Annotated in this window: 54 protein-coding genes and 1 pseudogene (1 of these 55 cut by a window edge); 36 read left to right on the forward strand and 19 right to left on the reverse strand. The window is 69.7% G+C overall.

Translation table 11 applies throughout. The annotated features are described in order from the left end of the window. Positions 1-853, forward strand: partial view of a serine protease gene (locus ACIBK3_RS07935; RefSeq protein WP_399362977.1) — the 3' portion only. 14 nt of this gene lie to the left of the window's left edge; 853 of the gene's 867 nt are visible here — the last part of the coding sequence; its start codon lies off the left edge, out of view; the stop codon is at positions 851-853. Between the two features lie 21 nt (positions 854-874). Here ACIBK3_RS07935 and ACIBK3_RS07940 read toward each other — a convergent pair whose 3' ends face one another. Continuing rightward, entirely contained in the window at positions 875-2,497 is a 1,623-nt protein-coding gene (locus ACIBK3_RS07940) for an amidohydrolase family protein (protein WP_399362979.1), read from the reverse strand. 63 nt (positions 2,498-2,560) lie between these two features. Further along, entirely contained in the window at positions 2,561-3,859 is a 1,299-nt protein-coding gene (locus ACIBK3_RS07945; RefSeq protein WP_399362981.1) for an amino acid deaminase, read from the reverse strand. A 135-nt stretch (positions 3,860-3,994) separates the two neighbouring features. On the opposite strand from ACIBK3_RS07945, the gene ACIBK3_RS07950 reads away from it, so the two are divergent. The 6 genes from ACIBK3_RS07950 (at position 3,995) to ACIBK3_RS07975 (ending at position 10,151) form a co-directional block, all read left to right on the forward strand. Next, positions 3,995-5,083 carry a sugar kinase gene (locus ACIBK3_RS07950; RefSeq protein ID WP_399362983.1) on the forward strand — a complete coding sequence of 363 codons (1,089 nt, stop codon included), beginning with the start codon at positions 3,995-3,997 and terminating at the stop codon, positions 5,081-5,083. Beyond that, positions 5,080-5,844 carry an IclR family transcriptional regulator gene (locus ACIBK3_RS07955; RefSeq protein ID WP_399362984.1) on the forward strand — a complete coding sequence of 255 codons (765 nt, stop codon included), beginning with the start codon at positions 5,080-5,082 and terminating at the stop codon, positions 5,842-5,844. The genes ACIBK3_RS07950 and ACIBK3_RS07955 overlap by 4 nt, the downstream gene beginning before the upstream one ends. Next, positions 5,841-6,251 (forward strand): RidA family protein, encoded by a 411-nt coding sequence (locus ACIBK3_RS07960; RefSeq protein WP_399362986.1) that lies wholly within the window; start codon positions 5,841-5,843, stop codon positions 6,249-6,251. The genes ACIBK3_RS07955 and ACIBK3_RS07960 overlap by 4 nt, the downstream gene beginning before the upstream one ends. Before the next feature lie 186 nt (positions 6,252-6,437). Beyond that, the gene (locus ACIBK3_RS07965; protein WP_399362988.1) at positions 6,438-7,916 is read left to right on the forward strand and encodes a GntP family permease; all 1,479 of its coding nucleotides are present in this window, start codon (positions 6,438-6,440) and stop codon (positions 7,914-7,916) included. 103 nt (positions 7,917-8,019) lie between these two features. Next, the gene (locus ACIBK3_RS07970; RefSeq protein WP_399362990.1) at positions 8,020-8,649 is read left to right on the forward strand and encodes a hypothetical protein; all 630 of its coding nucleotides are present in this window, start codon (positions 8,020-8,022) and stop codon (positions 8,647-8,649) included. 170 nt (positions 8,650-8,819) lie between these two features. Next, the gene (locus tag ACIBK3_RS07975) at positions 8,820-10,151 is read left to right on the forward strand and encodes an Nramp family divalent metal transporter (protein WP_399362992.1); all 1,332 of its coding nucleotides are present in this window, start codon (positions 8,820-8,822) and stop codon (positions 10,149-10,151) included. Between the two features lie 25 nt (positions 10,152-10,176). Here the strand turns inward: ACIBK3_RS07975 and ACIBK3_RS07980 are convergent, their stop codons facing one another. The 5 genes from ACIBK3_RS07980 to ACIBK3_RS08000 all read right to left on the reverse strand — a co-directional run bounded on the left by ACIBK3_RS07980 (position 10,177) and on the right by ACIBK3_RS08000 (position 18,460). After that, on the reverse strand, positions 10,177-10,368 hold the full coding sequence (locus ACIBK3_RS07980; protein WP_399362994.1) for a hypothetical protein: 192 nt from the start codon (positions 10,366-10,368) through the stop codon (positions 10,177-10,179). Between the two features lie 11 nt (positions 10,369-10,379). Next, positions 10,380-11,222, reverse strand: coding sequence for a DUF5753 domain-containing protein (locus tag ACIBK3_RS07985; RefSeq protein ID WP_399362996.1), 843 nt, complete (start codon positions 11,220-11,222; stop codon positions 10,380-10,382). Between the two features lie 1,147 nt (positions 11,223-12,369). After that, positions 12,370-17,160: a putative T7SS-secreted protein gene (locus tag ACIBK3_RS07990; RefSeq protein ID WP_399362998.1), complete on the reverse strand. Its 4,791-nt coding sequence runs from the start codon at positions 17,158-17,160 to the stop codon at positions 12,370-12,372. Beyond that, positions 17,160-17,864 (reverse strand): hypothetical protein, encoded by a 705-nt coding sequence (locus ACIBK3_RS07995; protein WP_399363000.1) that lies wholly within the window; start codon positions 17,862-17,864, stop codon positions 17,160-17,162. Before ACIBK3_RS07995 ends, ACIBK3_RS07990 begins: the two co-directional genes overlap by 1 nt. Beyond that, positions 17,861-18,460, reverse strand: coding sequence for a hypothetical protein (locus tag ACIBK3_RS08000; protein WP_399363002.1), 600 nt, complete (start codon positions 18,458-18,460; stop codon positions 17,861-17,863). Before ACIBK3_RS08000 ends, ACIBK3_RS07995 begins: the two co-directional genes overlap by 4 nt. 121 nt (positions 18,461-18,581) lie before the next feature. Here ACIBK3_RS08000 and ACIBK3_RS08005 point away from each other — a divergent pair, with 121 nt between their 5' ends. Beyond that, a complete protein-coding gene (locus ACIBK3_RS08005; protein WP_399363004.1) occupies positions 18,582-18,707 on the forward strand; it encodes a hypothetical protein in 126 nt (41 codons plus the stop codon). Positions 18,708-18,879: 172 nt separating this feature from the next. Further along, a complete protein-coding gene (locus tag ACIBK3_RS08010) occupies positions 18,880-19,464 on the forward strand; it encodes a DinB family protein (RefSeq protein WP_399363974.1) in 585 nt (194 codons plus the stop codon). A 246-nt stretch (positions 19,465-19,710) separates the two neighbouring features. Here ACIBK3_RS08010 and ACIBK3_RS08015 read toward each other — a convergent pair whose 3' ends face one another. Beyond that, positions 19,711-19,854: a hypothetical protein gene (locus ACIBK3_RS08015; RefSeq protein ID WP_399363007.1), complete on the reverse strand. Its 144-nt coding sequence runs from the start codon at positions 19,852-19,854 to the stop codon at positions 19,711-19,713. Between the two features lie 95 nt (positions 19,855-19,949). Between ACIBK3_RS08015 and ACIBK3_RS08020 the strand changes: the two are divergent. Then, positions 19,950-20,092 (forward strand): annotated as a pseudogene (locus tag ACIBK3_RS08020) (IS5/IS1182 family transposase); the annotation flags it as partial. Positions 20,093-20,098: 6 nt separating this feature from the next. Here ACIBK3_RS08020 and ACIBK3_RS08025 read toward each other — a convergent pair. From ACIBK3_RS08025 to ACIBK3_RS08040, 4 genes are all read right to left on the reverse strand, one after another. Next, the gene (locus tag ACIBK3_RS08025) at positions 20,099-20,923 is read right to left on the reverse strand and encodes a MerR family transcriptional regulator (RefSeq protein ID WP_399363009.1); all 825 of its coding nucleotides are present in this window, start codon (positions 20,921-20,923) and stop codon (positions 20,099-20,101) included. A gap of 77 nt (positions 20,924-21,000) precedes the next feature. Continuing rightward, positions 21,001-21,513 (reverse strand): putative immunity protein, encoded by a 513-nt coding sequence (locus tag ACIBK3_RS08030; protein ID WP_399363011.1) that lies wholly within the window; start codon positions 21,511-21,513, stop codon positions 21,001-21,003. Beyond that, positions 21,510-22,079, reverse strand: a complete 570-nt coding sequence (locus ACIBK3_RS08035) for a putative immunity protein (RefSeq protein ID WP_399363013.1) — start codon at positions 22,077-22,079, stop codon at positions 21,510-21,512. The genes ACIBK3_RS08030 and ACIBK3_RS08035 overlap by 4 nt, the downstream gene beginning before the upstream one ends. Before the next feature lie 241 nt (positions 22,080-22,320). Next, positions 22,321-24,018, reverse strand: coding sequence for a chitinase (locus tag ACIBK3_RS08040; protein ID WP_399363015.1), 1,698 nt, complete (start codon positions 24,016-24,018; stop codon positions 22,321-22,323). Positions 24,019-24,462: 444 nt separating this feature from the next. Between ACIBK3_RS08040 and ACIBK3_RS08045 the strand changes: the two genes are divergently transcribed. The 18 genes from ACIBK3_RS08045 to ACIBK3_RS08130 all read left to right on the forward strand — a co-directional run bounded on the left by ACIBK3_RS08045 (position 24,463) and on the right by ACIBK3_RS08130 (position 38,225). After that, positions 24,463-25,365 (forward strand): hypothetical protein, encoded by a 903-nt coding sequence (locus ACIBK3_RS08045; RefSeq protein WP_399363975.1) that lies wholly within the window; start codon positions 24,463-24,465, stop codon positions 25,363-25,365. Positions 25,366-25,446: 81 nt separating this feature from the next. Next, positions 25,447-26,154, forward strand: a complete 708-nt coding sequence (cpaB, locus tag ACIBK3_RS08050; protein ID WP_399363017.1) for a Flp pilus assembly protein CpaB — start codon at positions 25,447-25,449, stop codon at positions 26,152-26,154. A 12-nt stretch (positions 26,155-26,166) separates the two neighbouring features. Next, a complete protein-coding gene (locus tag ACIBK3_RS08055; protein WP_399363019.1) occupies positions 26,167-27,426 on the forward strand; it encodes a CpaE family protein in 1,260 nt (419 codons plus the stop codon). 107 nt (positions 27,427-27,533) lie between these two features. Continuing rightward, positions 27,534-27,857, forward strand: coding sequence for a pilus assembly protein (locus ACIBK3_RS08060; protein ID WP_399363021.1), 324 nt, complete (start codon positions 27,534-27,536; stop codon positions 27,855-27,857). Between the two features lie 196 nt (positions 27,858-28,053). Further along, positions 28,054-28,344, forward strand: a complete 291-nt coding sequence (locus ACIBK3_RS08065; RefSeq protein WP_399363977.1) for a TadE/TadG family type IV pilus assembly protein — start codon at positions 28,054-28,056, stop codon at positions 28,342-28,344. Positions 28,345-28,366: 22 nt separating this feature from the next. Further along, the gene (locus tag ACIBK3_RS08070; protein ID WP_399363023.1) at positions 28,367-29,704 is read left to right on the forward strand and encodes a CpaF family protein; all 1,338 of its coding nucleotides are present in this window, start codon (positions 28,367-28,369) and stop codon (positions 29,702-29,704) included. Between the two features lie 10 nt (positions 29,705-29,714). After that, positions 29,715-30,665, forward strand: a complete 951-nt coding sequence (locus ACIBK3_RS08075; protein WP_399363025.1) for a type II secretion system F family protein — start codon at positions 29,715-29,717, stop codon at positions 30,663-30,665. A 31-nt stretch (positions 30,666-30,696) separates the two neighbouring features. Then, complete coding sequence (locus ACIBK3_RS08080; protein WP_399363028.1) at positions 30,697-31,584, forward strand: DUF5936 domain-containing protein; 888 nt, start codon at positions 30,697-30,699, stop codon at positions 31,582-31,584. Between the two features lie 56 nt (positions 31,585-31,640). Next, a complete protein-coding gene (locus ACIBK3_RS08085) occupies positions 31,641-33,176 on the forward strand; it encodes a sensor histidine kinase (protein WP_399363030.1) in 1,536 nt (511 codons plus the stop codon). Positions 33,177-33,187: 11 nt separating this feature from the next. Next, positions 33,188-34,030, forward strand: a complete 843-nt coding sequence (locus ACIBK3_RS08090) for a response regulator (protein ID WP_399363032.1) — start codon at positions 33,188-33,190, stop codon at positions 34,028-34,030. Positions 34,031-34,132: 102 nt separating this feature from the next. Continuing rightward, positions 34,133-34,330 (forward strand): Flp family type IVb pilin, encoded by a 198-nt coding sequence (locus tag ACIBK3_RS08095; protein ID WP_399363034.1) that lies wholly within the window; start codon positions 34,133-34,135, stop codon positions 34,328-34,330. Beyond that, positions 34,327-34,926 (forward strand): pilus assembly protein TadG-related protein, encoded by a 600-nt coding sequence (locus tag ACIBK3_RS08100; RefSeq protein WP_399363036.1) that lies wholly within the window; start codon positions 34,327-34,329, stop codon positions 34,924-34,926. Before ACIBK3_RS08095 ends, ACIBK3_RS08100 begins: the two co-directional genes overlap by 4 nt. A 34-nt stretch (positions 34,927-34,960) precedes the next feature. After that, positions 34,961-35,539: a hypothetical protein gene (locus ACIBK3_RS08105; RefSeq protein WP_399363038.1), complete on the forward strand. Its 579-nt coding sequence runs from the start codon at positions 34,961-34,963 to the stop codon at positions 35,537-35,539. 8 nt (positions 35,540-35,547) lie between these two features. Next, the gene (locus ACIBK3_RS08110) at positions 35,548-36,171 is read left to right on the forward strand and encodes an OmpA family protein (protein WP_399363040.1); all 624 of its coding nucleotides are present in this window, start codon (positions 35,548-35,550) and stop codon (positions 36,169-36,171) included. Positions 36,172-36,307: 136 nt separating this feature from the next. Next, a complete protein-coding gene (locus tag ACIBK3_RS08115) occupies positions 36,308-36,715 on the forward strand; it encodes a hypothetical protein (RefSeq protein ID WP_399363042.1) in 408 nt (135 codons plus the stop codon). Next, a complete protein-coding gene (locus ACIBK3_RS08120) occupies positions 36,676-37,671 on the forward strand; it encodes a hypothetical protein (protein WP_399363044.1) in 996 nt (331 codons plus the stop codon). Before ACIBK3_RS08115 ends, ACIBK3_RS08120 begins: the two co-directional genes overlap by 40 nt. Continuing rightward, entirely contained in the window at positions 37,668-37,850 is a 183-nt protein-coding gene (locus tag ACIBK3_RS08125; RefSeq protein WP_399363046.1) for a hypothetical protein, read from the forward strand. Before ACIBK3_RS08120 ends, ACIBK3_RS08125 begins: the two co-directional genes overlap by 4 nt. Before the next feature lie 9 nt (positions 37,851-37,859). After that, positions 37,860-38,225 carry a hypothetical protein gene (locus ACIBK3_RS08130; RefSeq protein WP_399363048.1) on the forward strand — a complete coding sequence of 122 codons (366 nt, stop codon included), beginning with the start codon at positions 37,860-37,862 and terminating at the stop codon, positions 38,223-38,225. Between the two features lie 69 nt (positions 38,226-38,294). Here ACIBK3_RS08130 and ACIBK3_RS08135 read toward each other — a convergent pair whose 3' ends face one another. Next, positions 38,295-38,687, reverse strand: a complete 393-nt coding sequence (locus ACIBK3_RS08135) for a DUF192 domain-containing protein (RefSeq protein ID WP_399363050.1) — start codon at positions 38,685-38,687, stop codon at positions 38,295-38,297. Positions 38,688-38,850: 163 nt separating this feature from the next. Between ACIBK3_RS08135 and ACIBK3_RS08140 the strand changes: the two genes are divergently transcribed. The 7 genes from ACIBK3_RS08140 to ACIBK3_RS08170 all read left to right on the forward strand — a co-directional run bounded on the left by ACIBK3_RS08140 (position 38,851) and on the right by ACIBK3_RS08170 (position 47,227). Then, positions 38,851-39,426, forward strand: a complete 576-nt coding sequence (locus tag ACIBK3_RS08140; RefSeq protein WP_399363052.1) for a dihydrofolate reductase family protein — start codon at positions 38,851-38,853, stop codon at positions 39,424-39,426. An 81-nt stretch (positions 39,427-39,507) separates the two neighbouring features. Beyond that, positions 39,508-40,386: an LLM class flavin-dependent oxidoreductase gene (locus tag ACIBK3_RS08145; RefSeq protein ID WP_399363054.1), complete on the forward strand. Its 879-nt coding sequence runs from the start codon at positions 39,508-39,510 to the stop codon at positions 40,384-40,386. A 77-nt stretch (positions 40,387-40,463) separates the two neighbouring features. Further along, positions 40,464-41,294, forward strand: a complete 831-nt coding sequence (locus ACIBK3_RS08150; protein WP_399363056.1) for a class I SAM-dependent methyltransferase — start codon at positions 40,464-40,466, stop codon at positions 41,292-41,294. Between the two features lie 850 nt (positions 41,295-42,144). After that, positions 42,145-42,918: an isoprenyl transferase gene (locus ACIBK3_RS08155; protein WP_399363058.1), complete on the forward strand. Its 774-nt coding sequence runs from the start codon at positions 42,145-42,147 to the stop codon at positions 42,916-42,918. A 367-nt stretch (positions 42,919-43,285) separates the two neighbouring features. Continuing rightward, positions 43,286-44,611 (forward strand): PhoH family protein, encoded by a 1,326-nt coding sequence (locus ACIBK3_RS08160; RefSeq protein ID WP_399363060.1) that lies wholly within the window; start codon positions 43,286-43,288, stop codon positions 44,609-44,611. A 419-nt stretch (positions 44,612-45,030) separates the two neighbouring features. Next, positions 45,031-45,732 (forward strand): transglycosylase SLT domain-containing protein, encoded by a 702-nt coding sequence (locus ACIBK3_RS08165; protein WP_399363062.1) that lies wholly within the window; start codon positions 45,031-45,033, stop codon positions 45,730-45,732. Positions 45,733-45,868: 136 nt separating this feature from the next. After that, positions 45,869-47,227 (forward strand): AI-2E family transporter, encoded by a 1,359-nt coding sequence (locus tag ACIBK3_RS08170; RefSeq protein WP_399363064.1) that lies wholly within the window; start codon positions 45,869-45,871, stop codon positions 47,225-47,227. A gap of 101 nt (positions 47,228-47,328) precedes the next feature. Here ACIBK3_RS08170 and ACIBK3_RS08175 read toward each other — a convergent pair whose 3' ends face one another. The 5 genes from ACIBK3_RS08175 to ACIBK3_RS08195 all read right to left on the reverse strand — a co-directional run bounded on the left by ACIBK3_RS08175 (position 47,329) and on the right by ACIBK3_RS08195 (position 52,210). Then, entirely contained in the window at positions 47,329-49,683 is a 2,355-nt protein-coding gene (locus tag ACIBK3_RS08175; RefSeq protein WP_399363066.1) for an FtsX-like permease family protein, read from the reverse strand. Further along, positions 49,680-50,369: an ABC transporter ATP-binding protein gene (locus tag ACIBK3_RS08180; RefSeq protein ID WP_399363067.1), complete on the reverse strand. Its 690-nt coding sequence runs from the start codon at positions 50,367-50,369 to the stop codon at positions 49,680-49,682. The genes ACIBK3_RS08175 and ACIBK3_RS08180 overlap by 4 nt, the downstream gene beginning before the upstream one ends. Continuing rightward, positions 50,366-50,890 carry a PadR family transcriptional regulator gene (locus tag ACIBK3_RS08185; protein ID WP_399363069.1) on the reverse strand — a complete coding sequence of 175 codons (525 nt, stop codon included), beginning with the start codon at positions 50,888-50,890 and terminating at the stop codon, positions 50,366-50,368. The genes ACIBK3_RS08180 and ACIBK3_RS08185 overlap by 4 nt, the downstream gene beginning before the upstream one ends. A gap of 94 nt (positions 50,891-50,984) precedes the next feature. Further along, positions 50,985-51,239: a hypothetical protein gene (locus tag ACIBK3_RS08190; RefSeq protein ID WP_399363071.1), complete on the reverse strand. Its 255-nt coding sequence runs from the start codon at positions 51,237-51,239 to the stop codon at positions 50,985-50,987. Next, entirely contained in the window at positions 51,236-52,210 is a 975-nt protein-coding gene (locus tag ACIBK3_RS08195) for an SPFH domain-containing protein (RefSeq protein WP_399363073.1), read from the reverse strand. Before ACIBK3_RS08195 ends, ACIBK3_RS08190 begins: the two co-directional genes overlap by 4 nt. Before the next feature lie 255 nt (positions 52,211-52,465). On the opposite strand from ACIBK3_RS08195, the gene ACIBK3_RS08200 reads away from it, so the two are divergent. Then, positions 52,466-54,832, forward strand: a complete 2,367-nt coding sequence (locus ACIBK3_RS08200) for a transglycosylase domain-containing protein (protein WP_399363075.1) — start codon at positions 52,466-52,468, stop codon at positions 54,830-54,832. A 114-nt stretch (positions 54,833-54,946) separates the two neighbouring features. Here the strand turns inward: ACIBK3_RS08200 and ACIBK3_RS08205 are convergent, their stop codons facing one another. Next, on the reverse strand, positions 54,947-57,082 hold the full coding sequence (locus ACIBK3_RS08205; RefSeq protein WP_399363077.1) for a SpoIIE family protein phosphatase: 2,136 nt from the start codon (positions 57,080-57,082) through the stop codon (positions 54,947-54,949). Positions 57,083-57,252: the final 170 nt, after the last annotated feature.

Raw genomic sequence — 57,252 nt, forward strand, 5'->3', positions numbered from 1 at the left:
CGTCGCCGCGCTCTTCGCCCTGGTGATCGCCGGGACCGGCGCGGCACCGGCGGTCGCGGCGCCCGCGCCCGCCAAAGCCGTCGCCGCGCCCGCCAAAGCCGTCGCCGCGCCCGCGATCCAGGCGGTCACCTTCGCCGGCACCGTCTCGCTCAGCAACTGCTCCGGCTCGGTCGTCCGCTTCCCGGGCTCGCAGGACGACGACCCGGCGCTGGTGATGTCGAACGGGCACTGCCTGGAGACCGGCTTCCCCGCAGCCGGCGAGGTCGTCGTCGACCAGCCCTCCACCCGCACCTTCGGCCTGCTCAACTCCGCCGGCACTCGGCTCGGCACGCTGCGCGCCAGCAAGATCGCGTACGCGACGATGACCGACACGGACGTCTCGCTGTACCAGCTCACCACCACGTACGCGCAGATCAAGAGCTCGTACGGCATCACCGCGCTCACCCTGAACGACACCCACCCGACCGCCGGCACCGCGATCACGGTGGTCTCCGGCTACTGGAAGCGGACGTACGCCTGCAACGTCGACGGCTTCGCCTACCGCCTCAAGGAAGGCGAGTGGACCTGGAAGGACTCGGTCCGCTACACCTCCGCCTGCCAGACCATCGGCGGCACCTCGGGCTCGCCCGTCGTCGACAACGCCACCGGCAAGGTCGTCGCCGTCAACAACACCGGCAACGAGGACGGCGGCCGCTGCACCGACAACAACCCCTGCGAGGTCGACGCCAACGGCACCATCACCGTCCGCGAGGGCATCAACTACGCCCAGGAGACCTACCAGATCCCGGCCTGCTTCGGCCTCGACAACAAGCTCGACCTGAGCAGGAGCGGCTGCACCCTGCCCAAGCCGTAGCCCGTCGACGACCCCTGGGCCCTACGGAGTCCTCCGCACCGCCCGTCCCGCCAGTACGTCCGTCCGGCGGCCGTCCTCGATCACGAAACGGCCGTCGACCAGGACGTACGGGATGCCCGTCGGGAGCACCCGCGGGTTCTCGAAGCTCGACCCCGCCGCCACCGTGGCCGGGTCGAACAGCACCAGGTCCGCCCGGTACCCCTCGCGGACCAGCCCGCGGTCCGGCAGCCGCAGCCGGGCCGCCGGGCGGGCGGTGAGGTGGGCGACGCACTCCTCCAGGGAGAGCACGCCCAACTCCCGTACGTACCGGCCGAGGTACCGCGGGAACGTGCCGTATGCCCGCGGGTGCGGTTTGCCGCCCTGGAGGATGCCGTCCGAGCCGCCGGTGTGCACGCGGTGCCGCATGATCGCCCGGACGTTCTCCTCGTGCCCGACGTGCTGGAGGATCGTCGTCCCGAGCCGGTCGTCGAGGAGGAGCCGGCGGGCGGTGACCCAGGGCGCCTCGCCTCGCAGGTCGGCGGATTCCCGGACGGTACGGCCGACGAAATCCGCGAGCCCCGGATCCGTCACACCGGAGATCTCGATCGTGTCCCACTCCACGGGCACCCCGTGGCAGCCGTCCGCGCCGACGACCTCCAGGTGGTGCCGGATGCGCCCCGCGGTCGCGTCGTCCGCCAGCCGCCGCAGGATCGACTCCGGGCCGCCCTCGCTCGCCCAGCTCGGCAGCAGCGCCACGAGCGTGGTGGAGCCGGGGGTGTAGGGGTACGTGTCCAGGCTGATGTCGGCACCGGCGGCGAGCGCGTCGTCCAGGAGGGACAGCAGCTCGGGCGCCCGCCCCTTGTTCACGCCGAAGTTCATGGTGGCGTGGGCGAGATGGAGGGGGCAGCCGGCCTCCCGGGTGAGGGCCACCATCTCCTCGTAGGCCTGCAGCGCGCCGGCCCCGTACGAGCGGTGATGCGGGCAGTAGTAGCCGCCGTACTCCGCCACCACCCGGCACAGCTCGGTGAGTTCGGCGTCCTTGGCGTACATGCCGGGGGTGTAGGTGAGGCCCGAGGACATGCCGACGGCGCCCTGCTCCATGCCCTGAGCGACCAACTGCCGCATCCGGTCCAGCTCCTGGGGCGTCGCCTCGCGGTCCTCCCAGCCGACGGCGAGCGCGCGGACCGTGCCCTGCGGGACGAGGTAGGCGGCGTTCACGGCGATGCCCCGGCCGTCGAAACCGGAGTCCAGCCGGTCGAGGTACTCGCCGACCGACCGCCAGTCGAAGTCGATGTCGTCGCCGTCGCCGTTCCACCCGGTGATGGCCCGGCGGACCTCGTCCCGGGTCCGGTCGTCGACCGGGGCGTACGACAGTCCGTCCTGGCCGAGGACCTCCAGCGTGACGCCCTGCGCGGCCTTGGCGCTGTGGTCGGGGTCGCGGAGCAGGGCGAGGTCGCTGTGCGCGTGCATGTCGATGAAGCCGGGGGACAGGACGAGCCCCTCGGCGTCCAGTTCCCGGCGGGCCTTGGGCCGCTGGCAGCCGGCCGCCGCGGCCTCCTGGACGATTCCCACTATCCGGCCGCCGTCGACGACCACGTCGGCGCGGTACGACGGACCGCCGGAGCCGTCCACGACGTCCGCGTCCCGGATGACGAGCTCTTCCATGCCCGAACCCCTCAGAAGAACGTACGGATGTACCCGACTAGAAGAACGTGCGGATCTACCGGACTAGAAGAACGTACGGATGTAGTCGACGACCGTCCCGTCCGCCTCGGCGACCGGGATCAGCTGCCACTTGTCGAACGACGTGCACGGGTGGGACAGACCGAGGCCGACCCAGTCGCCGACCTCCAGATCGGCCTCCGGGCCGGTCCGCAGCCAGGCGTGCTGGTCGGAGAGCGCGGTGACCTCGATGCCGGTCGCCGGGCGTTCGGTGCCGTCTCGCCGGACGACCTGGGCGAAGGGCAGATCGAGGTCGTACGCCGCGTCCCGCTTGCCCGCGTTCAGGAACGCCTGCTCGGCGGACGGCCGGGACACCACCTGCGTCCACAGCCGGAACGCCGGCTCCAGCGCGCCCTCCTCGGGGACCCGGTTGAACGGGGTGATCTTGCGGTAGTGGCCGTCGTCGTGCGAGACGTAGGCGCCGGAGCGCAGCAGCTTCAGGACGGGCGAGGACAGTTCGGGGATCTCGGCGAAGACGTCGGCGACCGCGTCGAACCAGGCGCTGCCGCCCGCGCTGACGACGATCTCGTCCGTGTGCGCGAACCGTCCCGCCTTGTCGAAGTCGACGGCGAGCGCGACCAGCCGCCGCAGCCAGGCGTGCACGCGCTCCGGGTCGGCCCGCGGGACCTCGCCCTCGTAACCGGCGACGCCGACGAGCCGCAGCGTCCGAGTTCCGGCCACCGCGTCCGCGACCGTCGCGCACTCCGCCTCCGTACGGACGCCGGTTCGGGCGCCCTCGCCGGCGGCGAGCTCCACCACGACGTCGAGCGGGCGGCGGGCTCCGCGCAGGGCCGCGTCCATCAGCTCGACCCCGCGTACGGAGTCGACGTAACAGACGAGACGGAAGTCGTCGTCGGCGTCCAGCTGGGCCGAGATCCAGCGCAGGGCGGCCGGGTCGACGAGTTCGTTCGCGAGGAAGACCCGCTGGACGCCGAAGGCGCGGGCCACCCGCACCTGGTGCGGCACCGCGAGGGTGATGCCCCACGCCCCGTGCTCGATCTGCCGCTGGAACAGCTGCGGGGCCATGGACGTCTTGCCGTGCGGGGCGAAGACGAGGCCGTGGCGGGCCGCGTACGTCTCCATGAGCCGCAGGTTGTGCTCCAGGCGCTCGGCGGAGAGGGCCAGGACGGGGGTGGCGAAGCCGTCGGTGAAGAGGTTGCGGCGCCGGCCGGTCAGCTCGCCGACGGTCAGGCCGTCGGCGTCCGGGGGGAGGCCCTTGAAGCGGTGGTCGACGCGTTCCTCAGCGAGACGGGCGAGGGCTTCGGAGGGGTCGTCGAAGGCTTCGGAGGGGCTTTCGGCTGTCATGGAGCCTCCCTGTTTCCAGTGCGTTGCATTCTGTGCAACCAGCGTTGCGTATATCGCTCAGCGCTGTCTAACATCTCGGCCAACGCCGGGTCAACGGAGCCCGTCACCCGCACCAGCCGAGGAGCTACGACCATCGTGACCGTCACGGGACCCCGCAACGCCCCCGACGTCGTGGACGTCGTCGCGCTCGGCGAGTCCATGGTCACGTTCCTGCCCTCCCGTCCGGGCCGCCTCGCCGATGTTCCCTCCTTCGACCGGGGGATCGGCGGCGCGGAGTCGAACGTGGCATGCGCTCTGGCAGCCGCCGGGCACTCGGCGCGGTGGGTGAGCCGGGTGGGGACGGACGGTTTCGGCGACCACCTCGTCGAGACGATCGGGGCCTATGGCGTCGACGTCAGCGCCGTGCGCCGGGACCCGGCGCGTCCGACGGGCGTGTACTTCCGTACGGCGGGGGACCGCGCCGGCGACGACCACGAGGTGGCCTACTACCGGGCGGGGTCGGCGGCGTCGGCCATGGGCGTGGGGACCGTCGACCTGGAGGCCCTGCGGGCGGCCCGGGTGCTGCACCTGTCCGGCATCACGGCGGCCCTGTCCGCCGACTGCCTCGGTCTGCTGCGTGAGCTGACGGCCCCCCGGGCCGGCCGCCCGCTGGTCTCCTTCGACGTCAACCACCGCCCCGGCCTGTGGCAGGACGCCGACGGGTCACGGGTGCTGCTGGAGCTGGCCCGCGGGGCGGACATCGTGTTCGTCGGCGAGGACGAGGCCGCACAGGCGTGGGGCGTCACGGGCGGACCCGAGGCCGTTCGCGAGGCCTTGCCGGAGCCGGCCGTACTGGTGGTGAAGGAGGGGGCGAGGGGAGCGACGGCGTTCTCCCGCCCCGCGCCCGCCCCGGTCACCTCCGTCCCCGCCCTTGACGTGGACGTGGTCACCTTTGTCCCCGCCGTTGACGTGGACGTGGTCGCGACGATCGGCGCGGGCGACGCCTTCGCCGCCGGGTTCCTCTCCGCCACCCTGCGCGGACTGACCGTGCGCGACCGCCTCCGCCACGGTCACCTCATGGCCGCCGCCGCCCTCACCGTCCCCGGCGACCTCGCCCCGCCCCCCGCCCGTGACCACGCCGACCGGCTCGTCGCCCTGGACGACGACGCGTGGGGGACACTTCGACTCGGCCCCGGCTGGACACAGGCCGCACAGCGGGCCGAGGAGGAGGTACGTACGCCATGAGCCAGACCGTCGACCGCGCCCTGAGCATCCTGCCGCTGCTCGCGGAGGGCCCCGCCGACCTGGGGCAGGTCGCCGAGCGCCTCGGCGTCCACAAGTCCACCGCGCTGCGTCTCCTCCGCACCCTGCACGAGCACGGCATGGTCTACCGCCAGTCCGACCAGCGCTACCGCCTCGGCGCCCGCCTGATCGCCCTCGCCCAGGAGGCGATGGAGAACCTCGACATCCGCGAGATCGCCCACCCGCACCTCGCAGGCCTCAACGAACAGTGCGGCCACACCGTCCACCTCGCCGTCTACGAGGAGGAAGAGGTGCTGTACATCGACAAGGTGGAGAGCCGCTACCCGGTGCGGATGTACTCGCGGATCGGCAAACCCGTCGCCATCACGGTCGCCGCCGTGGCGAAGCTGCTGCTCGCCGACCGCCCGGAAGCCGAGCGCCGCGTCCTCGCGGAGAAGCTCGACTACCCCATGTACACGGCCCGTTCGACGCCCAACGCCGCCGCCTTCCTGCGCGAACTGGAGAAGGTCCGCGAACAGGGCTGGGCCACCGACCTCGGTGGCCACGAGGAGTCCATCAACTGCGTCGCGGCACCCATCCGCGGCGCCGACGGCCGGGTGGTCGCCGCGATGTCGGTCTCCGCGCCGAACGTCGTCGTCACCGCCGACGAACTCCTCACCCTGCTCCCGCTGGTGCGCCGTACGGCGGACGCCATCAGTGGCGAGTACTCCGGCAGGACACCCGTCAAGGAAGTCACCTCATGACCGAGAAGACAGCGCTCACCCCGACGACCCACACCACGCCGCCGGCGAAGTTCTCGCACGGCGTGAAGAAAGGCAACATCCTCCAGGTCGCCGGACAGGTCGGCTTCCTGCCCGCCGAGCAGGGCAAGCCGCCCACGCCGGCCGGCCCGACCCTGCGCGAGCAGACCCTCCAGACCCTCGCCAACGTCAAGGCGATCCTGGAGGAGGGCGGCGCGAGCTGGGACGACGTGATGATGGTCCGCGTCTATCTGACGGACGTGGACCACTTCGCCGAAATGAACCAGATCTACAACACGTACTTCGAGGAGCAGGCCCTCACCGCGCCTCCGGCCGCCCGTACGACGGTCTACGTCGGCCTCCCCGCCGGGCTCCTCATCGAGATCGACGCGCTCGCCGTCCTGGGCTGAACCGGCTGACGGCCGCCTCTCGGCTCCCTCGAGTTCCCTCGAGTTCCCTCGAGTTCCCTCGAGTTCCCTCAATTCTCTCGACTCCCGCACGACGTACCCGGCACGGCACCTCTCGAAGTGCCGTGCCGCGATCCCCCCTGCCCGAAAGCTTCATGTACTTACCGAACTTACGCAGAGGACCCCCCAATGTCCCTTCCGTTCGCGGCCGCACCGACCCCCGAAGCCCCACCCCACACCGGCGGTCTGCTCCTCCTCGTCGACGGCACGGCCGGTCTCCTGACCGTCGCCGCCCTCGGCATAGCGCTCCTGCTGTTCCTCATCATCAAGGCGAGACTCCAGCCGTTCGTCGCGCTGCTCGCGGTCTCCATAGCCGTCGGCCTGCTGGCCGGACTGTCGGTCACCGAACTCTTCGGCACGGTCCAGCGCTCGGACGCCGTGTCCACCATCGAGACCGGCATGGGCGGCATCCTCGGCCATGTCGCGATCATCATCGGCCTGGGCACGATGCTCGGCGCCATCCTCGAAGTCAGCGGCGGCGCCGAGGTGCTGGCGTCCCGGCTGCTCAACCTCTTCGGCGAGAAGCGCGCCCCGCTCGCGATGGGCATGACCGGCCTCATCTTCGGCATACCGGTCTTCTTCGACGTCGGCATCTTCGTCCTGGCGCCCATCGTGTACGCCGCCGCCAAGCGCTCGGGCAAGTCGATCCTGCTCTACTGCCTGCCCCTGCTCGCCGGTCTGTCGATGACCCACGCATTCCTGCCCCCGCACCCCGGCCCGGTGGCCGCCGCCGGCCTCCTGCACGTGGACCTGGGCTGGGTCATCCTCATGGGCATCATCTGCGGCATCCCCGCCGTGCTGGCCGCCTGGGCCTACTCGGCGTGGATCGGCCGCCGCATCTTCGTCGCCGTACCGCAGGACATGGTCGAGGCGGCGGAGGAGGCCAAGCTGGCGGTGGTCAGCGAGCAGCGGGCGCAGGGTGTCGAGCCGCGTGAGCAGCCGGTGCCGCTGGGCACGGTCCTCGGCATCATCGGTACGCCGCTGATCCTGATCCTCGCGGCCACCTTCTCCTCGATCGCCCTGGACCCCTCCACGGGCCGCTCGGTGATCGAGTTCTTCGGCCACCCCTTCGTCGCCCTCACCATCGCCCTGCTCCTCGCCTACTACCTGCTCGGCATCCGCCGCGGCTGGTCCCGCAAGTCCCTGGAGACGGTGTCCACGGCCTCCCTCAAGCCGGTCGGCAACATCATCCTCGTCGTCGGCGCGGGCGGGGTCTTCGGCGCGGTCCTCAAGGCCAGCGGGGTCGCCCAGGCGCTCTCCGACACCTTCAACGACGTCGGACTGCCGGTGATCGTGCTGTCGTACCTGCTCTCCCTCGTGCTGCGGGTCGCGCAGGGCTCGGCGACGGTCGCGATCGTCACGACGGCCGGCATCGTCGCCCCGCTGCTGGCCGAGGGCCACCACTCCCAGGCCTTCGTCGCGCTGGTCATCATGGCCATCTCGGCGGGCTCCATCTTCGCCTCGCACGTCAACGACGGCGGCTTCTGGATGGTGGCCAAGTACTTCGGCATCAGCGAACGCGACACCCTCAAGACGTGGACCGTCCTGGAGTCGGTGCTGTCGGTGGCGGGGTTCGTGATGGCGGGGGTGTTGAGCGTGTTCGTGTAGCCCCATGTGGTCGTGCGGCCCCGTGTAGGCGTCATGTAGGCGTCTGATAACAAAGTTGGGGTCGGCTGTGTGCGCCACAGGATCGTCGACCATACTGCCCGCTGTGGAGCAGCGCATAGGTTCGAGCAGCCAGCCCCTGAAGAGCGAGCCAGTGAAGGGCGCCGGATTCGACCCGGCATTCATCCCCGGGCTCACCGCACCCGTGTCCGGACCCGCGTCCGGCGAACCGGCGGACGCCGAGCCGGAGGAGACGGCCGTCTCGGAGGAGACGGCCGCTTCGGAGGAGGAACCCCCCGCGGAGGAGACCGCAGCGGAGGAGCCCGCCCCGGCCCCGGAAGCCTCCGAGCCCGCGGAGGCCTCCGGGGAGACGGACTCCGAGCTCGCGGAGGCCCCCGACGGCCCCGTCTTCGAGGCGTCCGACCGCCGCGCGAAGATCGTCGCCGACCACCGGGGCGTCCGACTCGCCCTGGACGACCAGGCGTGCGAGTTCCGCTGGGACGAGATCGGTGCCGTGGAGACGGAGGTCCCCCGTTTCGGCAAGCGGCTCACCATCACGGTGCACACCCCCGAGCGCCGCTGGTACCCGATCGAGATCGAGGCCAAGTCCAGAAGCGTCTTCGACGAGTGGGACGCACAGCTGGACGCGGTCCTGGACGCCTACTTCGATGACGGCGACGAGACCGGCGACCAGGACGGCGAGGAACCAGCGGCGGCCGAGGCCGACGAATCGTAGGTGCGGGACCGCTGACCGCAGTACTGGCTCTGCGCGGGCGAGGGCATGTGCAGGTCAAGAGTGGATAAAGCCACGGTCGCGTGAACTGTTCGTAGTAGACAGCAGTTCGGGAAGGCCGGCGGCGGCACGCCCTCTTGTGCCCTCACCCGCTTTACGCTTTCTTGATCCGCATGGCGGACACCACGGACAACTCAGCGACAGGGGCAACCACCAGCTCAGCACCCTCAGGACCTTCAGCACCCCGGAAATCCAGTTGGAAGTACATCGGCCCCGGCATCGTCGTCGCCGCGACCGGCGTCGGCGCCGGCGACCTCGTCGCCACCCTCATCGCGGGCAGCAACTTCGGCTACACCCTCCTGTGGGCCGCCATCATCGGCTGCCTGGTCAAGATCTCCCTCGCCGAGGCGGCGGGCCGCTGGCACCTGTCCACCGGCCGCACCCTCTTCGACGGCTGGGCGAGCCTGGGCCGCTGGACGACATGGTTCTTCGTCGCGTACGTCGTGATCTGGGGCTTCGTCTACGGCGCGGCGGCGATGTCGTCCAGCGCACTCCCGCTCCAGGCGCTGTTCCCTGACGTGATGGACCTCAAGTGGTGGGCCATCGCGTGCGGACTGGTCGGCCTGGTCTTCGTCTGGTTCAACAAGTACGAGGTCTTCGAGAAGGTCATGACGGTCCTGGTGGGCGTCATGTTCGTCGTCACGGTCTACCTGGCGATCCGGGTCACGCCGCACCTCGGCGACGCCTTCGCGGGCCTCCTCCCCGTCCTCCCCGACGAGAAGGACTCCGTCCTCAACACCCTCGGCCTGATCGGCGGCGTCGGCGGCACGATCACGCTCGCCGCGTACGGCTACTGGGTCAACGCGAAGGGCTGGACGAACACCGGCTGGATGAAGGTCATGCGCCTCGACAACCGGGTCGCGTACGCCACGACCGGCATCTTCGTGGTCGCGATGCTCTTCGTGGGCGCGGAACTCCTCCACACCGCGAACGTGGAGATCGCGAGCGGCGACAAGGGCCTGGTCCAGCTGAGCGACATCCTGGAGGACAAGTACGGCACGGCGACGGCCAAGTTCTTCCTCATCGGCTTCTTCGCCACGTCCTTCACCTCCCTCATCGGCGTCTGGCACGGCGTCAGCCTGATGTTCGCGGACTTCGTGGCGCGCTACCGGACGCGCGGCGAGGTGAAGGGCGACGAGGTGGCGTCGGGCGCACGCGAACGGTCCTGGCCCTTCCGCGCGTACCTCCTCTGGCTGACGTTCCCCCCGATCGTCCTCCTCTTCCAAGGCCAGCCCTTCCGCCTGGTCATCCTCTACGGCGTCCTCGGCGCCGCCTTCCTCCCCTTCCTCGCCGGCACGCTGATCTGGCTCCTCAACACCTCCCGCACGCCACGCGAATGGCGCAACGGCCTCCTGAGCAACGCGATGCTGACGATCGCGGGCCTGCTGTTCCTGGTCCTGTGCGTCAAGCAGATCTGGGACCAGCCTTGGGGGGAGTTCTTCTGAGCCACCCCGTCCGACCGGTCGGCGTTCAGAGGAGGTGATCGGCCTTGCCGGCCTTGATGTCGAGGATCATCGTGCGGAGCGCTTCCCGGGAGTCGGTGAGGTAGGTGTCCTCGGCACCGGCTATGGCGATGTAGGCGTTGCCTTGGGGGTCGGTGCCGAGGCGGAAGCAGCTCGCTCCCTCGCCGCAGAAGGGGTCTTCCCACGTGATGTCGTCCATCGGGCTGCTCCTCAAAGGCTGTTGGCGATGCCCTGGATGAAGTCGCGTGAGTCCTCGGGCGACAGTGCGATGCGCTCCATCCAGTCCAAGTGGGCGCGGTACTTGGCCAACTGCGCCTGCTCGCCCAGAAATTCCGGCCCATGCGAGTTGTCGACCTGGGCGGTGTCGAGCTGGGGAACGGGACCGTCCAGATAGTTGACCGTTTGTCCCGCACCGGGAAACGTACCGGCTGCGAAGGGAACGACCACCAGACGCACCGCGGGCCGTTCGGACACGGTCAGCAGGTGTTCGAGCTGAGCGCGAGCCACCTTGGGCCCGCCGAACTGCATGCGCAGCGCGGCCTCGTGTACGACGCCGACGTACTCGGGCGGATTCTCCCCCTCCAGAACCTGCTGCCGCTCCGCACGGAACGCCAGCCGCAGGGCGACCTCGTGCTCGGGCAGCGGAGGCAGCACGGCCCGGAAGAGTTCGAGCGCGTGATCGCTGGTCTGGAACAAGCCCGGGATGTGCGCGGTGTGGGCCGTCCGCATGCGCACGGCGTGCGACTCCAACTCGGCGATGTCCAGCAGCCCAGGAGCGAGTGCACCTCGGTAACGCTCCCACCAGCCACGTCCGTTGGAGCGGGCCATGCTCACCAGGGCCTCAACGAGGACTACGCCATCAAGATCGCGAGGGACTGGAACGTCAAGCACGATGGCGCCGGCTTCGTCACCCGTTTCGAAGTCGAGTCGGAGTTCTTGAGCCGGTACCCGGTCCAGCAAGCAGGCGGGCAGACGATCCTTGAGCTGTGGGTTCCTGCTGAAGAGCTCGACGAGTTCAATGCCCACATCGTCGGCGAGATACAGGTGGTGCACGAGTTCCGCCGAACTGACGGGGCTCCGCAAGGGGAAGAAGTGCTGAGGGCGACGGAAGTTGAACGGGTACGGACCGCCATCAAGGCGGCCACCTCCCGGAGTCGAGGGGCCTCCCACGCCGACTGCCGTGCGTCCCCACCAGTTCATTCACGCAGGGACCAACGACCCAGAACACCTACCGCTTGGGATCAATCCATCCAGTCCGCCGATGGATCAGGGTCCGTAGTCCTCGATCAAACGGCTGACGAGCCGGTACAGGATGTCCACGCGGCGGCGGCCCTCGCGCTGTTCCCGCAAGGTTGCTCGACAGCCCGAAGTCTGCGCCAGGCTTCCAGTTCCCCCCTACCAGCGCCCCAGCAGCTCTTCCACCATCCTGGCCAGTTCGCCGAGCCACGCCGCTCCGGGCTCTCCTTCGCGCTCAATGGTGCTCTGCGCGAACGCCTCTGGTATCTCGATCACCCGGGCACCCTACGCGCCGGCCTGACGCCGCCACCAAGCCCGAGCCAGCCACTACCGCCGCCAGGCAGCCCTCCGACCATGAAGATCACGATCTACAGCTGGAGTGCTAGACGAATTGTAATGGCTGCCCTCATTGAATGATTCCTACCCCGTCGCCCTCGAGGCTTCTACCCCTTGCGATTTCTTCAATGTTTCCTGCACGGTCTCGAATTTGAACGATCCCGCCACTTAGGCTTCCCCCAGGATGCGGTGAGAAAAAAGATCCACCAGACCGGGTTAATGAAATTCAGCCAGTTCTTTCGGTTCTTCAAATGACGGGCCCAATAGGCGTCCTGCTCCTCCACGGTGCCAATTCTGCTCGCTGGGGCGTAGTCGAAAATTGGAACGAGGTCGCGTACAGTCGGCGGGCGCCACATGCGAAGGACGTAGACCATCCAGGCGCCATGTGAAGCTGACAAACCTGACGGCCTGACGTCGACTCGAGACCCGTTGCAACAAATCACGATTCCTCTCGGGAGTACGTCGGCCCTCATAAATCGCAATGCCTCAAATACATCATCACCGGTTGACGTTGATTCGATGCCATCAGGCGATTCGAGGCGAAGGTGCCAAGGTCCGTCACCGTCGACCCGTACCTTCCACTCGACGCGCCGGCCGTCCACTTGCACGCAAATCGGAAACTCTTCGCTCATTCGATATATCCCGGATTCTCGACAATTTCCCCCGTGCGCATTCCATAGCGCCATCGTTCTGCACGGACAATGTTACCCGGGTCGATGCCCCTGAATATAATCTCTCGCTCTGATGGGAAACCGGTGCCTTTAATGAATGATCGAATGGCGCCGCCGAGTGCTCTGTTGACATCGACGCCGTACCCGTTGCCGCGGATTTCGTACACCCAAGTGCCACGGCCCCTGGCTGACATAGGGAAATTTCCTGCTTGGCTTGCGCTCTTACTTGTCCCTACCCAGTTGGAAGGGGTGTCGTGGAGGGCATACTTTCCGATGTCTTCGTTGGTTCCCTTCGGTGAAAAGCCATTCTGGAACACTTCTTCAGGAGGGCGGCTATCCCCTCGGTACACCACCCGGGGCTCGATCACCGCCCTCCGAGGGACATTGAAGTCGTCCGCGACACCTTGACGGCAGGGCGCAAGCCCTTCAGGGTCGATGGCTTCCAGCGGGTTATCTACGTAGGCGGCGGGGTTGGGGGCCGGGGCGAGTCCGAGGGGGTCAGGGCTGAGGTAACGGGCGGTTTCGGGGTCGTAGTGCCGGAAGTAGTTGTAGTGGAGGCCCGTTTCGGGGTCGTAGTACTGGCCCGGGAAGCGTAGGGGCGTATAGGTGGTGCTGTTGGCCGACCATGCCGTGGTCCCCCACAAGGTGCTGCGGGTTCGCCAGGCTATTTCGCCCTGCTCGTCGACGAGTTCGCTGGGGGTTCCGACCAAGTCGGTGACGATGGCGAAGAAGCGGGAGTCGATCTCTTCCTGCGGAGCGCCGGCGGCCGTGATGCGTTCGGTCTGGGCGATCGGGCGTAGGCCCTGGTGGTCCCAGGTGAGGGTGACCGGGTTGGGCAGGGACGGGGATGTTGTCGTCTGTTCGCAGAGTGTGGTGCCGTCCCAGGTGAAGATCACCTTCTCGGTGACCGTTTCGCCGTCCTGCGCCAAGCGGAGTTTCGCTGTGCGGCGGCCCAGCGGGTCGTAGGTGTAGCGCCAGCGGGTGCCATCCGGGGTGGTCACCTGCGTGAGGCGGTCCTCGGCGTCCCATTCGTAGCGCCAGGTGTCCGGCTTGCGTGACAGGCGGGTTTTCTGGCGCAGGGTGATGCGGCCGAGGGCGTCGTGTTCGTACCGGACGTTGCCCGCGCGGGTTATTCGGGTGCCCTCGTACTCGCGCGCTCCGGTCGCCTCCCCACCGGGGTGACCCGACGGCCAGGACGCCCGGGTTTGGTTGCCCGCAGCGTCGTAGGCGTACGTCTCCGTCCAGTTCGCCGCGTGCACCGCCGTCACCCTGCCTGCCGAGTCAAGGTCGAAGCGGCGGGAGCCGGACAGTTGGTCGTCGATGCCGGTCAGGCTGCCGTCGGCGCGGTAGGTGTACATGCGGGACTGGACCGTGCGACCAGTAGCGCCTGTCACCTGCTGCGTAGTCAGGCGGCCGAGTTCGTCGAAGCTGTGCTCCAGGGTGACCGTCTCGCCGATGCGGCGGGCCAGTTCACGGCCGGCCACGTCGTAGGTGAAGTCGATGGGCCGACCGGAGGCCGTCATGCCGGTGCGGCGGCCTGCCGCGTCGTACGACCAGGTCGTCGTCGCTCCCGTCGGGGTGCGACGGCCCGTCCGGCGGCCCCACTCGTCGTGGGTGTACGTCAGCTCGCGGCCGTCGACCGTCTCCGAACGCACTCTGCCGAAGCGGTCCCGCAGCAGGGTCAGGGTCGTCCCGTCCGGGCCGGTCGCCTGGGCGAGCTGGTCGGTCATGTCGTACGCGTACGTAATGGCTTGGCCGGCCGCGTCCTTGCGGAGCACCTGGCCCAGCTCGTTGCGCTCGAAGGACACCGACTCGCCGAGGGCGTTGGAGCGGGAGGTCAGACGGTCCGCCGCGTCGTAGGTGTAGGTGAGCGTGCGGTCGTCGAAGTCTGTCTCCGTGGTCAGGCGTCCGGCCGCGTCGTAGTCGTAAGTCCACGTCAAGCCCTGCGGGTTGGTGACCTTCGTCAGCCGCAGTTCCATGTCGTGGTCGAACTCGTAGCGCACCCCGTCCGGGCCCGTGCGGGACGTCAGCAGGTCGAAGTGTGTGTACTCGAAGTACGTGACTCCGCCCAGAGGGTCGGTGTGGCGGGTGCAATTGCCCTCGCCGTCGTACGTCCAGGATTCGGTCGTACCGTCCGGTGCCGTACGGCGGGACAGCCGGCCCTCGACCGTCCACTCCAGGCGGGTCATCGCGCCGGTCGGGTCCGTGATGGTGACCGGGCGGCCGAAGGCGTCGCGTTCGTAGTGGGTGGTCGCGCCGAGGGTGTCCGTGATCTCCAGGGGGAGGCCGGCGCGGTCGCACACGATCGTTGTCGTGTGGCCGAGCGGGTCTGTCACCGAGGTCAGGTGGCCCGCGTCGTTGTAGGCGAACCGGGTCGTCTGGCCTGCGGGGGCGGTCAGCGACGTGCGGTTGCCGCGGTCGTCGTACGTCTGGCGGACGACCGTGCCGTCCGGGTTCACCACCTTCACCGGCAGGCCGAGGTCGTTGTACTCGGCTCTCGCCTCGCGGCCGTCGGGGCGGGTCAGGGTGAGGAGGTTGCCGGCCTCGTCGTAGCGGAACGTCGTGGTGTGCCCCAGGGGGTCCGTCCGGGACAGCAGGCGGTTGTAGCGGTCGCGTTGGTAGCGGGTGACCGCACCGAGTGGGTCGATGTCGGCGACCACCTGGCAGGCGTCGTTGACGAGGAAGCGGCGGGTGTGGCCCTCGCCGGTCGTGGTCGTGGTGACCTGCAGGCCGGTTTCTGGGTCAGTGCCGTCGTAGGTGAGGCGGAGAACCATGTGACCCGCAGTGCCGCCCTCGGCTACACAGCGGTCCAGGGTGTCGTACTCGTACGTGTAGGTGCGGTTGTTGGTGTCCGTCCACGAGGTGACGCGGCCCGCTTCGTCGTACGTGAAGCGGACAGGCAGGCCCGAGGAGTCGATGACCTCGGTCAGGCTGCCGTCCGTGTAGCGGTAGCGCTTCAGCTCCGTGCCGTCTGGTGTCGCCAGATGGAGCGCCGCGACCCGGCCTGACTCTGTGGTGATCCGGACGTGCTGTCCAGCGCTGGACACGAGGGCGAGCGGGGTCCCCTCGGCGTCGTATTCGAAGGTGATCCAGTTGCCGTTGCGGTCGTCGATCTGTTCGAGGACCGCCAGGTCGTCGGCGCGGTCCGCGAAGTGCCGCACGCGGTGCGTGAGCGGCTCGGTGATGGTGTAGCCGCCGTCCTCGCGCTCCAGCGGCCAGCGTGGACCGTGAATGGGCAGCGTGGGGAGGCCGGGCGCCGGGTGTGGATAGGCGAGGACCAATCCGTCCTCGGTGACGAAGACGACGCCTTCGGAGTCGATTTCGAGACGCTGGTCGAGCGTCGACGACCAGGACGGGCCGAACCAGCGCCCCAGGTGGTAACCGGACTCAACCCGTCTCTTGAGGACGAGGGGCAGGGCTCCGGGCAGCGTGACGTCCGTCTGCGGCAGGTACATCTTGCCCGTGGCGAAGTCGATCGGGTCCGAGCCCTTGCTCTCGACGGAATCCGGCTCGCGGGATGTCCTTGCGGGGCCGTCGGACACCGTCTCCCGGCCCGAGTGCTTGGCCGAGTCCTCAGCAGTGTCCTTCGCCGTCCGGCGAGCCCCGGCCTCGGCCGCCTCCGCCAGCCCTTCCTTGACCCCCGCCTTCAGTCCGCCCCGCGCCAGCCCCAGCCCCTTACCGCCCACCAGCTCAGGGATCAACCGGCCGACGCCCTCCGCCGGGTCCTTCTTGAAGCCCTCCCACGCCGACTTCAGTACGCGCTCGGGGTGCGTGCCGGTCGAGACCAGGCCCGAAAGGGTCATGCTGACGTTCTGGAGGTACTGGGCCGGGTGGGTGAGGTTGTAGCCGTCGACCGGGTTGAGGCCGCGGACGAAGTTCACCGTGCCGGCCACGCCCTTGACCGCACCGCCCACGACGTGGGTGAGTTCGGTGCTGACGGTCATGAGCCCGTCTTTGAGGTTCGAGCCCACCTGGTCGAGGAGCGGCGGTTCGGCGGGGGCATGGGCGAGGGCGGCGCGGACGGAGGCGGCCGCGGTGCGGCCGGCGTCGTTGCGCTGGCGGCGGGCCTCGGTGAGTTTCTCCTGGGCGCGCTTGATGTCGGCGGTGCCGGGATCGCTGAAGGGTTCGGGGCGCGGGCCGGGGTCCTGGTTCGCCTTGATCTTGGCGTTGTAGGCGTCGACGCGTTTGTTGTACGAGTCTGCCGCCTGCTCGGACGCCTTCTTGCCCTTCTCGTACAGTTCGATGGCCTCGCGGGCCTGCTCCTGCGCCCAGACGACCGTGTCCGCGAAGTCCTCCAGCGCCTTGCCCGCCTTGTCGCAGGCGTCCGCCGCGTGCAGCCACTTGGGGGGATGCATGGCGAACTTCTCGCGGAAGGTGTCGGCGGCCTCGCCCTTCCAGTGCGAGGAGTCGAGCTTGCGCATGCCCTCGCCGACCGTGTCGAAGGCCTTGCGGAAGTCCTTCAGGTGGGAGGCGGAGGACCGGATGGCCGACGGACTGCCATTGACCAGCTGGACGGGTAGATCGGTCTCGCCGAGCTGCATCTCGCCGGGGGTGGCACCGAGGTCGGAGGCGAGGCTGTCGCCGACGTACTCGACCACGTTGGCCGCGTCGTGGGCACCTACATAGTCCAGGCCGTCCCCGAGGACGTCCGTGCCCTTGTCGATGCCCTCGCCGAGGAGTTTCTTGCCCGCGTCGAGGCCGTCGCCGAGCTTGCTCAAGCCGGAGTTGACCAGCCCGTCGAACCCCATCAGCCGGTCTCTCCTTCTTGCTGAGGCTGAGGCTGTGGCTGTTGCTGGGCGGCGGCTTGGGCGCGTTCCTCGGCGGAGGGTCCGAAGGCCGCGTCCATCGCGGCCTCGTACTGCTCGTCACTCGCGCCGGTGGCCTGCTGCATGTTCAGCGGACCGGGGATCGGGCCGGTCATCGTCTGCGAGGTCATGAGGTCCCGGCCGGCGTCCTTCCAGCCCTGTTTGCTGTTCGCCCAGGCCTCGTCGAAGGACTCCTCGCTGTAGTCCGGGTTCTTGAGGGAGTCGAGTCCGCTGCCGGCGATCTGGCCCCATCCCAGCTGCGAGGCTTCGTCCTCAGAGGCGTACGGGTTGCCGATCAGGGAGTTCGCGCCGACCTTCAGGAACCCGTCGACGTACTGGTCGGTCTCGTACAGCGTTCCTGCGGCAAGACCCACGTTCCGCGCGAAGAGGTTGCCCTCCTCCACGAGCGCGCGCACGCCCCACTCCCAGCGTTCGCAGAACGACGTGAAGGCCGACTTCAGCTCGTCGTTCCCCAAGTCGAGTCCTGAGAGAGCCAGTTCCGAGAAGCCACGCCCTTGTCCCGCGAAACTGTCGGCGCCGAGTTCCTTCAACTCGGCGAGCGCCAGGTTGATGCCCTTCGCTATGGAGTCCAGGCCCGACGCCTGGATGTCCTTGCCGCCGCCTCCGCCGCTATCGGTACCGCTCACCGCGGCTCCTCCCCGTGGGCTGTCTCCCCGTCAGCCGACTTCCCGTCCGCCGACTCCGCGTCCACGGCCGCCGCATCCGGCACGATCCCCACGACCGGCGGGAACAGCACGCCGTCGCCCTCGCTCCCGACGTCCAGCGCCACCCCGCACGGGACGCCCATCGCCGGTACACCGGCATCCAACAGCCGGGCCCCCAACACCCGCTGATACGCCCACTCCCGCGAACCTTCACCCCTCGCGATCGCGAACCGAGCCAGCGCCGACTCGTCCGAAAAGGCGTAGATCCAGCGAACGCCGTTGTAGTCACCGACCAACGGGTCTTCGTTGTCGGCAAGGGGGACGAGTACGGGCGTACGGCGGAACTCGCCGAGGAGAGTGGCGAATTCACGACGGGCGCGGGCGATGTCGTCTGCGGTGCCCGGAGAGGGGAGCGCAGCGGTCAGGGGCACGGAAGGCCCCAACAGGGTGTCGGGCGACGGAGGTTCACCGCTGTTCTGCGGAGTCTGCCCTGGCGCATGGTCCGGGTCGGCCATCTCCAGGTAGTCGTACAGCCGGGACCTGGGTATCTCCGGGCCCTCGCCCCCTCCTTCAGCCATGCCCGGGATCATCACATCTGTATATTGTCGAACGCAACGCGAAACACCGGCCGTGGCGGGAACTGGCTGTCGGGTGCAGGGCGGCAGGTCTCACCTGGTGGATCCGAAGTCAGGGTGGAACGTGTTCGAGTTCGAGGGTGAAGTCATCAAGAGGGTCCACATCTACGTAAACCCGGACTTCGCCGGCACGCACGCCGAAGGTGTGGCTTGGGGTAAGTCGGTGCAGGACAGCATCGCCGGCCTGTAGTCATCAGCCCGCACCGTGGTGTCGCCTGAGATGTTGTCTCACGTGGCAAGTTTCGCGAGCTTCTTGCAGCAGGTCAGGGTGGCGGCCATGGCCAGGCCTCGGCTCTGCCGGTCGTTGCGGACCACGTACGGGATCTTGAGACCACGAGCAGCCCATGGCAGGCTCACGCCGCATGATCGATGAATTCGCGAAAGACAACCTGCACGGGAGACTGCGGCGGGACCGCGAGGCGCTGCTCTGGAAACTCGACGGCTTGTCCGAATACGACGCCCGCCGACCTCTGACAGCGACCGGGACCAACCTCCTCGGCCTGGTCAAACACGTGGCCACCGTCGAGGCCAGGTACTTCGGCGAGGTCTTCGACCGCCCTTCCCCGGAACCGCTGCCCCGGTGGCAGGACTCCGACGGCAGCGATCTGTGGGCGACCGAGGACGAGACCCGCGATCAGATCATCGGGTTCTACCGGCGCACGTGGGAACACTCGGACGCGACGATCAACGAGCTTTCCCTCGACGCCCCCGGCCACGTGCCGTGGTGGCCGGAGCCTTATGCCGACACCAACCTGTTCGCCATCATGGTCCATGTCCTCGGCGAGTCGATCCGGCATGCCGGGCACGCCGATATCCTGCGCGAGGGCCTCGACGGCCGGACCGGGTTGCGCGCCGAACACGAGAAGCAGATCGACGCGGAAGCCCGTGCAGCCTACTGCGCGAAGATCGAGCAGGCCGCCAGGTCGGCCGCACCAATGAAGGCTTAGTTCTCACTGGTGCGGGGGCCGCGTGGCGACGAGGTCGCAGTCCTCCATCCTGGCGCCTCGGCGCCCAGCCGCGGAGTGGCGGAACGCCGGACACCAAGCGCCGGACGCAAAGCGGCGACGCCGAACGAAATCCGCAGAACCACCCCGCCAGACGACTGCACGGCAGACTGCCGCCCACGACCAGCACGAGCGCCCAGAACAACATCACGCCGAGCCCCTGACCAGCCACTTCAAGCTGGCGCACGGTCAGTGAATGGTGATCTGCTCGATCTTGTGAACCTTGCCGCTGGGGGCACCGGAGGCGCGGCCGAGGTCGAAGGCCATGAACTTGGGGAGTCGGCCCGAGTCGTACTGTGGGCCGCCCAGGACCGTGCGGTACTTGACGCTCACCTCGTTGTTGCCAGCATCAAGGACTCCTCTGATGCTCGTCAGTTCCGCGTGACGCGGTTCGAGGAGTGAGACGAGCCGACAGCCCAACAGGTTGTCAAGCAAAGGCAAGGTCACGAAGAGCGCTGGAACGAGGCGTGGTCCGCCTGAAGTCCTGGCGGATCCTCCGCAGAGCCCGGTGCGGCCCGAATCGAATGTGGTCCTTGCCGCAGCCGCCCTCACCCTGGAGCGGCACTGCTGAAAAGGCTCACGGCTTGGCCACCGGCGCCTGGAGTTCGGTCACCCAGTCGTCGCGGTTGGCCGGGCATTCGAGGTTGATCTCGCGGGGGTATCCGGCTGACCGGTACCCGTTCTCGTCGATCCAGAAGGCCAGGGTCTGGGCCGTGGGCAGCACGGTGTCCATCGAGCCGCGGTGCACGATGGTCGCCGCCTGGTCGACGGGCGGCAGGTCGAGCACCCGGAAGGCGCCGTCGTCCTGGAGGGGGGCCGCGACCTGGACGGCGGCGTGGACGCTGATCCTGCCGCCGCCCTCCGGGGCGTCCTCGTAGTAGGCGACCCCGGGCCCTGCGGGCGCTACCCCGGCCGTGTCCAGGCGGCGGAACAGCTCGTCGTAGAGGGGCCCGATGACCGGGCTGATGTCCTCGGGCCCGTAGCTCGCGGCGGTCGCGGTCAGTTCCGCCACCCGGATCGCCGGGACGGTCTTGATGACGACGTCGTTCGTGGGCATGTGCCCCTCGCTCTCGATCGACCGGAGCCTCGCCTCGACCTGGACCAGCCGCGCCGCCGCGGCGGCCATGGCGATCTCCAACTCGGCCTGCCGCAGCCGCAGCATCGCGCGCAGTTCCTCGGTGCTGACCTTCTCGTCCAGGATCTGCCGGACCTGCTGGAGGGTCAGTCCGAGGTCTTTGAGCGCGATGACGCGGTTGAGGCGGGCCAATTGGGCAGCCTCGTAGTACCGGTAGCCGGTGGCGGGGTCGACATGGGCCGGGCGCAGCAGTCCCGTGGCGTCGTAATGACGCAGCATGCGGACCGATACGCGGCCGTGCCGGGCGAAGTCTCCGATGGTGAACATGATGTCTCCGAGTTCAGCGCCTGACACGGTGTGAGGGTCAACAAGGCTTCCCGCTCGGCATGCGCTGAACTCGACGGTCAGTCGAAGACCCCCCAGCAGATGTCGTTGCGCAGCCGCTGGTCATCGAGCACGAGCTCGCGGATCGCCTCCGGGAGCTGATCGCGCTGCCACTGGCACTCAAGGCGTCCCGCGGTCTCGCGCTCGCCATCCGGTGCCGCCGCGCGTGCGGCCTTGATCGCGTAGGCGGCCGCGCCGAGTTCGTGCGCGGCGACGTGGGCGACGGCCCCGGCCTGGCCGGCTGCGTACGCGGCATGCCGTGCTGCCCCACGCAGGTCTCTGGCCGCCCCCATCGCATGGCCGCCCGCCGCGCGGGCCTGCATCATCTTGACCTCGCCACGCACCCAGGCCCGGGCGTGCTCGATCGCCTGGCGCGGTCGCGGGTCTCCGGGGCGGGCCGACTCGAAGAGGTCGAGGACGTGCTCCGCGCAGGAGGCGGCCCATAGAGCGAGGAGACGGTGATCCGCGTCAGTGAGAGTCCCACCCCGGCGGATCGTCACGAAGCGAGGGTCCCGGACCTTCGGGAGGATCATGAGGTGCGGTCCTTTCCGCGCGTATCGGCGCCACCGCCTGCCGTATGCCTCGGCGACCGGTCGGCCGCCTGGCGCAGGGAGTGATCGAGAGCGCTCATCAGCCGGGCGACACGGTTGCTGCCGCCTGGCGCGGGTGGGTAGCGGCGGAGCACATCGATGAGCACCGGTGTCGCGCGGTGCCGTGACCGTTCCAGCAGGGCCTCGCCGATCGCCGGGTCGCCGCCCGCCTGCAGCTCCCCGATGCGTGCGGCACTCGCCGCGGCTCGCAGGATGTGGCCGACCTGGCCGGCCTGGGCGATGGGGTGCAGGTAGGCGGCCGATGCGGCATCACCGGCGGATCGCGCGGCCAGTCGTGCGGCTTCGGAGGGTGCGGACCGGGCGGCTCGATGAGCGTCGAGGGAAGTGACGCCCTGCAAATTCGTCCGGTTGGCACCGTTGATGAACGTCCAGGCCGCGTCGATCGCCGCCCGGGGGCGCGGATCACCGGGAACAGCCTGTTCATAAACCGGCAGGACGTCCTCCGCGTGCAGAACCACGTAACGCGCCACGATGCGCAGCTCGTCCATCGTGAGCCCGAAGTCTCCGGGCGTGGGGTGCGTGCTCGTGTTCTGCGCCATACCCCTGAATCGTATCTATGAACGCCCGGTGGAGACATCAACACCGCACGTCCACGCGGAAGAGCCACGAACCGGGGCTCTCGAAAGACACGCGGCGGCTGCGGGACACCGGTCCGTGACGGACGCGGTGTCCCGCCCGATGTACTGCGGGGATGTCAACGTTCCCGATCGAAAGGATCGAAAGGGACGGCTACGGCAACCCGTGCACGTGCGGCCCCACCGCCCCCGACCACGCGTTCCCCGCAGCCGCATCCCAGTTCGTCGACCACGTCATGGCCCCCCGCAGCTCCGGATACGTCCGCGACGGCTTGAACGACCCGCACCCCGTGCCCTTCGTCAGGCAGTCCAGCGCGTTGTTCACCACGGAGGGCGACACGTACCCGCTGCCCGCCCCGCTCGGGGAGGCCGGCAGGCCGAGGCCCACCTGGGACGGGGACAGGCCGCCCTCCAACTGGATGCAGGCCAGCGCCGTGAGGAAGTCGACCGAGCCCTGGCTGTACACCTTGCCGTCGCAGCCCAGCATGGAACCGCTGTTGTAGTACTGCATGTTGACGACGGTGAGGATGTCCTTCAGGTTCAGTGCGGTCTGGAAGTACGCGTTGGACGTCGACTGCATGTCGATCGTCTGCGGGGCCATGGTCAGGACCAGGGACGCGCCCGCCTTCGCCGACAGGGACCGCAGCGCCTGGGTCATGTACGTCGCGTTGAGGCCGTTCTCCAGGTCGATGTCGACGCCGTCGAAGCCGTACGTCTGCATCAGGGAGTAGACCGAGTTCGCGAAGTTCGTCGCCGACGTCGGGTCGCTCACCGACACGGTGCCGTTCTGGCCGCCGATCGAGATGATGACCTTCTTGCCGGCCGCCTGCTTCGCCCTCACATCCGCCTTGAACTGGTCGACCGTGTAGCCGCCGAGGCCGGCCGAGTCCAGGGTGAAGGTGACGGCGCCCGGTGTCGTCGTCGCGTCGGCGAAGGCGACGGCGATGATGTCGTACGGGGACTGGACGTCCGAGAGTTTCTGGACCGTCGCCCCGTTGTTGAAGTTCTGCCAGTACCCCGTCACGGCGTGCTTGGGCACCGCGCCCCCGCCACCGCCCGGGGACGTCGTCGTGCGGCCCGTCACCGTCGCCGACTTGGCCGACTCGCCCGCCGCGTTCGTCGCCGTGATCTGGAAGGAGTACGACGTGGCGGGCGCGAGGCCGGTCACCGTGGCCGATGTTCCCGTCACCGCCGTGACCTTCGTACCGTTGCGGTAGACGTTGTAGCCGGTCGCTCCCGACACGGTGTTCCAGGCCAGGGACACCGACGAGGAGGAGGTTCCGGTCACGGACACGCCGCTCGGCGCCGCCGGGATCGTGGGCTGCGGATCGCCACCGCCGCCGCCGTCGGGGCCGTACACCGAGACGTCGTCGGCGTAGTACGCCGCCTGGCCGTACCAACCGTGCGTGTACACGGTCACCGAGGTCGTCGACGAGCCCGTGGTGAACGTCGTCGACAGTTGCTTCCACGAGGACGAATCCGGGGTCCAGGTCGAGACGTCCGTCGTGCCCGTGCCCGTCGCTCCCAGGTACGCGTAGCCGCCCTGCACCCACGCGCTCAGCGTGTACGTCGAGTTGGGCTTGACGGCCACCGACTGGGTGCACTGGGCGTTGTCCTGGCCGGCCGGCGTCGCCTTCAGGGCGGCCGAGCCGCCGTGCACCGGGGACGAGACGGTCGTACCGCTGCCGCCCGAACACGTCCAGCCGGCCAGGCCCGACTCGAAGCCGGCGTTCTTCGTGTTGTTGGTGTCGGCCGCCGCGGCCTGGCCCGCGCCCGCCGTTGCGGCGGCCAGGGCGAGGAGCGTCGCGGTGACGGCCCCGGCGAGGGTTCGTGTCCGTCTGCGTCTGGGCATGCCTGATTCGCGGTGCACTGGTGCCTCCGGTGGGGGAGAGGGACAGAGGGGCGGAGGTGCAAGAGGTGCGAGAGGTGCGAGAGGTGCAAGAGGGGTGAGGACGACGACGGTGGCCACCGCGTGTCCTAAGAGTTGGTCCAGACCAATTGGCTGTCAAGGGTTCGGTCCGCAGTCGTGCGGAACGGGCGGCTCCAACTCGCCCTCCACGTCCCGGGCTCGTGGCACATGCGCCCCATCTGGGCTGGAATGGCCGACTTTTTGGCGCTCAAGAGCAGTAGGAAGTCACAGAAACGCTGTTCTCCGGTCACAGGGGCGTGGATACAGTGCTCAGGTAGTCACGCAGTGAAGTCGACGGGGTGTGCCGGAGTGACGCCGGCGGGCCTACGGGCATGGGGATCCGGGGAGCTGCGCGTGCCAACTGCCATTGCTGTGACCAGTGCCGACATGGCGCTGCCGCCGCAGGACGACCGAACCATGCCCGCGGCCGTCCTGCCGGACCTGGACCGCCAGCCGCTCGACCGGTCGCTGGCGGCCCTGCAGACGCTGATCGACCAGCACGGGCATGTGATCGTCGTCTGCTCGCAGGCCGTCCCCCGGGAGGTGGAGCGGCGGCTGCTCACGGTCCGGTCCCTCCTGGAAAGCGACCGGATCGCCCTGTTCCGGCCCGATCTGCCGCCCCTCGGACTCGCCGTCCTGGCCCGCCAGTTACGCCAGCTCGCCTCCTGCGACCTCAGCCCCGGCGTGCTCGCCTCCGCCGCTCGGCTGCTCACCCACTACCTCCACGCCGGCGCGCTCCTCGGCTCCGTCACCAAGCTCGACCGCGTTCCCGTGAGTCTGAAGTCGCACGCCAAGTCCTGGATGCCGGGCAGCCAGTTCGGTGTGCTCGCCCATCCGCAGCCGCAGCTCGTCCGCATCGGACCCGACGCGACCCTGGCGGGCCCGGAGTTCGCCACCTCGATGCTGGTCGCCCGGGGGCAGCTGCAGTCCGAGTGGGTCACCGCGAAGCTGGCCAAGTCCTGGAGCGTGCAGGGGTTGCGTGAGGTCCCGCTGCCCGCCGAGTCGGCCGAATGGTGGGGCACCGGCAAGCTGATCGAGTTCTGCACCTTCCTGCCGGACCTCTCGGTTCTCTACCAACTGGTCACCTCCGTACGGCAGAACATCTGCCACTGGTGCGGCATCGAGGTCATCGGCGACCGGTGCGTCTTCTGCTCCGCCGTATCGCCCGTAACGCCCGTCCGCGAGAACGAATCGCCCGCGTACGGGAGCCAGTCATCCCCATACGGCAACCAGTCACTCGCGTACGAGAACCGCTCACCCGTGCACAGGAACCAACTGCCCGCCGGGTGAGCCGACCCCGGCCCGCACCCGACCCTGCCCCAGCCCCTCCCACCCGCCAGACCCAACCCCCCCGACGAGGTCGTACGGTTCATGAACTCCCGTCAGCGCCGCGGCGTGATACTCCTGCTCCTGTCGGTTCTGTGCGCCCTCGGCGCGTTCGCCGGCGTGCTGTCCGTCATCAACGACGTGAAGTCCAAGGTCGGCCCCGAGGTCACGGCGTACCGGCTGAAGTCCCGGGTGGAGCCGTACACCAGTCTCAACGCGAGCCAGTTCGAGAAGACCGAGATGCCGAAGCGGTGGCTGCCGGACACCGCGGTCACCGACCTCTCCGACATCCGCGGCAAGATCGCCGTCACCGCGCTGCAGGCCGGCTCCCTGCTGCAGAGCGACATGATCGTCGATCAGCCCGCGCTGCGGCCGGGGCAGCAGGAGGTCGCCATCATGATCGACGCGGCGACCGGTGTGGCGGGAAAGATCACGGCGGGTTCGTCGGTCAACGTGTACGCCACCTTCGAGGGGCAGCGACAGGGCGCTCCCGACCAGTCCAAGATCATCGTGACCGGCGCGAGGGTCATCGACGTGGGCGAGATCCGCGCGCTCCAGCCGGACGCGGACGACCGCACCCGGCAGGAGACCAAGGCCGTCCCGATCACCTTCGCGCTCTCCACCCTCGACGCCCAGCGCATCACGTACGCCGAGTCGTTCGCCAAGGAGGTCCGGCTCGCGCTCGTCGCGCCCGGCACCGACACCACCGTCCCGGAGCGCGACCGCACCTACGAACTCGCCAAGGACAAGTGAGAGGCCGCCCCCATGCCCACGAGGATCCTCCCGGCAGTCGGCGACGCGGACGCGGTGCGGTCCATCACCACGCTGCTCAGTCAGCTCCCGGACGCCGAACCGCTCGCCCCGGTGGTCGACTCCACCCAGCTCATCGACACCCTCGCCCGCCTCGCCGCCGAGTCCATCGACGAACTGCCCGAAGTGGTCGTCGTCCACGAACGCATCGGCCCGGTCCCGGCCCTGGAACTCATCCGCGAGGTCGCCCTCCGCTTCCCGGCCGTCGGCGTCATCCTCGTCACCTCCGACGCCAGCCCCGGCCTCTTCCAGGCCGCCATGGACTACGGCGCCCGCGGCCTGATCGCCCTGCCGCTCGGGTACGAGGAGCTGGCCAGCCGGGTCCAGGCGGTCGCCCAGTGGTCCGTGGGCGTACGGCGGCACCTGGGCGCCGGCGGGGACGTGTTCACCGGCGTCGGCGGCACCGTCGTCACGGTCAGCGGGGCGAAGGGCGGCGTGGGCACCACCCTCACGGCCATCCACCTCGCCCTCGCCGCCCAGGCCTCCGGCCGCAGCACCGCCCTGCTGGACATGGACCTGCAGACCGGGGACATCGCCTCCTACCTGGACGTCCAGTTCCGCCGCTCGGTCGTCGACCTCGCCGCCATCAGCGACATCTCCCCGCGCGTCCTCGCCGACGCCGTCTTCCGCCACGACACCGGCGTCGCCCTGCTTCTCGCGCCCGGCGAGGGGGAACGCGGCGAGGAGGTCACGGACCGCGCCGCCCGCCAGATCGTCAGCGCCCTGCGCTCCCGCTACGAGGTCGTCGTCGTCGACTGCGGCGCCCAACTCGGCGGCGCGGGCGCGGCCGTCGTCGAGATGGCCGACACGGCCCTGCTGGTCACCACGCCCGACGTGGTCGCGGTCCGGGGTGCCAAGCGCACGGTCCGCATGTGGGACCGGCTGCAGATCCGCAAGGCCGAGGAGACGACCGTCGTCGTCAACCGGCACACCCGCGGTACGGAGATCCAGCCCCCGCTGATCCAGAAGATCACCGGCACCCTCGTCGCGGGCACGGCGGTCCCGGCCAACTTCAAGGAACTGCAGAGCGCGGTGGACGCCGGCCGCGTCCACGAACTCGACGGCAAGAGCACGGTGAAGCAGGCCCTGTGGGCCCTCGCGGCCGAACTGGGACTGGTCAAGGGGACCGAGGGCCCCGGCCACCGCGCCGGCCGCTTCCGGGGCGGCGACCGGACGGCGGTCGGCTTCCGACGGCGCAGAGAGCTGGGGAGGTAGCGGTGCCCTTACACGTTCCCCTGCCTGGAGGGAGGGGCCGGCGTCGGGGTCGGGGCCGGGTTCCCGGACGGAGGGACGACGGCCAGGTCACCGTCGAGTTCCTCGGCATGACCCCGCTGATCCTCCTCACCCTGGTGCTGATGTGGCAGTTCGTGCTGCTGGGATACACGTTCACGCTCGCGGGGAATGCTGCGGACGAGGCCGTACGGGCGGGGACGGCGGTTCCGGAGGGCGAGCGGCAGGGGGCGTGTCAACAGGCGGGGCTGGACAAGCTCCCGGACGCGTGGGGCGGCGAGGTGGAGTGCGCCACGTCCGGCGGCTATGTCACGGCCGACGTCACCCTCCACGTCCCCGTCCTCTTCCCGGGCTCGATCGGCTTCCCCTTCGAGGTGAAGGGCCACGCCGGCGCCGTAGAGGAGGTGAAGGACTGAGATGTCGTACGACGGGACGGAGCGAGTTCGCGAGGGCCGCGACCGGGGGCGACGGAACCGGAGCCGAGGTGACCGGAGTCGAGGTGACCGGAGTCGAGGTGACCGGAGTCGAGGTGACCGGAGTCGAGGTGACCGGAACCGACGCGACCGGAGCCCACGCGACCTCGGTCAAGTCGCCCTCGAGTACCTCGGCTTCATTCCGATCCTGATCCTCGTCGCGATGGCGGGCGTCCAGATCGGGCTGATCGCGTACACCGCCCAGCAGGCCGGCACGGCGGCCCGGGCGGGGGCGCGGGCGGCCTCGATCGAGGAGAGCGCGCAGGACGGGTGCGTGAACGCGGTCAGCGACTGGCTGACCGTCGACTGTGCCGCCGCGGAGGGCGGCGACGAGGTCACTGTCACCGCCACCGTCCAGATCCCGTCGATCGTCCCCGGCTGGGACTTCGGCGACGCCCACAAGACCGCCACCATGCCGCTCGACCACTGAGGAAGACACTGAGGAACCACCCATGAGCCTGCGGTCACGCATCAACTCGCCGGAAGAGAACGGCAGCCGGGGCGAGGACGGCCACCTGGTCTCCTCCTACCGGGCCAAGCTCCTGGAGGAGATCGACCTCGCGGAGATGAGCGCGCTGGCCGCGGCCGAGCGCCGGGCCCGCCTGGAGCGGGTGCTCGGGCACATCATCAGCCGGGAGGGCCCGGTCCTGTCGACGGTGGAGCGCTCCCAGCTGATCCGCAGGGTGGTCGACGAGGCGCTGGGCCTCGGCATCCTGGAACCGCTCCTCGAAGACGCGTCCATCACCGAGATCATGGTCAACGGGCCGGACGCGATCTTCGTCGAGCGCGGCGGCCGCGTCGAACAGCTCCCGCTCCGCTTCCCCTCCCACGACCAGCTGATGCAGACCATCGAGCGGATCGTGTCGACGGTCAACCGCCGCGTGGACGAGTCGAATCCGATGGTCGACGCCCGACTCCCCTCCGGCGAGCGCGTGAACGTGATCATCCCGCCGCTGTCGCTCACCGGCGCCGTCCTCACCATCCGCCGCTTCCCCCGCTCCTTCACGCTCAGCGAGCTGGCCGGCTTCGGCTCCCTCGACGAGCACATGCTGTACCTGCTGGCGGGCCTGGTGCAGGCACGGTTCAACATCATCGTGTCGGGGGCGACGGGCACCGGCAAGACGACCCTGCTCAACGCCCTCTCCGGACTGATCCCGGACGGCGACCGCATCATCACCATCGAGGACTCCGCCGAACTCCAGCTCCAGCAACGGCACGTGGTCCGGCTGGAGTCGCGGCCGGCGAACGTCGAGGGCAAGGGCCGTATCACCATCCGCGACCTGGTCCGCAACTCGCTGCGCATGCGCCCCGACCGGATCGTGGTCGGTGAGGTCCGCGGCGGCGAGTCGCTCGACATGCTCCAGGCGATGTCGACCGGCCACGACGGCTCGCTGGCCACCGTGCACGCCAACAGCGCCGAGGACGCGCTGATGCGGCTGAAGACCCTCGCCTCCATGTCCGAGGTGGAGATCCCCTTCGAGGCGCTGCACGACCAGATCAACAGCGCGGTCGACGTCATCATCCAGCTCACCCGGTTCGCCGACGGGGTCCGCCGTATCACCGAGATCGCCCTGCTGGACAGCCACGGCAGCGAGCCGTACCGCCTGGCGACGGTCGCCCGCTTCGACGCGCGGCCGATGGCCGCCGACGGCCGGATCTACGGCGCCTACCAGCACTTCCCGCTCCCGCGCCGCACCGCCGACCGCCTCTACATGGCGAGCCAGCCCACACCCCAGGCCTTCGGCGTGGCCCAGTCCGCAGATCAGCTAGCCATCCGAGAAGCCAGGTAGGACCGCCCCCATGGACCCAGATCTGAAGAACCTCGTCACGCTCACCATCGGCGTCACCCTGCTGACCTCCCTACTGGCCGTCATCGGCGTGCACACCTACGCCAAGGGCAAGGCCCAGCGGGCCGCGCTCGTCGAACGGCTGTCGTCCGCAGGGCAGATACCGGTCACCGGCCGCCGGCGCCGCTTCCGCAACCTGGACCGCCGGCTGCGTCGTACGAAGCTCGGCCGGAAACTGGAACTGCGGCTGGCGGCGACCGGCCTGGACATCACGCCGGGTGAGTTCTTCGCCGCGATGCTGGCGGCGGTGGCGGGCCTGTGGCTGATCGGCCAGGCGACCCTGGCGCCCTTCTTCGGACCGCTCGCCGGACTGCTCGGCATCTGGGCGGCGCTGCAGTTCCTCAGCTGGCAGCGGCAGCAACGCATCGAGAAGTTCATCAACCAACTCCCGGAAATGGCCCGCCTGCTGGCCAACGCCACCCAGGCGGGCCTCGCCCTGCGCACCGCGATCGGCATGGCGGCGGAGGAGCTGGAGGCACCGGCCGGTGAGGAACTCGCCCAGGTGGCCAACCAGTTGGCGATGGGCGCGACCATGGACGACGCGCTCGGCGAGATGGCCGACCGGCTCCCGTCCCGCGAACTGGTCGTCCTGGTCACGACCCTGGTCCTCTCCAACCGGGCCGGCGGCCAGGTGGTCAGCGCCCTGCGAAACCTCACGGAGACCCTGGAGGAACGCAAGGAGACCCGGCGCGAGGTCCGCACCCAGCTGTCCCAGGTGAACATGACGTCGTACGCCGTCCCGGTGCTCGGCGTCGGCTCCCTGTTCCTGATGAACGGGGTGAAGGACGGCGCCCTGGACCGCATGACCGGCTCCCCGGTCGGCCAGGCCGCGGTGATCATCGCGTTCGCGCTGTACGCCGTCGGCTTCGTCCTCATCCGCCGCCTGTCGCGGATCGACGTCTGAACGCCGGGGAAGAGAAGGGAGGGACGGACCGATGGCATACCTGCTGGCCCTGCTGATGGCCCTCGCCGTCTGGGGCGTCTTCACCGGCATCCGCATGTACCGGGCGGACGCGAAACTGCCGAGCGACCTGGTGCTGGCCCTGGAGGTGGGCGCCACCCGCACCGGCGCCGTGGACTCGCTGATCGACCGCATGGGCATGCGCTACGCCCCCGCGGTCCTACGGCTGATGGGCCCGAAGCGGGTCGCCAAGTACCGCCGCAAGATCGACCTCGCGGGCAACCCCGGCGGCCTCACCATCGACCGCTACGCGGCCCGCCGGGCGGTTTACGGCTTCCTCGGCGGGGTTGGCTTCCTGGTGTTCCTGCTCCGCGGCAACATCCTGGTGGCGCTGCTGCTGCTCGCCTTCGGCGCGTTCTGGACGGAGGTCGGCATCTGGTCGGCGATCCGGATCCGCAAGGACGTGATCGAGCGCACCCTGCCGGACTTCCTCGACGTACTGGCGGTCGTCGTCAGCGCGGGCCTCGGCTTCCGCCAAGCCCTGGACCGCGTCGCCTCCAAGTACGAGGGCCCCTGGGCCGACGAACTCCGCATCACCCTGCGCCAGATGGACCTCGGCATGAGCCGCCGCCAGGCCTTCGCGGAGCTGCGCCGCAGGAACGACTCCGAGCAGGTGGCGATGTTCGTGACGGCACTGCAGCAAGGGGAGGAACTGGGCGCGCCCATCGTCGACACCCTCGTCTCCCTCGCCAAGGACATGCGCCGCACGGACGCCCAGAACGCCCGCCGCAAGGCCGCCCGCGCGGTCCCCAAGGCCACGATGATGATCACGACGTTCATGGTCCCGGCCACGATGATCCTGCTGGGGGCGGGCCTGCTCCTGGGGTCGGGCACGGACTTCGGGTCGATCACCGGGGGGTAGGGAGTGGGGAGTATGCGGGTGCGGAGTGTGGGGGTGGGGAGTGTGGGGGTGGGGACATGAAGGTGAGGACGGGGCGGCTGAAGGGCGGGCCGGGCCGGACGGCCAGGCGCTTGAACGGTCATGCGGCAAAGGTGCGGACGGGGCTCGGCGCGGTGGGCGGACCCGGGTTCGGGGCGCCGCACGGACGTACGTCCGTCGAAGGCCATCGACCGCCGAAGGGGCCGGCCGCACCGCACGGCGACGACAGGGGTACGGGCGTCACCGGCGTCACCGACGTCACGGACGGGACCCACAACCCGCCGACGCCCCCCATCTCCCTCCAGGTGAACGCCCTCCAGGCCATGTGCCGCCAGGTCTTCGGGTTCCGGCTGGCGATGATCGCCCTCGCCGCGCCCTCCGCCCTCCTCAACGCCGGCCCCGGCCTCGGTGTCCGCCTCGTCGGCGCCGCCGTCGTCGTCACCTTCATGGGCTCGTACGTCCTCTTCAGGGACTGGGAACGCTTCGGCCCGCTGCTCCTGCGCCACCCCACCCTCCTGGCCGTCGACACCCTCTTCGCCTCCCTGCTCCTGGTCTCCGCGGGGCCGGACACCACGCTCGCCTACGTCAGCGTCTGCACCCCACTTCTCGCGGGCATCGTGTACGGCTGGCGGGGAGCGGCCGTCTTCGCCTCGCTCCAGTCGCTGATCCTCCTGCTCGTGTACGCCACCCTGAAGGACACCCGGGCCGCACCCGCGGACTCCCTTCTCCTCCCGGGTCTGTGCGTCATCACGGGAGCCGTCGGCTCCACCCTGCGCAACCTGATGCTCCGCTTCGGTACCGCCACCCAGGCCCTGACCGCGGTGCAGGCCCGCCTCGCCGCGACGGAGGCGGTCAACGCCGAACGGGCCCGGCTGGCACGGGAGATGCACGACTCCGTGGCCAAGACGCTGCACGGCGTGGCCCTGGCGGCGGACGGCCTGGCGCACTCGGCAGACGCTGCCCGTATCGACCCGGCCCTCATCAGGCAGCAGGCCGAACTCGTCTCCCGCTCGGCCCGCAGAGCAGCCGCCGAGTCCCGTGAACTCCTCGCCGACCTGCGCCGCGAACCGGACTCCGACCACCCCACCGACGTACTCACCGAACTGGCCGCCCGCACCAAGGACTTCAGTACCCGCACCGCGCTCCCCGCCACCTACCACCCCACCGGCGACCGCGCACAGCACCCGCCCCCGCCCCCGATCCCGCCCGCCGTGGCCCACCAGCTCCTCACCATCGCCACGGAGGCCATGGAGAACGCCCACCGTCACGCGTCCGCGACCCGGGTCGACGTGTACGCGGGAGTCCACGACGACGTCCTGCGCATCAGCGTCCACGACGACGGCCGCGGCCTCCCCCCGGACACGACCCTCGAAGAACTCCGCCGCTCCGGCCACTTCGGCCTGGTCGGCATGGTCGAGCGAGCGGCGTCGGTGGGCGCCCGCATCCACATCGGCGAGGGCACGCACGCCAAGGACACGCACGCCAAGGACACGCACGCCAAGGGCACGTACGCCAAGGGCACGGAGGTCCGCCTGGAGCTCCCTTTGAAGGCACCGCCCCCGGGATCCCCGTGACGAGGACGACGATGGATTCGATCAACGCGATCAACGCGACGAAGACGCAATCGGGCACCTCCTCCATGCGGGTGGTCGTGGCCGACGACAACCCGGTGGTCCGGGCAGGCCTCACCGCCCTGCTCTCCGGCCGCCCGGACATCACGGTCGTGGCGGAGGCCGCGGACGGCCACGAGGCCTGCGAGGCGGCCCGTCTGCACCGCCCCGACGTCGTCCTCCTGGACGTCCGCATGCCCGGCCTGGACGGCATCTCGGCACTCCCGTACCTCGTGACGATCGCCCCGGTGATGATGCTGACCTACAGCCGGGAGCAGCAGATCGTGGAGGAGGCCCTGCGCCGGGGCGCCGGCGGCTACCTCGTCCACGGCGAGTTCACCGCCGACCAGCTGGTGTCCGCCGTACGGGACATCGAGGAGGGCCGAGCCCACTTCACCCACACGGCGGCGGGAGCGCTGCTGGCTCAGCTGCGAGCGGCAAGTGCGACTGCATACGAAGTCCAACCTTCCGCTTCTTCTCATGAGCAAAGTCAACTGACGCCTGTGGTAGGTGATTTACCCTTACCGTACATCCGGCCCCCATGCGATTTTCCAGAAACCACTTCACGACTGCAACCAGTTGTGGCACAGTCGTCGTCGGGGCTCAGGGGTGCCCTCAGTGCCAGGGAGGCGGAGATCATGGACCTCATCACGTCGGGGATGAGCAACCAGCAGATCGCCGCCGCCTGCTTCATCAGCGAGAAGACGGTCAAGAACCACATCAACCGCATCTTCGCCAAGCTCCACAGCACGACCCGCTCCGAGGCCACGGCCAAGTGGCTCGGCACGGCGCCCGGTTCACACCGAGGTGTGGGATGAACCGCGACTGGGCCCGGGATTGGGCCCACGGACCCTGTGCCGAACCCGATGCTCCGGTCTACGCTGCGCGCGTCGGAGGCGACGACATCGGAGGACACCCCCATGAACAACTGGTTCAACACGACCGTCTCGTACCTTCGCGCCCGCGCCGCGCGCAACGACGAGGGTCAGACGGCGGTGGAGTATCTGGGGATCATCGCGGTGGTGGTGGCGATCGTGTTGGCGATCACGGGGACGGACATCGGGCAGACGATCTACAACGCCATTACGGACAAGATCACCGAGGTTACCGGCGGTTGACGTGGCCCTCTAGGGGCAGCGACACAGGGCAGGCCTTCCCCATCTACATCACGGTGGTGGCGGGTCTGCTCCTTCTTGCGTTCGCATACCTCGCGGTCGGCCAGGCTGCGGCGAATCGGAACGGTGCCCAGACGGCGGCAGACGCGGCGGCACTCGCGGCTGCCCTGGATACTCGGGACGATCTTGCCGTCGAATGGAAGGCGAACGTACTCGATCCGACCAAGTGGCAGGCCATCTTCGACGGTGACGGTGTGCCTTACGCCGGATGCGGGCGGGCGCAGCAGCTGGCGGCGCAGAACGACGCCACTGCGGACTGCGGTCCGGCAGCGGGGCTGCTCCCCGGCTACACGGTCGAAGTGGAGACCAACAAGCCCGTTGGCGACTCCATCATCCCCGGCACTGAGACCATGCACTCGGTGGAGACCGCCACGGCCGTCATCGAGCCGCTCTGCACGTTCGAGCCGCCCGGGGAGGGCGGCGAGGGGGACGTGCTGCCAGAGCTCTCCTGCAAGGACAGGGACTGGATTCTGAAGCCCGACGACCTCGATGTTCTCCCTGAACCCGAGGACCTCTTCGACGTCCACCTGGCCGACTGACAAGCGAATGACGAGTGATGAAGGAAGCGGAGCGATGAGCGTTCGGTTCACTGCGAAGGCCCGAAGGGGGATGGTCGCACTGACCGTTGCGGCCGGACTGGCCGTCGGCGTGGCCGGCTGCGGGGGAGGCGGCGAGGACAAGAAGCCGGAAGCGTCGGCGTCGGAATCCAGGGACGGCGGCTCCAAGCCGAGCACTCAGGAAGGGCAGTCGGGGGCTCCCGTAGCCGAGTCCAAGGGGCCCGACGGGCTTCTGCTCCAAATCACCTCGGTGAATCGAGACTCCGGGGGATTCCTCACGGTGAGCGGCAATCTGAAGAACGACGGCGGTAAATCGCTCACAATTCCCGCGCAGTTGAGCGGCAGCGAAACCGAGATCATCAGAAACGGCCGATCCTTCGGCGGGGCCACGCTGGTGGACTCGAAAGGAAAGAAGCGTTACTACGTGCTGCGTGACACCGACGGCCGCCCGCTGACCACTACGGGCGTCTCGACCGTCAAGTCCGGCGAAACCATTCCGGTGTTCATGCAGTTCCCCGCCCCGCCCGCCGACACGTCTGAAGTGTCCTTCCAACTGCCCATGTTCGCGCCTGCTGACCTCACGATCTCCGGGTGAGGTCCCTGATGTCCCACACCTCCCCCCGCCTCGCCCTGATCCTCACCGCCGCCACCCTCATGGCGGCCGTCACCACGACCTCGGCCCACGCCGACACCACCCCCAGCGTCCCCCCCGGCACCGAACCCACCGCCTCCGCCCCCGTCACCGTGGACCCCGCCGACCCCGACCTGAAGCTCCCCGAGGGCGCCACCCTCGCCGATCCCAAGGTCCTGGACATCAAGCAGGTCGTCGAGGACCAGAGCGGGGACGAACGCCGGGAGGACACGAACGCGGACGTCAAGTTCGCGCTCCAGGCCGAGGTCCTGTTCAGCAAGGACAGCGCGAAGCTGAGCGGGGAGTCGAAGGCCCGTATCTCCGCGATCGCGGCGGAGATCAAGAACCAGAACGCCACGAAGATCCGTGTCTTCGGCTTCACGGACGACCTCGGCTCCTCGGCGCACGGCGACGTCCTGTCCAAACAGCGCGCCAACGCCGTACAGGAGGTCCTGGACCAGGAACTCAACGCCCCGAACATCACCTTCGAGGTCCGCGGCTACGGCGAGCAGTACCCGATCTCTTCCAACGCGACGGAATCCGGCCGCAAGAAGAACAGGCGAGTCGAGGTCTCCTTCCCCCGTGGAGAGAACTGAACCGCGAGCTCTGCAGGAACGGGGCGGGGAAGCGGGGGAGCACAAGTGACCATACTCATGGTGGCCGCCGCCCTGTACGGGGTGCTGCAACTCGCCGCCCTCTCCTGCCCGACCGGCTCCGTACGCCTCTCCACCGTTGTTGCTGGCAGGAGGCCTGTACACGCGGGTCCGCCGACAGTGGGGCCTGACGGACTTCACGGTCCTGGGCGCCGCCCTGGGCGCCGGCTTCGGCCTCCTTGAGGCCCTGCTGCGCTACTCCCTCGACGCCGACCGCGCCCTGTCCCGTCACGGCGGTTGGCTGATCCCCGACAGCCTGTCACCGCCGTACGTCCCGGGCTGGGGCGAGGTGGCCACGTCCTGGCTGCCGTCCCCGGCCGCCACCCTGCACCTCGGCCGGACAGGCGACGCCACGGTGGCGACCTTCACTCACCTACGTGGACGACCCTGGCAGGCCTGGCGGTCGGCATCCTGTGGCAAGCCCGCGGCCGGTGGAAACCCCTGGGGGTGCTCCCCTTCGCCGCGGCGGTGGCCCACCACACGCTGAACAACTACGCCGCCGGACCCGGTCACGGACGTGGCGATGCCGCCCGGTGGCTGGAAACCCTCGACGACAAACTCTGGGCGGCCCCTGCCCTCGCCCTGCTCCTGGCGATGACGGCAGACCTCATCTGCTTGCACCGCGCGAAGCGAACACTCCCAGGCATACTCCTGGCCGGGGAACGAACGAACGGCGACACGCCAGGCACCCTCATCCGCTACGCGTCCTGGCGATGGCCCTGGACTCCCCTGATAACCCTGCGTTTCATACAACTGCGCAGAGCGCTCTGCTACGAGGCATCCGCCCCGTCCTTCGACCCCGCCCCGCACGCCCTCGGGGAACCCTTGCACCGAGCGGTGGCCGACACGGCCACCCGGATCGACGCCACCGACAACCCCCACGCCTGGAGCCGCCCGGCTGCCGTCCATGTCCGTGACCGCATCAGAGCGGCCCGAACCGGCACGGCACAGCGTGGACGACGACTGCTCCTGGCCCTCATCCCCTTTGCCCTGGTCCTGCCAGCCATCCTTTTCCTGGGCGTCGGCTCATTCAAGACCACGGCCGGCCTCCAGGAGTACTTCACGACGGGCACCGGCCCCCAGATCCTCCAGGCTTGCGCGGCAGCCGCCGTGGTCTGGACGGCCTGGCTCCTGACGGTGCTGCTCCGCACCTGGCGGCAGGCCACTACTCTTCTCCTGGCTGAACCCCTGGCCGTCCACCGCTTCCGCGTCTCGACGGCGCTGTCCTCCGCCACGACCGGAACTCTTCTGCTCCGGCGAAGCACGACCTCGTCCGGCGGCCCCGACGGCCCCGTCATCCCCACCAGCCACCTCCTCGAGGCCCTCGACCACTTCCTCGTCTACCTGGGCTTCGCCCTGCTCCTCCTCTCCCTCTTGGCCCTCTTCCCACCAGGGGCGGGCCTCGCAAGACCCTTGAACCGGGAGCCGCTCCGAACTCCGTGAAGAACACGTTGAACACGGCCAAGAAGCAGGCGCGCGATGCCGTCGTCGACGCACGTGGGAGCGGTCTTGCCGAAAGCGGAGCACGGGACGGGTTGGAAAAATTCCTGCGCAACAATCCGCCGGGCCGGATGAACTCGATTCGGATCATTGGCGACGGATACACGATTACTTGGCCCTAGGAATATCGTATGAGCGAGTACCACTGCATCTTCCTGCATCCCGGATTTCCGCGGGAGCGGGTCGTCCGCGATATCGCGACGGCGTGCGGCGCCGAAGTGAGGCCGGTGGACACCGAGTTCATTGACTGCGCGGCGAACCTCGGGCACGCGGCGGTCGAGGTCGAGTTCACCCATGAGTACGAGGACGACCACGGCATGGCGTTCGAGCGGTACGACTCGCTCTTCACCGTGCGCGACTTCGACTCGAACCTGGAGCGCCAGGAGGCAACAGCGCGGCAGATCTTCGAGAACCTGTCCGCACTGGGTCGCTACGACCTGATCCTTGTACGGGACTTGCAAGAATTGCTCGCTTCTTCCGGACCGGCATCGACCTGAGTGAAATCACCAGCCGATCAGCTGATCACGCGGCCGTCTGCTCGACCACTGCCTCGGCATCCGCATCTCCTACCAGCCCACCTCCGCCACCTCGACCCGCACCCCCACCCGCACCCCCCACCCCTCCATCGCCCCCGCCTCCGCCTCCAGCACATGCCGGGAACGGAGCCGGGGCAGGCCCAGGCGCCCCGGCTTCATGGTGCGGACGGCGATGACGTTCAGGTGGCGGTCGAGGTAGGCGACGTCGATGGGGAACCGCATACGGAAGGTGTGCACGCTGCCCGCGGGGGAGAGGAGCAGCGCCCCGTCGACGCCGTCCCGTCCCAGCAAGCCCTTCGTGCGGGCCCGGTAGGAGGCCGCGATCTCCAGCGGCACGGTGATCCGCGTCGCCGTCGCCCCGTCGTGCCCGTCGACCTCGCCGTGCACCACCAGCCTGCCCCGTCCGTCGGACCAGCGCCCCACGCGAGGTCACCTCCCTTGTGTCGCCGCCAACGGCGGAATACCGACCGAACGTATCCGAATCTGGGACCGTGGTGACCAGCCGCGCCGTCGTCCGCGCAACCGGACGAACCGACCGCGAACCGACCGCGAACCGACCGCGAAGTGACCACGAGGTGGCAGAGACATGCGAAAGATCGTCCTGTGGATGTCCGTCTCCCTCGACGGCTATATCGAGGGCCGCGACCGTGACATCAGCTGGCACCGCGTCGATGACGAACTGCTCCGCCACTTCAACGAACTGACCGCGGAGATGGGCGGGATGCTGAACGGCCGGGTGGTCTACGAGCTCATGGCCGCGTACTGGCCCACCGCCGACTCCGACCCCGATATCAACCCGATCATGGCCGAGTTCGCCGGTCTGTGGCGGGAGATCCCGAAGGTCGTCTACTCGCGGACACTCGAGCACGCCGACTGGAACACGACGGTCGTACGGGAGGTCGTCCCGGAGGAGGTCCAGGCGCTCAAGGAGCAACCGGGCGGCGACCTCAGCCTCGGGGGAGCCGACCTCGCGGCCGCCTTCCTGCGCCACGACCTCATCGACGAGTTCCGCGTCTACGTCCACCCGGTCCTCATCGGCACCGGCAAGCCCCTCTTCCCCCAGACCGACTCGGCCGACCCCGCCGACACCCTGAAGGCCCTCCGCCTCATCGAGACCCGCACCTTCGGCAACGGTGTCGTCCTGCTCCGCTACGAGCGCTAGGGCCGTGGCACCGACGCCCGACGCCCGAAAGCCGGCGAAAACGACGTGCCGAGCCGCCGCCGAACGGGTAGTAAGGGCTGCATGACCACTCTCGGAGCCGTGTTCCGCCCCCAGTTGCCGCCCGAACGTCTCCGGGCCGTCGCCCGGCTCGCGGACGACGTCGGGCTCGAGGAACTCTGGCTGTGGGAGGACTGCTTCCTGGAGGGCGGGATCTCGGCGGCCGCCGCCGCGCTCGCCTGGACCGAGCGGGTACGGGTCGGGGTCGGGGTGCTGCCGGTGCCGTTGCGGAACGTCGCCGTCACCGCGATGGAGGCGGCCACCCTGCACCGGCTGTTCCCCGGCCGTGCCGTCCTCGGCGTCGGACACGGTGTGCAGGACTGGATGGGGCAGGTCGGAGCGCGGGCCGAGTCCCCGCTGACGTTGCTGCGCGAGCATCTCGTCGCGCTGCGCGCCCTGTTGCGGGGGGAGAGGGTCACGACCGACGGGCGCTACGTCGCCCTCGACGACGTCACTCTCGACTGGCCGCCGCCCGCTGACGCCGACATCCCGGTGTTCGCCGGAGGCACCGGCCCGCGCACGCTGCGACTCACGGGTGAGGCCGCCGACGGCACCATTCTCACCGCGGCCACCGCCCCCGACGGCGTACGGCGGGCACGCGGGCTCATCGACCAGGGGCGGGCCGCCGCCGGGCGGACCGAACCGCACCGGGTCGTCGTCTACCTCCTCACCGCCACCGGCCCGGACGGCGCCGCCCGGCTGCGCGCCGAACTGGCGGCGGAGGGGCTGGAATCCGTCCCGGAGCTCGGGGTCGCCGGGGACGCCGGCGCCGTCGCCAAGGCCGTCCAGCGGCTGGCCGAGGCGGGCGCCGACTCGGTGATCCTCCAGCCGACGGGCGACGAACCGGACCCCGAGGCATTCGTGCGGTTCACGGCGGAGGAGGTTCGTCCCCTGGTGCCGTGAACCAGCGTGCCGCAACTCCCGGCCACAGCACAGAAAACCGGCAGCGCCCACCGCAGACACCCTGCGACGATCAACCCATGGACCAGTCACCCACCAACCCGCACCCCAGCCACGCCCACGCCCGTCTCCACCCCCGTACCTTCGAGGACCTCGTAGCCGAAGGAGCCGCCGTCCCCACCGAGGGCTGGGACTTCTCCTGGTTCGAGGGACGGGCCACCGAGGAGCGGCCCTCGTGGGGGTACGCCCGGTCGATGGCCGGGCGGCTGGCCGGCGCGACCGCCGCGCTCGACATCCACACCGGGGGAGGCGAGGTCCTGGACTTCGCCCTCCGCACCGCGGCACCCCAGGCGCCCGTGCTCACCGCCGCCACCGAGGTATGGCCGCCGAACGTCGCCAAGGCCACCGCCCTGCTCCGCCCGCGCGGCGTCGCCGTCGTCGCGACACCTCAGGACGCCCCCCTGCCCTTCGCGGACGCGGCTTTCGACCTGGTCGTCAGCCGCCATCCCGTCCGCCCCGACTGGCCGGAGATCGCCCGCGTGCTGCAGCCCGGCGGCACGTACTTCGCCCAGCACGTCGGCCCCGCCAGCGCCTTCGAAGTCGTCGAGTACTTCCTCGGCCCCCAGCCGGACCAGTCCCGCAGCGACCGCCACCCCGACCGGGAACGCGCCGGAGCGGAGGCGGCCGGCCTGGAGATCGTCGACGTGCGCGCCGAGCGGCTCCGTATGGAGTTCCACGACATCGCGGCCGTCGTCCACTTCCTGCGCAAGGTGGTCTGGATGGTCCCCGGCTTCACCGCCGAGGCGTACGAGCCCCAGGTGCGCTCACTGCACGAACAGATCGAGTCCAAGGGCCCCTTCGTCGCCCACAGCACCCGCCACCTCTTCGAGGCCCGCAAGCCAGGCCGCTGAATCCGGGTTGCTGGACCGAGCCGCTGGGCCCGGCCGTCGAACCAGGCCGTTGAGCTCACCCATGCGGCCCCGCCGCGACCGTCCCGACCACCAGCTCGGCCCGTGCCTCCAGTACGTCGCCCACTCGCTCGGCCTGTTCCCCGGGCTCGCGCTCCTGGCGTGCCGTCAGCCTCCTGGACGGTCACTCCCCGTATTTCCACGGCTTCACTGGATTTCCACATTGTTATCGCAGGCGACTCGCAACCTCTCCATGCGTCACATAAGTTCAGACCAAGGTAATTCGCGTGAGCAAAGCTGCGCGGGCGGTGCCGTGCAGCGGAGGGGGCTGCGCGGTGCCGCGTCCCTCACTCGGTGTCAAGCCGGCGATCCCGCTGCCGTCACCCACCGGAGGGAACCCTTCCCTGCGGTTCCCCCCTGGGGCTCCCCCCCGGATTCCGCCGCGATCCGGCCATGCACCAGCCACGAACAGGCGTCCTGCCCACCATCTCGGCGTCGCCGCCCGACTCCGGAGAGTAGTTGTGGCACGCCGATGCACGCAGCATCACTTACGAAGGGTTATGGTGGAAACCCCCCCTCGGGCCGGTCCGTCTCCCCCCCACGGACCGGCCCGTTTTTTGTGCCGTGCGGGGTACCCGTCGAGGGTGCTCACCGCATGCAGCTCAGGGCGCGGGCCGTACCGATGTGCGGCTCCGCCGTGTGGGTGCGACCGGCCGCGGCCGGACCCGCGGCCGCCAACGCGCAGGCGCACCCCCGTAGTAGGCGCCGACAACCCGCTCGCACCCCGAAGAGAAACAGCGCGGTACCCTTCGGCTCGCGGGGACCGCATCCGCACGGAGGGGCTGACAATCACGTGAACCTGCGCGACACACTGCGCGGCCTGCTCGTCAGGCTGTACACGCGCCGGGTGGAAGGCCACCTGGACCACGCCCAGGTGCCCAAGCACATCGGCGTCGTCATGGACGGCAACCGGCGCTGGGCCAAGGCCGCCGGTTCCACCACCGCCCAGGGTCACCGCGCCGGTGCCGACAAGATCGAGGAGTTCCTCGGCTGGTGCACCGAGGCGGACGTCGAGGTCGTCACCCTCTGGCTGTTCTCCACGGACAACTTCGACCGGCCGCAGGAGGAGCTCGTCCCGCTCTTCGGCATCATCGAGGACGTCGTCCGCTCCCTCGCCGCCGACGGCCGCTGGCGGGTACACCACGTCGGCGCGCTCGACCTCCTCCCGCAGGGCATGCAGCAGGCCATCAAGGAAGCCGAGGAGACGACCGCGGAGACCGACGGGATACTGGTCAACGTCGCCATCGGCTACGGCGGCCGCCAGGAGATCGCCGACGCGGTCCGTTCGATGATCCTGGACGCCGCCGACAAGGGCACCTCGATGGAGCAGCTGGCCGAGTCCGTCGACATCGAGACGATCGGCCGTCACCTGTACACCGGTGACCAGCCCGACCCGGACCTCGTCATCCGTACGAGCGGCGAGCAGCGCCTGTCCGGTTTCATGCTGTGGCAGACGGCTCATTCCGAGTACTACTTCTGTGAGGTCTTCTGGCCGGCCTTCCGCAAGGTCGACTTCCTGCGGGCCCTGCGCGACTACGCGGCCCGGCACCGGCGCTACGGCGGCTGAACGGGCTGATTCCACGCCTGCCGTACCCCCGGGTCACCCACCGGGCGCCCCCCGGAAAACTTCCCCGGTACCCCCTTTTGGAGCGGAAGTAACAAGGAGTTCACCAGGGCGCCGTCATAGGTGGCTGCATGGCACCGCATGTTCGAGGGCATAAGCCAAGCAGGCCGACGCCCGAACCACGGGTGTCGGATCTCAGCGGGCGGCACGGGGCCGTCCGCCCGGGAGGCCCTTTGCACCAGCCCGACCGTGCGGTCTCAGCGCGGACGAAGCAGTGGAGGGCCGGTCCCCGGCCCGTGCATCGTGGCCGACGACCGGTCCAGCTCCACTCCGTCGCTCCCCGACCTCATCCGAGGGGGTACGTCCTTCCGTGGTGACCAGCACAAAGCGCCATAAGCCAGACCGGCGCACTTATGTTCTCGACACCAGCGTCCTGCTGGCCGACCCGCACGCCCTGAACCGCTTCGACGAGCATGAAGTAGTGCTGCCGATCGTCGTGGTCACGGAACTGGAGGCCAAGCGGCACCACCCCGAACTGGGCTACTTCGCCCGGCAGGCCCTGCGCCTGCTGGACGAGTTCCGGGTCCGGCACGGTCGCCTCGACTCCCCCATCCCGATCGGCGACCTGGGCGGGACCGTCCGTGTCGAGCTCAACCACTCGGACCCCAGCGTGCTGCCCAGCGGCTACCGCCTGGGGGACAACGACTCCCGCATCCTCGCGGTCGCCCGCAACCTGCAGGCCGAGGGGTTCGACGTCACCGTCGTGTCGAAGGACCTCCCGCTCAGGATCAAGGCGTCCTCGGTCGGGCTCCTCGCCGAGGAGTACCGCGCCGAGCTCGCCATCACGGACTCCTCCGGCTGGACCGGAATGTCCGAACTGACCCTGCCCGGCGAACAGGTGGACATCCTCTTCGAGGAAGGGCACGTCCATGTGCCCGAGGCCGCCGAGATGCCGGTGCACACCGGGCTGATGATCCAGTCGGAGCGCGGCAAGGCCCTCGGCCGGGTCACGCCCGAGGGCAACGTCCGGGTGGTGCGAGGGGATCGCGAGGCGTTCGGCATCAAGGGCCGCAGCGCGGAGCAGCGCATCGCGCTGGATCTGCTCCTCGACCCGGACATCGGGATCGTGTCGATGGGCGGCAGGGCCGGCACCGGCAAGTCGGCGCTGGCGCTGTGCGCGGGTCTGGAGGCGGTCCTGGAGCGCCGTCAGCACAAGAAGGTGATGGTCTTCCGGCCGCTGTACGCGGTGGGCGGGCAGGAGCTCGGCTATCTGCCCGGCTCCGAGTCCGAGAAGATGAGCCCCTGGGCGCAGGCGGTCTTCGACACGCTGTCCGCGGTCACCAGCCGCGAGGTCATCGAGGAGGTCACCGCACGGGGCATGCTCGAAGTCCTGCCCCTCACCCACATCCGCGGGCGCTCCCTGCACGACGCCTTCGTGATCGTGGACGAGGCGCAGTCACTGGAGCGGAACGTCCTGCTGACCGTTCTGTCCCGGATCGGCGCGAACTCGCGGGTGGTTCTCACCCATGACGTGGCCCAGCGGGACAATCTGCGGGTCGGTCGGTACGACGGAGTGGTCGCCGTGGTCGAGAAACTGAAGGGCCACCCGCTCTTCGCGCATGTCACGCTGACCCGGTCCGAGAGGTCCCAGATCGCGGCCCTTGTGACCGAAATGCTCGAAGACGGGCACATCTGAGGGAAGCGGCCCCATAGGGGCCGGTTACGCGGCAGTTGGCGCCGTCCGGGAAAGGCAGTGAGCCTAGCCGGGCGGCGCCTTCGCGCGTGGAGCTTTCTCGGAATCCGCTGGGCCAAACGGGATGTGAGCTTTCACACGCAACTCAGAATTGCCTTGCGGCGTCCGGTTACGGCAGAGTCTCACTCCTGTCAGGCCCCGCATACGACACACCTGTACCCCCAGCGGTACGGCACCACGGAAACACCATCCAACTCCATAGCGTTGTCGTATGCCGCCCGAGTCTTCACACGGCGCTCCCCGCGAGGGAGTTGCCCACCGGGCCCGCGCCTCCCGTGACCCCGTAGTTGGGAGGCCAGTGCCAGGGGCACGATTGCGTCCGCCAGGGTCACCGAAGCGGGCGATGCTGGAAGGAAAACCGTGTGAGCCCGATTTCGGTCCGGGGATTCGCAGTGGCCTCGGCCACGGCGGTCACCGCTGTCGGTAGCGTCGTCGGAGTTGCCTCGGGCAGCACCGCGCAGACCAACGACGCCGAGGCGACGGCAGCCGACTCGACGCTCCTGGCGGACATCCCCGCGGGGCAGCAGGCGCAGGTGCAGACCGCGTCGTTCCTCACGCAGCAGGCCGACACGCAGGCCATCGCCGCGGACGCGAGCGCCAGGAAGGTCGCGGAGGAAGCGGCCCGCAAGGAAGCCGCGAAGACCGCGCAGCAGAGGAAGGACGCCGCCGAGAAGGCGGCGCAGGCCGCCAAGGACCTCGCCGAGGCCAAGGCCAAGGCCGCCAAGGCGACGACGGGATCCTCGTCCGCCTCCTTCCCCGCGAAGGGCTCGTACACCATCGCGGAGGTCCAGGACATGGCGCGCGCGATCGTGGGCAGCGCGCAGTTCGGGTGCTTCAGCAACATCGTGGACCACGAGTCCTCCTGGAACTACCGGGCCGTCAACCCCTCCTCCGGCGCGTACGGCCTCGTCCAGGCGCTGCCCGGCGGCAAGATGTCGTCGGTGGGCGCCGACTGGCAGACCAACCCGGCCACCCAGATCAAGTGGGGCCTCAAGTACATGAACGAGCGCTACGGCAGCCCGTGCGACGCCTGGTCGTACTGGCAGGTCAACGGCAACTACTGAGGTCCGGCCGCAGCACTCGACCCGGCACAGCCCCTCCCCGTCCTAGGGGGAGGGGCTGTTGCCATGTAGCGTCTGACGGAACGACTCCAGGGGGCCGGGGGGAGTGGTGGGGGGAGACGGGGGAAGAGGACGGATCATGTCGCGAGTGCCAGGGTGGCTCGGTCGGCTCGGCGCCGAACTGACCGACATCGGTGAGCGGTTGAGCGAGCGTCGCGCGCGGGCGGAACGGGAGGAAGCCGAGTCCGAACGCCGCGCGTACGCCCACGACGGCCCGCTGCTCGACCATGACCACGGCCCGCCGGACCAGGACCACGCGGCCGTTGTCGTCGCCACCCGGCCGGACCCCGCGCAGGCCGTGCCGTGGGGGATGCGGGTCGCGGCCGAGGCCGGCTGGCGCCTGCTGGTGCTGGCGGGCACGCTCTGGGTCCTCATGCGGGTCATCAGCGCCGTACAGCTGGTGGTGCTGGCGTTCGTGGCGGCGCTGCTGATCACGGCGATCCTGCAGCCGACGGTGGCGCGGCTGAGGCGGTTCGGGGTTCCGCGCGGGCCGGCCACCGCCCTGACCGTGATCCTCGGGTTCGTCGTCATGGGGCTGATCGGCTGGTTCGTGACCTGGCAGGTCATGGAGAACATCGACAACCTCTCCGACCAGCTCCAGGACGGCATCGACGAGTTGCGCAAGTGGCTGCTCAACAGCCCCTTCCACGTCACCGACAAGCAGATCAACGACATCGCCGAGAACCTGCGCAACGCGGTCGGCGCGAACACCGACCAGATCACCTCGGCGGGCCTGGAGGGCGTCACGGTCGTCGTCGAGGCGCTGACCGGGATCCTGCTGGCGGCCTTCTCGACGCTGTTCCTTCTCTACGACGGCCGGCGCATCTGGGAGTGGACGCTGAAGCTGGTCCCGGCGGCGGCCCGGCCGGGGGTCGCGGGTGCCGGCCCGAGGGCGTGGCGGACGCTGACCGCGTACGTCCGCGGCACGGTGATAGTGGCGCTGATCGACGCGATCTTCATCGGCCTGGGCATCTACTTCCTCGACGTCCCCATGGCCGTCCCGCTCGCCGTCTTCATCTTCCTGTTCGCCTTCATCCCGCTCGTCGGCGCGGTGGTCTCCGGCGCGCTGGCGGTCGTGGTCGCGCTGGTGACCCAGGGAGTGTTCACGGCGGTGATGACGCTGCTGGTCGTTCTGCTCGTCCAGCAGATCGAGGGACACATCCTGCAGCCGTTCATCCTGGGCCGGGCGGTCCGGGTGCACCCGCTGGCGGTCGTCCTGTCCGTCGCGGCCGGCGGAATGGTCGCCGGGATCGGCGGCGCGGTCGTGGCGGTGCCGCTGGTGGCGGTCACCAACACGGTGGTGGGCTACCTGCGGTCGTACTCCCACGAGACGGCCCTGAAACACTCCCCACGACCGCACGGGGCCACGGCCCTGGACTCGGCGCCGGTCGAGCCGGCGGATTCCCCTCCGGAGGCTCCGGAGTCTCCGGAGCAGTAGCCACGCGCCGGGGGCACGGCCCCCCAGGACGGTCACGGCAACACCGGCCCCGCAGCGGCACCGGGCCCCTCCCCGCAGGGCAGGGGCCCGGTGCCGCCGTACTACTCCGTCCGCAGCCCGTCGGGCCGCATCAGCCGCAGCAGGGGCGGCAGGCTGAACAGGGTCACCACCAGGACGACCGCCGCGCCCACGCCGGTCATGGACAGCACGCTCGGCCAGTCCACGCGCACGGTGGTGTCCGTCATCCGCAGCAGCACCGCGCCCAGCGTGAGCCCCACCGCCGACGCCAGCGCCAGTCCGAGCGCGATCGGGATCGCCGTCTGCCACAGCATCGACAGGCTCAGCGTGCGCCGCCGGGTGCCGAAGGCGACCAGCGCCGACAACAGCCGCTTGCGCTCACGCAGTTGCTCCAGCTGCGACACCAGCAGGCTCGCCCCGATCAGAGCCAGCACACAGGCGGCGCCGACGAACAGGCCGGTGCGGATGGCGGTGTACTTGTCGGCCCGTTCGACGGACTGCCAGACGCTGGGTTCGCTCAGCGGGTCGATCGTCGCCGCCGTGTTCCGCACCAGGTCCTGTACGTCCGCCACGGACTGGTCGAGCTTCAGGTAGACCTGCCCGGTCAGCGCCGGGACGGCCGCGGCCGGCAGTGCCTTGGGGGTGAACAGGAGGCCGCCCCGGAGCTCTCCGGTCGGGTACGGAAGCGACCGGGCCCGCTTTACTCCCGACGGCACCACCCAGGGGGCCTCCACGCTCTTCGGGCCGTCGTCCCAGGACGGGTCGAAGTACACGGTGCGGCCGGCCTTGGCCAGCTTCGGGGTGGTGCTGTCGTGCTGTCCGCTGCCGGCCTCGCCGCCGTCCGCCGTGAACACGTCTCCGTCCCGGCAGGAGGGCAGCCGGGCGATCTCCCGCAGAGACGCGCAGTCCCCGACGGTCACCTCGACGGTGAGGTCCGGGTTCTTGCGCCGCTCGCCGACGTACCCCTCGGAATGGGCGGACACCTGGCGCACGCCCTTGGTCCGCCGGAACTTCTCGGCGGCCTGGTCCAGCGGCATGGCGTCGGCGCTCACCGTCATCTGCATCTGCGCCCACGTGACGTCGTAGCCGGTGTTCTTCGTGTAGTCCTTCTCCACGCCGGCGAACAGCATCTGCAGGGCGATCGCCCCGGCCACCGCGACCGCGATGCCGTTGACCATGCGGGCGGCCGTACCACTGCTCAACTGGAGCCTGCGGACGGCCAGTTGCCAGGCCACGCCGCCCGGTCCGAGGCGCCCGACGACCGCCTCGACGATCCACGGCAGCAGCGCGGTCACCCCGACCAGCAGCAGCATCACACCGCCGACGACCAGGTACTGGTTGAAGTCGCCGCCGCCCCGGCCCTGGCCCATCATGGGGACGAGCATCCCGAGCCCGCCCAGCGGCAGCAGCAGCCGCCACCACAGCCGGCGGCGCGCCGGTTTCGCCGTACGCACCACGCCGAGCGGTTCGATCACCACTCCGCGCAGCGCGAACAGCGTGACCAGGACGGCGGCCGCCGGCACGGCGAGGCCGACCAGCAGGGCGAGGGCGGGGGACGGGTTGAGATAGCTCGGGAACACGCTGATGTCGAAGACCTCGACCGTACCCGCCGCCTGCCGGCCGATCAGGAAGAAGCCGGCCCCGAAGAACAGCCCGAGCACCGCGCCCGCGAGGGCCTCGCCGGCCGCGATCCGCCGGGTCGAGCGGCTGTCGGATCCCACCAGCCTGAGGGCCGCGAGCCGCCGGTCGCGCCGCTCGCCGCCGAAGCGCACGGCCGCGGCGATGAACACGGCGACCGGCATCAGCAGCACCACGAAGACGACCAGGATCAGCAGGATCAGCACCGGGTCGGTCTTCTCGGGGCTCGGGTCCACCTCCCCGAACCGGTCGATCCGGGCGATCTGGTTGCCGTCGATCCCCCGGACCGCGAGGTCGTCGGCGCCCCGGTAGAAGGCGAGTTCGGCGGAGCCGACCAGCCCGCTCTCGCCTATGGTCCCGACGATCCGGCCCGACAGCCGCTCCCGCAGCAGCTTCCCGCGGTCCGATTCCAGCAGCTTCTTCAGCGCGGGGGAGACGACGAGTTCGCCCGCCGCCGGGAACTTCCGCACCCCCGGCGGCAGCGGCGCCCGTGCCCCCTCGGGTTCCAGGTCCCTGCCGCGGATGTCCTTGTCGCGGAAGGCCGTGCCCGTGTGGGTGACGAGCAGGGTGTCGTCCGCCTTCGGTATGACCTTCTGGCTGTACGTGATGTCCGCTCGCGCGCTCTCCCGCTGGTGCCGTACCGCCAGCGCGTTCGGCAGTGCGGTCGTCAGCAGCAGCAGCGCCACCCCCAGCCCGACCCCGACGGCCGTCAGCAGCGCCCGGATCCACCCCTCGCGCCCGCCGGCGAAGGCGAACCTGACCCCCATGGCGAGATCCCGCCACCACTGCCGCACATTCATACGGCCCGCTCCATGTCCCGGGACTTCCCGTCCCGTACGACGATCTCGCGGTCGGAATAGGCGGCCACCCGGGCCTCGTGCGTGACCAGCACGACGGCCGCGTTGGTGGACCGGGCCGCCTCGGTGAGCAGTTCCATCACGCGCTCGCCGTTGAGCGAGTCGAGTGCGCCGGTCGGCTCGTCGGCGAACAGCACCCGGGGGCTGGTGACCAGCGACCGGGCCACGGCGACCCGCTGCCCCTGTCCGCCGGAGACCTCACCGGGCCGCTTCTTGCGCAGGTCGTCGACCTCCAGCCGCTCCATCCACGACAGCGCGGTCCGCTCGGCTTCCTTGCGGGGCGTCCCGTTCAGCCGCAGCGGTAGCGCGACGTTCTCGACGCAGGTCAACTCGGGCACCAACTGCCCGAACTGGAACACGAACCCGAACTCGGTGCGCCTGAGGGCACTGCGCTCGGAGTCGCTCATGGTGGCCATCTCGTGCCCGTTGTACGTGATCGAGCCCGAGTCGGGCGTCACGATCCCGGCGAGACAGTGCAGCAGGGTCGATTTGCCGGACCCGGACGGGCCCATCACGGCGACGACCTCGCCGGGGTGGATGGAGAACTCGGCGCCGTCGAGCGCGAGGGTCGGGCCGTACGCCTTGCGCAGGTCGTCGGCCACGAGCAGGGAACCAGCGGGATGCGTCACTCGGCCACCGCCGCGGCGAGTTTGTCGAGCCGCGCTGCCGTCAGCTCCAGCCAGCGCAGGTCCGCCTCCAGATGGAACAGCGCGTGGTCGCAGATGAGCTGATCGGCGAGATCGCCCTTGCGCTTGCGGTCGGTGAGGATCCGCATCATGCGCAGGTGTTCGGCGCGCTGGGTGTCGAGGATCTCGCCCGCGTCGCGCCGCGTCAGCAGCGCGAGGACGACCTTCGTGTACAGCGTCGACTGCAGATACGGCTCGGGCTTCTCCGGCGTCGCCAGCCACCGCTGTACGTCGGTGATCCCGGCCTCGGTGATCGCGTACCGCTTGCGCTCGGGCCCGTCGCCGGGCTCGATGCCCTCGACCTCGACGAGCCCGTTCTTCAGCAGGCGGGACATCGTCGAGTAGACCTGGCCGTAGTGGAGCGGCCGGTCGTGACCGAACTTCTCGTCGAAGGCGCGCTTCAGGTCGTAACCGTGACGCGGGCCGGACTCCAGGAGCCCCAGGAGAGTGTGACCGATGGACATGGGAGGCACTCTACATACGGTGTATACCCCGTATGTATACGCGGAGTGCGGTGATCGTGGCGGGGAGTACGACCCTGCAGGTGGGAGCCGATTGTCACGGTTCTGCGACAGGCCCGGAGCTCTCGGGCGGTCGCCCGCGACGGGGAATCGGCCCGGCCTCGCCGGGCAGCCGGCCGGCCTCGGCCAGGGCCCTGCGCAACAGGAACTCGATCTGGGCGTTGGCCGAGCGCAGCTCGTCCCCGGCCCACCGTGCCAGCGCCTCGTACACCAGCGGGTCCAGCCGCAGCAGCACCTGCTTGCGCTGCTGCGGCCGCCGCCGGGGCGTGGGCCCCTCGCCGGACTCCGTCACTGGTAGAGAGTCCCCGTGTTCAGCACCGGCTGCGGGGCCCGGTCGCCGCACAGCACCACCATCAGGTTGGACACCATCGCCGCCTTCCGTTCCTCGTCCAGCTGGACGATGTCCTGCTCGGTGATCCGGGCCAGCGCTGCCTCGACCATCCCGACCGCGCCGTCCACGATCTGCCGCCGGGCCGCGACGACCGCGCCGGCCTGCTGCCGCTGGAGCATCGCCGAGGCGATCTCGGGCGCGTACGCGAGGTGCGTGAAGCGCGACTCGATGATCCGCACGCCGGCCGCCTCCACGCGCGCGTGCAGTTCGACGGCGAGCTTCTCGGTGATTTCCTCGGCGTTGCCGCGCAGCGAGAGCCCGTCCTCGTCATGGGCGTCGTACGGGTACTCGATGGCTATGTGCCGTACGGCCGCCTCGGTCTGGGTGGCGACGAACTCCAGGAAGTCGTCCACCTCGAAGCTGGCCTGGGCGGTGTCCTGCACCTTCCACACCACGACCGCGGCCAGCTCGATCGGGTTGCCGTAGGCGTCGTTGACCTTGAGGACCGCGGTCTCGTGGTTGCGGACACGGGTGGAGATCTTCTCGCGGGACGTGAGGGGATTCACCCAACGCAGCCCGTCCTCGCGGATCGTGCCGCGGTAGCGCCCGAAGAGCTGGACGACCCGGGCCTCGCCGGGCGCCACCATGTTCAGTCCGCACATCGCGACGAAGGCGGCGAGACCGACGAGGACGCCGACGATGATCAGGGCGGCCTTGGCGCCGGTCGCGGTGACCGTGGTGGCGGCCACGACCATCCCGATGCCGGCCAGCAGCCCGACCAGGCCCAGCAGCAGCGCGAGCCCGCCGCCGATGCTGTGCGCGGTGAACTCCCGCACGCGGGGCGCGGGCATGTCGGGCAGGTCGGCGGTCCGGGCGGTACCGGTGCTCTCGGCGGTCGGTGTGGAGTCGTTCGTCGAGTCGTTCGTGGACATGGATGTCCCCCCGTTTTCCGGTACTTGGTCTGGGTATGGCCTCGCATCGTTCTATCTAAGTGATATCACTTTACCCGGGCGCGGCAACCCTAACCCCGTCTCGCACGTCGGTTCCATAGGGACGGGTGCTGATTCTCACGTCCGCAAAAGGCAGGATCGGGAGCCCTTTGTCACAGCAGGCGGTGTTAGCTTTCTGAGCTGATCTGAGCCACCCGTCTGTGTGACAGCAGAGAACGAAGCGGAGCGAGCGGACCCATGGGACGAGCGGAAGAGAGACGAGCGCGACAGCGCGGCGGCCACCGCGCGGCGCCCACACGCTCGTCCGCGACACCGGCCGAGGGTGTCGGGGGCGGCCGTGCGGCGGCCCGCCGGGCGGCCAAGGGCAAGGGCGCGAAGAAGGGCAACGGGAAGAGCGGCATACGCAGGCTGTTCACCTGGAAGAAGATCCTCGGCGCCTTCTTCGGTTTCTGCCTGCTCGGCATCGGGGCGTTCATCGCGCTGTACATGATGGTGAGCGTTCCGAACGGCAACGCGGCGGCGCAGGCCGCGGAGCGCCAGAGCAACGTCTACAAGTACAGCGACGGCACCGTCCTCGCCCGCTCAGGCAAGGTCAACCGGGAGATCGTGGACCTGTCCAAGGTGCCCAAGGGCGTCCAGCACACCTTCGTCGCCGCTGAGAACAAGACCTTCTACCACGACAACGGCATCGACCTCAGGGGCACGGCCCGCGGCCTGTACAACACCCTCAGGGGCCGGGGCGCGCAGGGCGGTTCGACGATCACCCAGCAGTACGTCAAGAACTACTACCTCAGCCAGGAGCAGACGGTCACCCGCAAGCTCAAGGAGATGGTCATCTCCCTGAAGGTGGACCGCCAGATGACCAAGGACGAGATCCTCGCCGGCTACATCAACACCAGCTACTACGGCCGCGACGCCTACGGCATCCAGGCCGCCGCGCAGGCCTACTACGGCGTCGACGCCAACAAGCTCAAGGTGGAGCAGGGCGCGTACCTCGCGGCCCTCCTGCAGGCGCCGAGCCAGTACGACTGGGCGGTCGCCACCGACACCGGCAAGCAACTGGTGCAGGCCCGCTGGAACTACGTCCTGGACAACATGGTCGAGGAGGGCTGGCTGGACAAGGGCGAGCGCGACGCCATGACGTTCCCGAAGCCAAAGAAGCCGAAGCCCGCCGCCGGCCTGGAGGGCCAGAAGGGCTATCTGGTCGACCTCGCCAACAAGCAGGTCGAAGCGCAGCTGATGAAGCAGCAGGGCATCACCCAGTCCCAGGCCGAGGCCGAAGTCGTCGGCCAGGGCTGGACCATCACCCTGAACATCGACAAGAAGAAGCAGACCCAGCTCGAGAACTCCGTCAAGTCGCAACTGACCAGCAAGCTGGACCCGAAGAAGCGCAAGGTCGACAGGAACATCCAGGCCGGCGCGGTCTCGGTCGACCCCAAGACGGGGAAGATCGTCGCCCTGTACGGCGGGGTGGACTACTTCAAGCACTTCACCAGCAACGCGACGCGCACGGACTACCAGCCCGCGTCGACGTTCAAGCCGGTGATCCTCGCCGCCGCCCTGGACGAGAGCGCGGAGACCCAGTCCGGCAAGCCGATCACCGCGAACACGATCTACGACGGCACCAGCAAGCGCCAGGTCGTGGACAACGGCACCAAGGTCGGGTTCGGCCCCGAGAACGAGGACGACCAGAACTACGGCGACGTCACCGTGCAGACGGCGATGAACAAGTCCATCAACTCCGTCTTCGCGCAGATGGGCGTGGACGTCGGCATGGCCAACGTGCTGAAGGTGGCCGGCCAGCTCGGCATGGACACCGAAGGCATGAAGCCGGTGCCCGCCCTGACCCTGGGCACCATGGGCGCCAGCCCGCTGCAGATGGCCGGCGTCTACGCCACCCTCGACAACCACGGCAAGCAGGTCACGCCGACGATCGTCAAGACGGCCGAGCAGTCCAACCGCTCGGTGAAGATGCCCGACCCGATCGGCGAGCAGGTCGTCACCCCGCAGACCGCCGACACGGTCACCTCGGTGCTGACCGGCGTGGTCGACGACGGTACGGCCAGCACCTCGGTGGCGGAGAACTCCGCGCGCGACGGCCAGCAGGTGGCCGGCAAGACCGGTACCTCCGACGACAACAAGTCGGCCTGGTTCACCGGGTACACCCCCGACCTGGTCACCTCCGTCGGTCTCTTCGGCGAGGACGCGAAGACCAGCGCGCACGCCAAGATGTACGGCGCGGGCGGCGAGGAGCGCGTCAACGGCGGTGGCTTCCCGGCGAAGATCTGGGCGGCGTACACCTTCGGCGTCTCGGCGAAGAACAGCAAGTTCGACCTGGACACCGACCAGGGCGCGGCGGTCAAGCCGACCAAGACGGCGACGCCCTCCCACAGTCCGACCGCGCCCCCGTCCAGGGAACCGTCCACGGAGCCCCCGACGTCGGAGCCGCCCACCTCGTCGGCGCCCCCGCCCTCCTCGCCCCCCGCGTCGCATTCCCCGTCGAACTCGCCGAGCAGCTCGCCTCCGTCAAGTCCGGTGACGACCCCGCCGGTGGGCGGCGCCACCACACCGGAGGGCCCACCGCCGGACCCGCTTGGTCAATAGCCGGTCGGCAGCCGGTCCATGGCCGGTCCATGGCCGGCCCGGTCCACGGCAACGAAAGGGGCGCCCGGAAACACCGGGCGCCCTTGACGTGTCCGCGAGGCGAGCGGGCCGTGCTCAGCTCCGGTTCAGCTCGAACCAGACCACCTTCCCGGTGCTCAGCCGAGTCGCCCCCCACCGCCGGGCCAGCCTGTTGACGAGGTACAAGCCACGCCCGCCCTCGTCCGTGGCACGGGCCTGCCGCAGCCGTGGCAGCTGAGGCACGTCGTCCCCCACCTCGCAGCGCAGCACGTCCGTCCGCAGCAGCCGGAGCGTGATCGGCCGGGTCGCGTACCGCACCGCGTTCGTCACGACCTCGCTGACCAGCAGCTCCACCGAGTCGCTGAGCTCTTCCATGTCCCAGCGGGACATGGCGCGACGGGCCAGCCGGCGGGCCCGGCCGGGGGCCATCTCCTCCGGCTCCAGGTACCAGTACGCCACGTCGCTCGGCGCGATCCCGTCGAAGCGGGCGGCGAGCAGGGCGATGTCGTCGTCCCGGTCGCCCGGGCCGAGCATGTCCAGCACCTCGTCGCACAGGGCTTCGAGGGGCGGCGGATGGTCGGGGCCGGTCAGCTGCGCGGTCGCGGCGAGCTTCTCGCGCAGCTGCTCTATACCGGTCCACACGTCCCGCAGACGCGACTCGACGAGCCCGTCGGTGTACAGGAGCAGGGTCGCTCCGGCGGGCGCGTCCAGCTCCACTGCCTCGAAGTCGACACCGCCGACCCCGATCGGTGCCCCCGGCGGGACCCGCAGCACCTCGGCACGGCCGCCCAGGTGCAGCAGGACCGGCGGGGGGTGGCCGGCGTTGGCGATGGTGATCCGGTGCGAGACCGGGTCGTAGACGGCGTACAGGCAGGTCGCCATGCGGTCGGTGCCCAGGCGCTGCGCCTGTTCGTCGAGGTGGTGCAGGACCTCCTGCGGGGGCAGGTCGAGCCCGGCGAGGGTCTGGGCCGTCGTGCGCAGCTGGCCCATGATGGCCGCGCTGGTCATGGAGTGGCCCATGACGTCACCGACGACCAGGGCGACCCGGCTGCCGGGCAGCGGGATCGCGTCGTACCAGTCGCCGCCGACCCGCGCGGTCTCGGCGGCGGGCAGATAACGGGACGCCAGCCGTACGCCCGTGGGCCGCGGCAGCGTCTCCGGCAGCATGGTGCGCTGCAGCTCGTCGGCGATGTACGCCTCACGGCCGTACAGCACCGCCTTGTCGATGCCGAGCGCGCTGTGCGTGGCGAGCTGGGCCGCGACCAGCAGGTCGTCGGGGTCGAACGGGATCCGGTCCGGGCGGCGCAGGAACAGCGCGGCGCCGATCACCCGGCGCCGGCCGCGCAGCGGGGCGAGGATCGCGCGCTGTCCGGTGGGAACGACGAACTCGTCGCTGTCACCGAGGAGTTCGGGCAGGGCGGCGCGGGCGGCGGGGGTGTCCGTGAAGACGGGACGCACCCCGCGCAGCACCTCGGCGAGCGCGCTGCCGGGCTGCACCTCGCACAGTTCGGTGCCGATCGCGCCCAGTTCGGACGGATCCGGCACCGGCACCGGCAGGATGCCGTCCTCCAGGTCCCGCTCCTGCGGGATCCGGTCGGTCCGGCGCAGCCGCAGCACCAGGGGGCCGACGGGACGTTCGTCGCCCACCGGCAGCGGGTCGCGCAGATAGACCAGGATCGCGTCCGAGAACGTCGGCACGGTCGCCCGGCACAGCCCCATCACGATCTCGTCGAGGTCGAGACCGCGGGCGATCCGCCGGGTCGCGGCCCCCACGAAGCGCAGCCGGTCCCCGTCCCGCCGCATCGGCGTGGGCCGGCCGGGGGGCAGGATCTGTCCGGTCCGGCGCTCCTGGCCGTCCGAAAGGTCGGTGGACTCGGACCTCGGCTGGAGGGGGATGCCCTCCGGAACGGGCCGCGGGCGGTGTGTGTCGGGCTCGGTGGCGGCGGGCTGGGAGTGCTCGGGGCCGCCGGGGCCCGCGGGATCGTGGTCCATGCCGCTCGATGTCGTCGTACCGGGCGTCGTCGCGCCGGGCGTGGGAGTCGTCGTACCCGAGCCGGCGGGCGGGGTCTCGCCCGCGCGCGCCTGGGCCGGCAGGGCGCCTGTGCCGGGCGTGGCGGGCGGCGTGTCCGTGCTGTGCGGGTGGGACGGCGTCGGGGTACGCAGGAGCGCCCCGCGGCCGTCCGCGGGGTCGACGCCCGCCTGGGGGCGTTCGAAGGTCGGCTGCTCCGTCACGCGTGTCAAATCCGTCCGTCAGAGCCCATGCGCCGGGGGCGCGGTTGGTCCCGCCGAAGACCCGATACCCGGAATACGTGTCCCAGGAACGGATTTCCCGCGTGGTCAGAGGCTGTTCCTGTGGCACCGGCGGACCGTGCTCCGCCCTTGCCGGCGATGCCGGCGTTGCC

It is taken from the genome of Streptomyces sp. NPDC050287, from assembly GCF_044459385.1.
Classification (GTDB): domain Bacteria; phylum Actinomycetota; class Actinomycetes; order Streptomycetales; family Streptomycetaceae; genus Streptomyces.

Coding starts and splice junctions, on each gene's coding strand:
- ACIBK3_RS07940 (WP_399362979.1), bottom strand. CDS start 2,497: ATGGAAGAGCTCGTCATCCGGGACGCGGACGTCGTGGACGGCTCCGGC.
- ACIBK3_RS07945 (WP_399362981.1), bottom strand. CDS start 3,859: ATGACAGCCGAAAGCCCCTCCGAAGCCTTCGACGACCCCTCCGAAGCC.
- ACIBK3_RS07955 (WP_399362984.1), top strand. CDS start 5,080: ATGAGCCAGACCGTCGACCGCGCCCTGAGCATCCTGCCGCTGCTCGCG.
- ACIBK3_RS07960 (WP_399362986.1), top strand. CDS start 5,841: ATGACCGAGAAGACAGCGCTCACCCCGACGACCCACACCACGCCGCCG.
- ACIBK3_RS07965 (WP_399362988.1), top strand. CDS start 6,438: ATGTCCCTTCCGTTCGCGGCCGCACCGACCCCCGAAGCCCCACCCCAC.
- ACIBK3_RS07975 (WP_399362992.1), top strand. CDS start 8,820: ATGGCGGACACCACGGACAACTCAGCGACAGGGGCAACCACCAGCTCA.
- ACIBK3_RS07980 (WP_399362994.1), bottom strand. CDS start 10,368: ATGGACGACATCACGTGGGAAGACCCCTTCTGCGGCGAGGGAGCGAGC.
- ACIBK3_RS07990 (WP_399362998.1), bottom strand. CDS start 17,160: ATGGGGTTCGACGGGCTGGTCAACTCCGGCTTGAGCAAGCTCGGCGAC.
- ACIBK3_RS08000 (WP_399363002.1), bottom strand. CDS start 18,460: ATGGCTGAAGGAGGGGGCGAGGGCCCGGAGATACCCAGGTCCCGGCTG.
- ACIBK3_RS08010 (WP_399363974.1), top strand. CDS start 18,880: ATGATCGATGAATTCGCGAAAGACAACCTGCACGGGAGACTGCGGCGG.
- ACIBK3_RS08025 (WP_399363009.1), bottom strand. CDS start 20,923: ATGTTCACCATCGGAGACTTCGCCCGGCACGGCCGCGTATCGGTCCGC.
- ACIBK3_RS08030 (WP_399363011.1), bottom strand. CDS start 21,513: ATGATCCTCCCGAAGGTCCGGGACCCTCGCTTCGTGACGATCCGCCGG.
- ACIBK3_RS08035 (WP_399363013.1), bottom strand. CDS start 22,079: ATGGACGAGCTGCGCATCGTGGCGCGTTACGTGGTTCTGCACGCGGAG.
- ACIBK3_RS08040 (WP_399363015.1), bottom strand. CDS start 24,018: ATGCCCAGACGCAGACGGACACGAACCCTCGCCGGGGCCGTCACCGCG.
- ACIBK3_RS08045 (WP_399363975.1), top strand. CDS start 24,463: ATGGCGCTGCCGCCGCAGGACGACCGAACCATGCCCGCGGCCGTCCTG.
- cpaB (WP_399363017.1), top strand. CDS start 25,447: ATGAACTCCCGTCAGCGCCGCGGCGTGATACTCCTGCTCCTGTCGGTT.
- ACIBK3_RS08055 (WP_399363019.1), top strand. CDS start 26,167: ATGCCCACGAGGATCCTCCCGGCAGTCGGCGACGCGGACGCGGTGCGG.
- ACIBK3_RS08060 (WP_399363021.1), top strand. CDS start 27,534: ATGACCCCGCTGATCCTCCTCACCCTGGTGCTGATGTGGCAGTTCGTG.
- ACIBK3_RS08070 (WP_399363023.1), top strand. CDS start 28,367: ATGAGCCTGCGGTCACGCATCAACTCGCCGGAAGAGAACGGCAGCCGG.
- ACIBK3_RS08075 (WP_399363025.1), top strand. CDS start 29,715: ATGGACCCAGATCTGAAGAACCTCGTCACGCTCACCATCGGCGTCACC.
- ACIBK3_RS08080 (WP_399363028.1), top strand. CDS start 30,697: ATGGCATACCTGCTGGCCCTGCTGATGGCCCTCGCCGTCTGGGGCGTC.
- ACIBK3_RS08085 (WP_399363030.1), top strand. CDS start 31,641: ATGAAGGTGAGGACGGGGCGGCTGAAGGGCGGGCCGGGCCGGACGGCC.
- ACIBK3_RS08090 (WP_399363032.1), top strand. CDS start 33,188: ATGGATTCGATCAACGCGATCAACGCGACGAAGACGCAATCGGGCACC.
- ACIBK3_RS08095 (WP_399363034.1), top strand. CDS start 34,133: ATGAACAACTGGTTCAACACGACCGTCTCGTACCTTCGCGCCCGCGCC.
- ACIBK3_RS08105 (WP_399363038.1), top strand. CDS start 34,961: ATGAGCGTTCGGTTCACTGCGAAGGCCCGAAGGGGGATGGTCGCACTG.
- ACIBK3_RS08110 (WP_399363040.1), top strand. CDS start 35,548: ATGTCCCACACCTCCCCCCGCCTCGCCCTGATCCTCACCGCCGCCACC.
- ACIBK3_RS08130 (WP_399363048.1), top strand. CDS start 37,860: ATGAGCGAGTACCACTGCATCTTCCTGCATCCCGGATTTCCGCGGGAG.
- ACIBK3_RS08140 (WP_399363052.1), top strand. CDS start 38,851: ATGCGAAAGATCGTCCTGTGGATGTCCGTCTCCCTCGACGGCTATATC.
- ACIBK3_RS08145 (WP_399363054.1), top strand. CDS start 39,508: ATGACCACTCTCGGAGCCGTGTTCCGCCCCCAGTTGCCGCCCGAACGT.
- ACIBK3_RS08150 (WP_399363056.1), top strand. CDS start 40,464: ATGGACCAGTCACCCACCAACCCGCACCCCAGCCACGCCCACGCCCGT.
- ACIBK3_RS08170 (WP_399363064.1), top strand. CDS start 45,869: ATGTCGCGAGTGCCAGGGTGGCTCGGTCGGCTCGGCGCCGAACTGACC.
- ACIBK3_RS08175 (WP_399363066.1), bottom strand. CDS start 49,683: ATGAATGTGCGGCAGTGGTGGCGGGATCTCGCCATGGGGGTCAGGTTC.
- ACIBK3_RS08185 (WP_399363069.1), bottom strand. CDS start 50,890: ATGTCCATCGGTCACACTCTCCTGGGGCTCCTGGAGTCCGGCCCGCGT.
- ACIBK3_RS08195 (WP_399363073.1), bottom strand. CDS start 52,210: ATGTCCACGAACGACTCGACGAACGACTCCACACCGACCGCCGAGAGC.
- ACIBK3_RS08200 (WP_399363075.1), top strand. CDS start 52,466: ATGGGACGAGCGGAAGAGAGACGAGCGCGACAGCGCGGCGGCCACCGC.